The organism is Caenimonas terrae, assembly GCF_042655405.1.
Lineage (GTDB): Bacteria > Pseudomonadota > Gammaproteobacteria > Burkholderiales > Burkholderiaceae_C > Ramlibacter > Ramlibacter terrae_A.
Genome location: NZ_JBHSMF010000006.1, coordinates 836,139 through 891,365, shown reverse-complemented (window position 1 = coordinate 891,365; position 55,227 = coordinate 836,139). Strand labels below are relative to the sequence as shown.

The 55,227-nt window shown below is 70.9% G+C and carries 54 protein-coding genes (2 of these 54 running past the window's edge); 31 read left to right on the top strand and 23 right to left on the bottom strand.

The window, feature by feature from the left end; genetic code table 11:
* The 9 genes from ACFPOE_RS11110 to ACFPOE_RS11070 form a co-directional block, all read right to left on the bottom strand.
* Positions 1-7,755: the 5' portion of a type I polyketide synthase gene (locus ACFPOE_RS11110; RefSeq protein ID WP_376850147.1), read on the bottom strand. It extends 1,065 nt beyond the left edge of the window; 7,755 of the gene's 8,820 nt are visible here — the first part of the coding sequence; its start codon is at positions 7,753-7,755; its stop codon lies beyond the left edge, outside the window.
* A 2-nt stretch (positions 7,756-7,757) separates the two neighbouring features.
* Positions 7,758-8,444, bottom strand: a complete 687-nt coding sequence (locus ACFPOE_RS11105; RefSeq protein ID WP_376850146.1) for a hypothetical protein — start codon at positions 8,442-8,444, stop codon at positions 7,758-7,760.
* Between the two features lie 120 nt (positions 8,445-8,564).
* Positions 8,565-9,287, bottom strand: coding sequence for a polar amino acid ABC transporter permease (locus ACFPOE_RS11100; RefSeq protein ID WP_376850145.1), 723 nt, complete (start codon positions 9,285-9,287; stop codon positions 8,565-8,567).
* Complete coding sequence (locus tag ACFPOE_RS11095; protein ID WP_376850144.1) at positions 9,284-10,951, bottom strand: transporter substrate-binding domain-containing protein; 1,668 nt, start codon at positions 10,949-10,951, stop codon at positions 9,284-9,286. Before ACFPOE_RS11095 ends, ACFPOE_RS11100 begins: the two co-directional genes overlap by 4 nt.
* Position 10,952: 1 nt before the next feature.
* Positions 10,953-11,813: a methyltransferase domain-containing protein gene (locus ACFPOE_RS11090; protein WP_376850143.1), complete on the bottom strand. Its 861-nt coding sequence runs from the start codon at positions 11,811-11,813 to the stop codon at positions 10,953-10,955.
* The gene (locus ACFPOE_RS11085) at positions 11,814-12,707 is read right to left on the bottom strand and encodes a transporter substrate-binding domain-containing protein (protein ID WP_376850142.1); all 894 of its coding nucleotides are present in this window, start codon (positions 12,705-12,707) and stop codon (positions 11,814-11,816) included.
* Positions 12,704-14,797, bottom strand: a complete 2,094-nt coding sequence (locus ACFPOE_RS11080) for a SpoIIE family protein phosphatase (protein WP_376850141.1) — start codon at positions 14,795-14,797, stop codon at positions 12,704-12,706. The genes ACFPOE_RS11085 and ACFPOE_RS11080 overlap by 4 nt, the downstream gene beginning before the upstream one ends.
* 3 nt (positions 14,798-14,800) lie before the next feature.
* Positions 14,801-15,226 (bottom strand): ATP-binding protein, encoded by a 426-nt coding sequence (locus tag ACFPOE_RS11075; protein WP_376850140.1) that lies wholly within the window; start codon positions 15,224-15,226, stop codon positions 14,801-14,803.
* A gap of 128 nt (positions 15,227-15,354) precedes the next feature.
* Positions 15,355-15,693, bottom strand: a complete 339-nt coding sequence (locus ACFPOE_RS11070) for a hypothetical protein (RefSeq protein ID WP_376850139.1) — start codon at positions 15,691-15,693, stop codon at positions 15,355-15,357.
* A gap of 173 nt (positions 15,694-15,866) precedes the next feature.
* Here ACFPOE_RS11070 and ACFPOE_RS11065 point away from each other — a divergent pair, with 173 nt between their 5' ends.
* From ACFPOE_RS11065 to ACFPOE_RS11045, 5 genes are all read left to right on the top strand, one after another.
* Positions 15,867-16,172 (top strand): hypothetical protein, encoded by a 306-nt coding sequence (locus tag ACFPOE_RS11065; protein WP_376850138.1) that lies wholly within the window; start codon positions 15,867-15,869, stop codon positions 16,170-16,172.
* A gap of 92 nt (positions 16,173-16,264) precedes the next feature.
* Entirely contained in the window at positions 16,265-16,432 is a 168-nt protein-coding gene (locus ACFPOE_RS11060) for a hypothetical protein (RefSeq protein ID WP_376850137.1), read from the top strand.
* Positions 16,433-16,455: 23 nt separating this feature from the next.
* Positions 16,456-16,611, top strand: coding sequence for a stereocilin (locus ACFPOE_RS11055; protein ID WP_376850136.1), 156 nt, complete (start codon positions 16,456-16,458; stop codon positions 16,609-16,611).
* Positions 16,612-16,640: 29 nt separating this feature from the next.
* Positions 16,641-16,775 carry a hypothetical protein gene (locus ACFPOE_RS11050; RefSeq protein ID WP_376850135.1) on the top strand — a complete coding sequence of 45 codons (135 nt, stop codon included), beginning with the start codon at positions 16,641-16,643 and terminating at the stop codon, positions 16,773-16,775.
* On the top strand, positions 16,772-16,915 hold the full coding sequence (locus ACFPOE_RS11045) for a hypothetical protein (protein ID WP_376850134.1): 144 nt from the start codon (positions 16,772-16,774) through the stop codon (positions 16,913-16,915). The genes ACFPOE_RS11050 and ACFPOE_RS11045 overlap by 4 nt, the downstream gene beginning before the upstream one ends.
* A 7-nt stretch (positions 16,916-16,922) precedes the next feature.
* Here the strand turns inward: ACFPOE_RS11045 and ACFPOE_RS11040 are convergent, their stop codons facing one another.
* Positions 16,923-17,708: a hypothetical protein gene (locus ACFPOE_RS11040; protein ID WP_376850133.1), complete on the bottom strand. Its 786-nt coding sequence runs from the start codon at positions 17,706-17,708 to the stop codon at positions 16,923-16,925.
* 117 nt (positions 17,709-17,825) lie between these two features.
* Between ACFPOE_RS11040 and ACFPOE_RS11035 the strand changes: the two genes are divergently transcribed.
* Complete coding sequence (locus tag ACFPOE_RS11035; RefSeq protein WP_376850132.1) at positions 17,826-18,134, top strand: hypothetical protein; 309 nt, start codon at positions 17,826-17,828, stop codon at positions 18,132-18,134.
* Here ACFPOE_RS11035 and ACFPOE_RS11030 read toward each other — a convergent pair whose 3' ends face one another.
* Genes ACFPOE_RS11030 through ACFPOE_RS11020 form a run of 3 tightly spaced genes read right to left on the bottom strand, consistent with a single transcriptional unit; the run spans position 18,135 to position 21,060 of the window.
* The gene (locus tag ACFPOE_RS11030; protein WP_376850131.1) at positions 18,135-19,070 is read right to left on the bottom strand and encodes a DMT family transporter; all 936 of its coding nucleotides are present in this window, start codon (positions 19,068-19,070) and stop codon (positions 18,135-18,137) included. It abuts the gene before it with no gap.
* The gene (locus ACFPOE_RS11025) at positions 19,067-19,561 is read right to left on the bottom strand and encodes a methylated-DNA--[protein]-cysteine S-methyltransferase (RefSeq protein WP_376850130.1); all 495 of its coding nucleotides are present in this window, start codon (positions 19,559-19,561) and stop codon (positions 19,067-19,069) included. The genes ACFPOE_RS11030 and ACFPOE_RS11025 overlap by 4 nt, the downstream gene beginning before the upstream one ends.
* The gene (locus tag ACFPOE_RS11020) at positions 19,558-21,060 is read right to left on the bottom strand and encodes a DNA-3-methyladenine glycosylase 2 family protein (RefSeq protein WP_376850129.1); all 1,503 of its coding nucleotides are present in this window, start codon (positions 21,058-21,060) and stop codon (positions 19,558-19,560) included. Before ACFPOE_RS11020 ends, ACFPOE_RS11025 begins: the two co-directional genes overlap by 4 nt.
* A gap of 113 nt (positions 21,061-21,173) precedes the next feature.
* Here ACFPOE_RS11020 and ACFPOE_RS11015 point away from each other — a divergent pair, with 113 nt between their 5' ends.
* From ACFPOE_RS11015 to ACFPOE_RS11005, 3 genes are read left to right on the top strand one after another with little or no spacing between them, the layout of a single operon-like run.
* Positions 21,174-22,562 carry a phosphomannomutase/phosphoglucomutase gene (locus ACFPOE_RS11015; RefSeq protein ID WP_376850128.1) on the top strand — a complete coding sequence of 463 codons (1,389 nt, stop codon included), beginning with the start codon at positions 21,174-21,176 and terminating at the stop codon, positions 22,560-22,562.
* A 10-nt stretch (positions 22,563-22,572) separates the two neighbouring features.
* Positions 22,573-23,556, top strand: a complete 984-nt coding sequence (gene waaC / locus ACFPOE_RS11010) for a lipopolysaccharide heptosyltransferase I (protein WP_376850127.1) — start codon at positions 22,573-22,575, stop codon at positions 23,554-23,556.
* Positions 23,553-24,812: a 3-deoxy-D-manno-octulosonic acid transferase gene (locus tag ACFPOE_RS11005; protein WP_376850642.1), complete on the top strand. Its 1,260-nt coding sequence runs from the start codon at positions 23,553-23,555 to the stop codon at positions 24,810-24,812. The genes waaC and ACFPOE_RS11005 overlap by 4 nt, the downstream gene beginning before the upstream one ends.
* Here the strand turns inward: ACFPOE_RS11005 and ACFPOE_RS11000 are convergent.
* The 7 genes from ACFPOE_RS11000 to ACFPOE_RS10970 all read right to left on the bottom strand — a co-directional run bounded on the left by ACFPOE_RS11000 (position 24,809) and on the right by ACFPOE_RS10970 (position 33,215).
* Entirely contained in the window at positions 24,809-26,137 is a 1,329-nt protein-coding gene (locus ACFPOE_RS11000) for a TolC family outer membrane protein (RefSeq protein WP_376850126.1), read from the bottom strand. The genes ACFPOE_RS11005 and ACFPOE_RS11000 overlap by 4 nt on opposite strands.
* 43 nt (positions 26,138-26,180) lie before the next feature.
* Positions 26,181-26,516 carry a rhodanese-like domain-containing protein gene (locus tag ACFPOE_RS10995; protein ID WP_376850125.1) on the bottom strand — a complete coding sequence of 112 codons (336 nt, stop codon included), beginning with the start codon at positions 26,514-26,516 and terminating at the stop codon, positions 26,181-26,183.
* A 51-nt stretch (positions 26,517-26,567) separates the two neighbouring features.
* Positions 26,568-27,248, bottom strand: a complete 681-nt coding sequence (locus ACFPOE_RS10990; protein ID WP_376850641.1) for a protein-L-isoaspartate O-methyltransferase family protein — start codon at positions 27,246-27,248, stop codon at positions 26,568-26,570.
* Between the two features lie 21 nt (positions 27,249-27,269).
* The gene (locus tag ACFPOE_RS10985; RefSeq protein ID WP_376850124.1) at positions 27,270-30,515 is read right to left on the bottom strand and encodes an efflux RND transporter permease subunit; all 3,246 of its coding nucleotides are present in this window, start codon (positions 30,513-30,515) and stop codon (positions 27,270-27,272) included.
* A gap of 1 nt (position 30,516) precedes the next feature.
* The gene (locus tag ACFPOE_RS10980; protein WP_376850123.1) at positions 30,517-31,653 is read right to left on the bottom strand and encodes an efflux RND transporter periplasmic adaptor subunit; all 1,137 of its coding nucleotides are present in this window, start codon (positions 31,651-31,653) and stop codon (positions 30,517-30,519) included.
* Entirely contained in the window at positions 31,650-32,357 is a 708-nt protein-coding gene (locus ACFPOE_RS10975; RefSeq protein ID WP_376850122.1) for a TetR/AcrR family transcriptional regulator, read from the bottom strand. Before ACFPOE_RS10975 ends, ACFPOE_RS10980 begins: the two co-directional genes overlap by 4 nt.
* Positions 32,358-32,450: 93 nt before the next feature.
* On the bottom strand, positions 32,451-33,215 hold the full coding sequence (locus ACFPOE_RS10970; RefSeq protein WP_376850121.1) for a YdcF family protein: 765 nt from the start codon (positions 33,213-33,215) through the stop codon (positions 32,451-32,453).
* Positions 33,216-33,284: 69 nt separating this feature from the next.
* Here ACFPOE_RS10970 and ACFPOE_RS10965 point away from each other — a divergent pair, with 69 nt between their 5' ends.
* From ACFPOE_RS10965 to ACFPOE_RS10880, 18 genes are all read left to right on the top strand, one after another.
* Positions 33,285-34,073, top strand: coding sequence for a GntR family transcriptional regulator (locus ACFPOE_RS10965; RefSeq protein WP_376850120.1), 789 nt, complete (start codon positions 33,285-33,287; stop codon positions 34,071-34,073).
* 8 nt (positions 34,074-34,081) lie between these two features.
* Positions 34,082-35,284: an ABC transporter substrate-binding protein gene (locus ACFPOE_RS10960; protein ID WP_376850119.1), complete on the top strand. Its 1,203-nt coding sequence runs from the start codon at positions 34,082-34,084 to the stop codon at positions 35,282-35,284.
* A gap of 127 nt (positions 35,285-35,411) precedes the next feature.
* Positions 35,412-36,284: a branched-chain amino acid ABC transporter permease gene (locus tag ACFPOE_RS10955; protein ID WP_376850118.1), complete on the top strand. Its 873-nt coding sequence runs from the start codon at positions 35,412-35,414 to the stop codon at positions 36,282-36,284.
* Positions 36,281-37,246 carry a branched-chain amino acid ABC transporter permease gene (locus ACFPOE_RS10950; RefSeq protein ID WP_376850117.1) on the top strand — a complete coding sequence of 322 codons (966 nt, stop codon included), beginning with the start codon at positions 36,281-36,283 and terminating at the stop codon, positions 37,244-37,246. The genes ACFPOE_RS10955 and ACFPOE_RS10950 overlap by 4 nt, the downstream gene beginning before the upstream one ends.
* On the top strand, positions 37,239-37,994 hold the full coding sequence (locus tag ACFPOE_RS10945) for an ABC transporter ATP-binding protein (protein ID WP_376850116.1): 756 nt from the start codon (positions 37,239-37,241) through the stop codon (positions 37,992-37,994). Before ACFPOE_RS10950 ends, ACFPOE_RS10945 begins: the two co-directional genes overlap by 8 nt.
* Entirely contained in the window at positions 37,991-38,701 is a 711-nt protein-coding gene (locus ACFPOE_RS10940; RefSeq protein WP_376850115.1) for an ABC transporter ATP-binding protein, read from the top strand. Before ACFPOE_RS10945 ends, ACFPOE_RS10940 begins: the two co-directional genes overlap by 4 nt.
* 4 nt (positions 38,702-38,705) lie before the next feature.
* On the top strand, positions 38,706-39,659 hold the full coding sequence (locus ACFPOE_RS10935) for a tripartite tricarboxylate transporter substrate binding protein (RefSeq protein WP_376850114.1): 954 nt from the start codon (positions 38,706-38,708) through the stop codon (positions 39,657-39,659).
* Positions 39,660-39,745: 86 nt separating this feature from the next.
* Complete coding sequence (locus tag ACFPOE_RS10930; protein WP_376850640.1) at positions 39,746-41,017, top strand: 3-isopropylmalate dehydratase large subunit; 1,272 nt, start codon at positions 39,746-39,748, stop codon at positions 41,015-41,017.
* A complete protein-coding gene (locus ACFPOE_RS10925) occupies positions 41,014-42,378 on the top strand; it encodes an MmgE/PrpD family protein (protein ID WP_376850113.1) in 1,365 nt (454 codons plus the stop codon). The genes ACFPOE_RS10930 and ACFPOE_RS10925 overlap by 4 nt, the downstream gene beginning before the upstream one ends.
* Position 42,379: 1 nt before the next feature.
* Positions 42,380-43,393, top strand: a complete 1,014-nt coding sequence (locus ACFPOE_RS10920) for a Bug family tripartite tricarboxylate transporter substrate binding protein (protein WP_376850112.1) — start codon at positions 42,380-42,382, stop codon at positions 43,391-43,393.
* Positions 43,394-43,398: 5 nt separating this feature from the next.
* Complete coding sequence (locus ACFPOE_RS10915; protein WP_376850111.1) at positions 43,399-43,908, top strand: LeuD/DmdB family oxidoreductase small subunit; 510 nt, start codon at positions 43,399-43,401, stop codon at positions 43,906-43,908.
* Positions 43,905-45,377: a dihydroorotase gene (locus ACFPOE_RS10910; RefSeq protein WP_376850110.1), complete on the top strand. Its 1,473-nt coding sequence runs from the start codon at positions 43,905-43,907 to the stop codon at positions 45,375-45,377. The genes ACFPOE_RS10915 and ACFPOE_RS10910 overlap by 4 nt, the downstream gene beginning before the upstream one ends.
* 98 nt (positions 45,378-45,475) lie before the next feature.
* A complete protein-coding gene (locus tag ACFPOE_RS10905; RefSeq protein ID WP_376850109.1) occupies positions 45,476-46,825 on the top strand; it encodes an FAD-dependent oxidoreductase in 1,350 nt (449 codons plus the stop codon).
* The gene (locus tag ACFPOE_RS10900) at positions 46,822-47,682 is read left to right on the top strand and encodes an isocitrate lyase/PEP mutase family protein (protein WP_376850108.1); all 861 of its coding nucleotides are present in this window, start codon (positions 46,822-46,824) and stop codon (positions 47,680-47,682) included. The genes ACFPOE_RS10905 and ACFPOE_RS10900 overlap by 4 nt, the downstream gene beginning before the upstream one ends.
* Before the next feature lie 144 nt (positions 47,683-47,826).
* Positions 47,827-48,051, top strand: a complete 225-nt coding sequence (locus ACFPOE_RS10895; protein ID WP_376850107.1) for a GlsB/YeaQ/YmgE family stress response membrane protein — start codon at positions 47,827-47,829, stop codon at positions 48,049-48,051.
* A gap of 60 nt (positions 48,052-48,111) precedes the next feature.
* A complete protein-coding gene (gene msrA / locus ACFPOE_RS10890; RefSeq protein ID WP_376850106.1) occupies positions 48,112-48,651 on the top strand; it encodes a peptide-methionine (S)-S-oxide reductase MsrA in 540 nt (179 codons plus the stop codon).
* A gap of 14 nt (positions 48,652-48,665) precedes the next feature.
* Positions 48,666-48,878 (top strand): hypervirulence associated TUDOR domain-containing protein, encoded by a 213-nt coding sequence (locus ACFPOE_RS10885; RefSeq protein ID WP_376850105.1) that lies wholly within the window; start codon positions 48,666-48,668, stop codon positions 48,876-48,878.
* A gap of 3 nt (positions 48,879-48,881) precedes the next feature.
* On the top strand, positions 48,882-49,424 hold the full coding sequence (locus ACFPOE_RS10880; protein ID WP_376850104.1) for a DUF488 domain-containing protein: 543 nt from the start codon (positions 48,882-48,884) through the stop codon (positions 49,422-49,424).
* A 16-nt stretch (positions 49,425-49,440) separates the two neighbouring features.
* Here the strand turns inward: ACFPOE_RS10880 and ACFPOE_RS10875 are convergent, their stop codons facing one another.
* Positions 49,441-49,788, bottom strand: a complete 348-nt coding sequence (locus ACFPOE_RS10875) for a hydroxyisourate hydrolase (RefSeq protein ID WP_376850103.1) — start codon at positions 49,786-49,788, stop codon at positions 49,441-49,443.
* A 68-nt stretch (positions 49,789-49,856) separates the two neighbouring features.
* Complete coding sequence (gene pdxH / locus ACFPOE_RS10870; RefSeq protein WP_376850102.1) at positions 49,857-50,498, bottom strand: pyridoxamine 5'-phosphate oxidase; 642 nt, start codon at positions 50,496-50,498, stop codon at positions 49,857-49,859.
* A gap of 148 nt (positions 50,499-50,646) precedes the next feature.
* On the opposite strand from pdxH, the gene ACFPOE_RS10865 reads away from it, so the two are divergent.
* From ACFPOE_RS10865 to ACFPOE_RS10855, 3 genes are read left to right on the top strand one after another with little or no spacing between them, the layout of a single operon-like run.
* Positions 50,647-51,108, top strand: coding sequence for a (2Fe-2S)-binding protein (locus ACFPOE_RS10865; RefSeq protein WP_376850101.1), 462 nt, complete (start codon positions 50,647-50,649; stop codon positions 51,106-51,108).
* 10 nt (positions 51,109-51,118) lie between these two features.
* On the top strand, positions 51,119-53,260 hold the full coding sequence (locus ACFPOE_RS10860) for a xanthine dehydrogenase family protein molybdopterin-binding subunit (RefSeq protein ID WP_376850100.1): 2,142 nt from the start codon (positions 51,119-51,121) through the stop codon (positions 53,258-53,260).
* A complete protein-coding gene (locus ACFPOE_RS10855) occupies positions 53,257-53,808 on the top strand; it encodes a nucleotidyltransferase family protein (RefSeq protein ID WP_376850099.1) in 552 nt (183 codons plus the stop codon). Before ACFPOE_RS10860 ends, ACFPOE_RS10855 begins: the two co-directional genes overlap by 4 nt.
* 3 nt (positions 53,809-53,811) lie before the next feature.
* On the opposite strand, the gene ACFPOE_RS10850 is transcribed toward ACFPOE_RS10855, so the two are convergent.
* Positions 53,812-54,405, bottom strand: coding sequence for a gamma-glutamylcyclotransferase (locus ACFPOE_RS10850; RefSeq protein ID WP_376850098.1), 594 nt, complete (start codon positions 54,403-54,405; stop codon positions 53,812-53,814).
* A 303-nt stretch (positions 54,406-54,708) separates the two neighbouring features.
* Here ACFPOE_RS10850 and edd point away from each other — a divergent pair, with 303 nt between their 5' ends.
* Positions 54,709-55,227, top strand: partial view of a phosphogluconate dehydratase gene (gene edd / locus ACFPOE_RS10845; RefSeq protein ID WP_376850097.1) — the beginning only. Its footprint extends 1,350 nt past the window's final position; the window shows 519 of its 1,869 coding nt (coding positions 1-519); its start codon is at positions 54,709-54,711; the stop codon falls past the right edge of the window.

The window sequence follows — 55,227 nt, the reverse complement described above, 5'->3', positions numbered from 1 at the left end:
CGCCGGCGCCAGCGAGGCCTGCATCCGCGACAACGCCGCCGCACGGCCGGCGTCGGCCGGGATCGGCAGCACCCGCGGCGCCACCGGCGCGCCGAACCACGCAGCGGGCTGGCCGTCCTGCATGCCGAAGCGCAGGCGCAGGGCGTCGTGTTGCTGCACCAGTGCCAGCAGGGCCTGCGCGAGCAGCTCCGGCGTGACCCAGGGCGCGGGCTCGATACTGACCGACAGATTGAAATGCGCCGGCCACTCGCCCAGACGCGCATGCAGCCGCAACTGGCTGGGCAAGAGCGGGCAGGGGCCTTGCGCCGGCGCGATCTCGCCGCCGCCGGCGGGCCGGATGCGGGCGGCGAAGGCCTGCAGCGTCGGCGCGGCGTACAGGTCCGACGTTTTCGCGCGCCAGCCGGCCTGGTGCAGCTTCGCGATCAGCTGGATCGCCTGGATGGAATCGCCGCCTTGCTGGAAGAAGTCGCTTTGGGCTCCGATGTCGGCATGCCCGAGCAACTCGCGCCAGAGCCGCAGCAGCAGCGCCTGCTGCGCCGAGCCATCGGGCGCCGCGCCCGGCGGCGGCTCCTGCGCCGGCGCGGGCAAGGCCGCGACATCGAGCTTGCCATTGGCCGTCACCGGAAAGGCCGCCAGGACGACGACCGCGGCCGGCACCATGGGCTCGGGCAGTTCGTCGCGCAAGCGCCGCAGCAGCCCCTGCGTGTCGATCGCGCCATCCGCTGGAACGACATAAGCCACCAGCGCTGGCCGGCCGTTCCCGGTGGGGCGCTGCACGACGGCGGCCGTGCGGATGGCCGGCTCGCGCGTGATCGCCGCCACGATCTCGGCCGGCTCGATCCGGTGGCCGCGGATCTTGATCTGGTCGTCGCGCCGGCCCAGCAGTTCGATCGATCCGTCTTCGCGCAGCACGGCCAGATCGCCCGAGCGGTAAGCGCGCTCCGGGCCCTGCCCGAGATCGAGCATGGCGAAGGCTTCTTCACCTGCCGCATTTGTGCCCACATAGCCCGCGGCCAGGGACGGCCCGGCGATCGCCACCTCGCCGGCTTCGCCGATCGCGCAGGGCCGGCCTTGCGCATCGAGCAGTGCGATCCGTGCCGCGCCGATCGGCTGCTGGAACCGGACCGGGCCGGCGCCGCCATCCCATTCCCCCAGCAACACGCCGACGGTGGCCTCGGTCGGGCCGAAGTGGTTGAATACGCGGCATGCGTGCGCCGTGCGCGCCAGCGCCGCCAGCAGCGCCGGCCGCGCCGCTTCACCGCCCAGAACGAGGTGCGTACGCGGCAGCACGGCTGCCGGGTCGGCCGCCGCCAGCAATCCCTCCAGGTGCGAAGGCACGATCTTGAGCAGGTCCACGGGCGACCGGCGCATGGTGGCTGCGAAGGCCTCGGCATCCCGGGCCAGCGAGGCACCGGCAATGCACAGGCAGCCGCCGTGGAACAGCGCCGGCAGCACCGCCGTCAGGCCGAGGTCGGCGGCGAAGGTCGTGACCACGGCGTAGCGCAGGCCGCGCTGCAGGCCGAGCCCGGCGACGATGCCGTCCAGGTAATGGCGCACGGCGCGGTGCGGCACCGCCACCAGCTTGGGCGTGCCGGTGGAGCCGGAGGTGAACAGCAGGTAGGCGGTCGCGTCAGCGTCCGGTGCCGGGAAAGAGCGCTGCGCCGACGGCCCCGGCGCCGGCATCGCGGGAAGCGGCAGCACCGGCACCGTCGCCTCGGGCGGGGCCTGCCCGGCGAGCAGGCAGCAAGGCGCAGCCAATTCCAGCAGCAGCGCCAGCCGCGCGGGCGGCAACTGCGGATCGAGCGGAAGATAGGCGCGGCCGGCTTTCCAGCAGCCCAGCATCGCGGCCGGCATTGCTGCATTGCGGCCCAGCAGCAGGGCCACCGGACCGGCGCCGCGCGCGGCCGCGGTAACGGCCTCGGCGACGCGGTCCGACCACCGGTCCAACGCCTGCCGGTCCAGCACCGGCTGGCCATCGACTTCCACCGCGCCGGCGGCCGGTGCTTCCCACGCCGCCTCGGTGAAGCGTTGCAGCAGGTGCGGCCCCTGGTTCGCAGCCGCAGGCAGGAGCCAGCGCTGCCGCGCATCGCCGCGCTCGTCGAACGGCTGTTGCGGGTCGCCGCCGAACCGCCCGATCATCGCCACGAGCGCTGCGGCGAGCGCCTCCATGTCCGCGTGCGCGAACAAATCGCTGTCGTAGTCGATCTCGATCCGGGCGCCGTCCTGCCAGTCCAGCAGGTTGCAGCCGATCTCGAAGCGGGAGTGCACCAGCGGCAGCGCCCGCGGCGCGAGCCGCACGCCGGCCAGTGGCGGCAGCACGGGCACGCGGTCCACGTTGAAGCTGACGTTGACCAGCGGCGGGCGCGCCGGATCGCGCGCGATGCCGAGATCCGCGATGGTGCGCGCCATCGGATAGGCGGCGTGCTCCATCGCATCGAGGAAACGCTGCCGCACCTGCTGCATTACCTCGCCGGTGCTGGCCAGGGCCGGCAGGTCCAGGCGCACCGGCAGCAGGTGCGCGCAGTAGCCGACCGCGCGCTCGAATGCCGGATCGCGGCCGGCGAACGGGACGCCCAGCACCATGTCGGCCGGCGCGCCGCAACGGCGCAGCGTGGCCGCGAAGGCGGCCAGCAGGGCCATGCTGGAAGACAGGCCGCGGGCAGCGGCGGCCTGCTCCAGCCGGCGCAGCGGCGCGGGCGGCAGCTCCGCCGCTACCCGCGCCCCGGCGAAGCGGCGCAGCGGCGGCCGCATCCGCGCGAAGGGCAGTTCGATGCCCGCCGGCGCCCCGGCCAGCGTGCGCTGCCAGAAGGCACGGTGTGCTTCGTCCTGTGGCGCGCTGCCGGCACGCGCCATCCGCTCGGCGAGCACGCGGTAGGCCGGCGCGGCGGCCAGCGTTTCGCCGCCATACAGCGCTGCCAGTTCCTCCAGCAGCACCTGCAGCGACTGGCCGTCTACCAGCGCGTGGTGCGCTGCCACCAGCAGCACATGGCGATCGGGCGTGCGTTCGACCAGCGTCGCGCGCAGTGCCGGTGGCGCGTCCAGGCCGATCGGCTGCGCCAGCTCCGCCGCCAGCAATGCGTCTAGCAATGCGTCGGGCGTGTCCCCATCCCCGGCGCGCTGCCGGTGCAGCGTGAACGCCGCCTGTGCGGCAATGCGCTGCACGCCGGCCTCCAGGTCGATGGCGGCGCGCAGCGCATCGTGGCGTTGCACCAGCGCCTCGAAGGCTCGCTGCAGTCGCCCGGGCTCCACGGCGCCCTCCAGGTCGATCGCGACGGCGATGGTGTACGCGGCCGACCCTTCCCGCGACAGCGCCGCCAGCGTCGCGAGCTGCCGTTGCGCCAGCGACAGCGGCAGCTCGACCGGCGGCGCGGGCACGGCGCGCGCGGTCGCTGCCGCCGCGGCGAGGAAGCCGCCCGCGCGCAGCGCGGCCACGCTGTCGGCCACCCGCTCCACGATCCTGGCCACGTCGTCCTCCGTGTGCGCGGTCGACAGGAACAGGTTGCGCCCCTCCCATACATACAGGCCCCGATGCAGCAGGTGATAGAAGAAAGGATCGAGGTTGTCGTGGAAGACGAAGCGGAACAGCGAGCCGAAGCGGCTGGTGCGGATCGGCGCGCCGGCGTCCTCGAACACGCGATCGAGCCGTTGCGCCATCCGTGCCGTGCGCCCGTTGAGCGCGTCGTACGCTGGGGCGCCGTTGCGGCGGATCTCATGGAGCACGGCCCGCGCCGACGCCATCGCCAGCGGATGCTTGTTGAAGGTGCCGGCGAAGAAGGTGGTCTGCGCCGCCGGGAACGACCCGTCGCCGTACTGCCAGAGGCCGCCGTCGATGCCGGCCAGCAGCTCGCGCCGGCCGGCCACCACGCCGATCGGCAGCCCGCCGCCGACCACCTTGCCATAAGTGACCAGATCGGCGTGCACGCCGAAGTGCGCCTGGGCGCCGCCGGCCCCGATGCGGAAACCCGTCAGTACCTCGTCGAACACCAGCACCGTGCCGGCGGCCCGCGTCAGCGCGCGCAGGGCATGCAGGAAGGCGGCCGGCTGCAGGGCGGGATTGCGGCTTTGCACCGGCTCCACCAGCACCGCGGCGAATTCACTCATGCGCGGGCGCAATTGCTCCAGCGACTCGGCGCTGCCGTACTCGAACAGCGCCAGCTCGGCCACCATGCCCGGCGCGATGCCGGCCACGCGCGGCGACACGGTCCACGGATCGCCCTGGGTCTCGCCCAGCACGCCGTCGAAGTGGCCGTGGTAGCTGCCGCGGAACACGGCGACGCGATGGCGGCCGGTGGCGGTGCGCGCCAGCCGCAGCGCCGTCATCACGGCCTCGGTGCCGCTGTTGCAGAACGCGACCCGCTCCACGCCGGTCAGTTCGCAGATCAGTTCCGCCACCTCGCCGGCGGCGTCGGATTGCGGGCCGATGCGGATGCCGCGCGCCAGGCTTTGCGCCATCGCCTCGCGCAGGAACGGCGGCTCGTGGCCGAACAGCTGCACGCCGAAGCCCATGGAGATGTCGATGTACTCGTTGCCGTCGACGTCCCACACGCGGGAGCCGGCGCCGCGCTGGCCGACGATCGGATAGAGCATCTCCTTGATCGAGAAGCGGAACCCGGCCGAGCCGCGGCTGTCGGCCAGGACCGGGCGGAAACGCTGGGCATAGGCGCGCGAACTCGTCGTGCGTTTCGTGTAGTCGGCGGCGAGCTGCGCAAGGTGCGCGCGCTGCGTGTCGTTCAGGCCGGCGGGCGCCGGCACTGGCGCGGCTGGCCGCGGTGGCGTGACCGCGACGGCGGGCGCGGCCGCTGCCGGCGTGGCAGCCTGCGCTGCTGGCACGGCCTGCGCGCGCATCAGCCACGCGCACACCGCATCGATCGTCGACAGCTCCTCGAAGAACGAGCGCACCGCGATCCGCACGCCGAACTGCGCTTCGATCCGGCCCACGGCCTGGATCAGGATCAGCGAATCGGCGCCCAGCTCCAGGAACGGCGCGGCCGTGTCCACCCGCTCCGGCGCGACCGACAACAGCCGGGCGACGATGGCGACGACGCGCTGCCGCACCGATGCCGCATCGGGCGCCGCCGGTTGCTCCAGTGCGGACACCGGCGCGGGAGCTGCGCTGCCCGCCGCGCCCGCCGGTTGGCCGTCGCCGAACGCCCGCGCGCCGACATGCAGCGGATAACGGTCTTTCGCGAACGGGTAACGCGGCAGGCTGTCGCCGGCGGCCGCCGCGAGGCGGGAGCTTCCCCATCCGATGCGGGCGCCGGCGGCGTGCAGCCCCCCGAGCGTGCGAAGCAGGGCGATGCCGTCCCCGGACCCGGCCTCCAGCGCGGTGGCTGTCCGGAACTTTGCAGCGCCGCCCTGCGCGAGGGCGCTCAACACCGGCAGCGCGCCCAGTTCCAGCGCGGTGTCGACGCCCAGCCCTTCCAGCGCACGCAGGCCCTCGCCGAAGCGCACCGGCGCGCGCGTGTGCCGCACCCAGTACGCCGCGTCATAGACATGGCCGGCCGGCAGCAGCCCGCCGCTCAGGTTGGACACCACGGGAACGCGCAGCGGTTGCCAGCGGACCCGGGCGGCGAGTTCGCGGAATTCTTCGAGCATCGGATCGAGCAAGGCCGAATGGAATGCCGTCGCCACCCGCAGCGGGCGCACGCGCAGGCCCGCCGCTTCCAGGGCAGTGCAGGCTTGCTGCAGCGCCTGCCGGTCGCCGGAGATCGTCACCGCCTGCGGGCCGTTGACGGCGGCGATCGACAGCCGTTCGCCGAGGTAGGGCAGCACCTCCTGCTCGCCGGCAAGCACGGCAGCCATCGCGCCGTCGCCGCCCACGCCTTCCATCAGCCGTCCCCGTGCCGCGACCAGCCGCAGGGCATCGGCATAGCCCACGCCGCCCGCGATCACTGCCGCCGTGTATTCGCCCAGGCTGTGGCCGGCCAGCGCCGCCGGCTGCACCCCGTGAGCCGCCAGCGCCCGCGCCAGTCCGACGCCGGTCGCCAGCAGCGCCGGCTGGGTGATGCTGGTGCGGTCAATGTCGGCCGAGCTGTCGCGCAGTATCGCGCCGAGGGACCAGCCGAGCGCTTCGTCGGCTTCGGCGATGGCGGCGCGGAACGGTTCGTTCGCCGCCAGCAACTCGCGCGCCATGCCCGGACGCTGCGCCCCCTGGCCCGGACACAGCAGCGCGATCTTCGGCGCACGCCGGCCCGCGATGGCCGCCACGGCGTCGGCATGGCTGCCGCCGGCAGCGAACGCGGCCAGCTTGTCGCGGCCCTCGGCCGTGCTGCGGGCGACCACCGCCAGCCGGTGCCGCAGGTGCGCACGGCCGGTCTGTGAAAGTGCTGCGAGCGCATGCCAGCGCGCAGCGCCGGGTTCCTGCAATGCGGCGGAACACGCGCCAGCCATTTCCCTGAGTGCGCTGTCGGTCGCGGCGGACAGCAAGAGCACGTCCGGCCTGTCGCTTGGCGGCACCTCTGCCGCGATGGCGGCAGGCGCCTGCTCCACGACGACGTGGGCGTTGGCGCCGCCGAAGCCGAACGAGCTCACGGCGCCGAGCCGCGGGCCCGGTCCATCGGGCCACGCCGTCGCGGTGGCCGCCACCGCCAGGCCGAGTCCCTCGAAATCGATGTGCGGATTGCCTTGCGTGTAGTGCAGGCTGGGCGCGATCCGGCCATGGCGCACGCACAGCACGAGCTTGATCAGCCCGGCGACGCCGGCGGCCGCTTCCAGGTGGCCGATGTTGGTCTTGACCGAGCCGATCAGCAGCGGCGCCGTGCGGCCAGGCTGCTGGCCGATGGCGTGGCCCAGCGCCCGCGCCTCCGTCGGGTCGCCCAGCAAGGTGCCGGTGCCGTGCGCTTCCACGTACCCGATCGCGCCCGGCGCCGCGTCCGCATCGGCCAGGGCCGCGCGGATCAGGGCTTCCTGCGACAGGCCGTTGGGTGCGGTGATGCCGTTGGACAGGCCGTCGTGGTTGGTGGCCGAGCCCCTGATCAACGCGTGGATGCGGTCGCCGTCGGCCAGCGCATCGGCCAGCCGCTTGAGCACCACCAGGCCGCAGCCTTCGCCGCGGCCGTAGCCGTCGGCCGCAGCGTCGAAGGACTTGCAGCGGCCGTCCGGCGCCAGCATGCCGGCGCGCCCGAGCGCCACCACATTGACCGGGCTGAGCATCAGGCCCACCCCGCCGGCCAGGGCGACGGTGCAATCGCCGGCCTGCAGGCTGCGGCAGGCCTGGTGCACCGCCACCAGCGAAGCCGAACAGGCGGTGTCGATCGCCATGCTGGGCCCGTGCGCGCCCAGCACGTGAGAAATGCGGTTGGCGATCACCGCGTTCGACAGGCCGATGCCCAGGTGCGGCTCCAGCGTTTCCGGACCGGCGAAGGCGCCGGCGTATTCGCCGTTGGTGGCGCCGACGAACACGCCCAGCGCCGCGCCGCGCAGGCTGTCCGGCGCGATGGCCGCGTCTTCCAGCGCCCACCAGGCCACCTGCAGCGCCAGCCGCTGGCGCGGGTCCAGCGCTGCCGCCTCGCGCGGCGAGATGCCGAAGAAGCCGGCATCGAAGCAGTCCGCGTCGTCGATGAAGCCGGCGAAGCGCGCGGCCGACGGCGGCAGCAGCGACGCGTCCCAGCGCTCCCTGGGCACCGGTGCCACCGCGCAGGCACCCTGCAGCAGCCGCGACCAGAATGCGCCGGCGCCGACCGCGCCCGGAAACGCGCAGCCGATGCCGACCACGGCGACGGGACCGCTGCGTGCTTGGGGTGGCGGCCGGTCCATGCTCAGTCCAGGTGGCCGATGTAGCGCAGGATCGACACCTCGATGTCGACCAGCGAATCGTGGATGCGCTCGATCACCTTGCGGCCTTCCTCCTGGCCGTAGTGCTCGACGACGCGGCGCTCCAGCGTCGCGATCTCGCCGAGCTCGGCGATCGTCCCGCCCATCGTGAAGGCATGCAGGCGGATCGGCCCGGCGAAGGTGGCGTAGCAGAACATCTGCGAGCCGGTGGTGGCGGCGCCGAGCTGCTGCACGCTCTCCAGCAGCTGGCCCATCCGGCTGGGCCGGGCCTTGAGCGTCAGGTAATACAGGTAGGGCGGCGGCTGCTTGCGCTCAGTGGGCTCCACCTTGTCGTTCACCCGGTTCAGAACGAAGGTCTCCATGTGCAGCACGCACTCCTGGAACTTCTCCAGCAGCACGGCGCCCTCGGCGCCGTACACGTCCTGCAGCACCAGGTCCAGCGACGGCATGCTGTCCATGTCCGCCAGGTCCGGCATGGGCATCATGATGTAGACGTAGTTCTCCGGGCCGGCCACCGTGGCGTAGGCCATCCAGCGCATCCGCCGCGAATGCTGCTGGTAGGCGAACGCCACCTTGCTGGCCAGCTGCTTGAACAGCAAATAGCGTTCGCGCCGGATGGACAGGCGGACGAAGAGGCAATACGGCGTCGGGAAGAGCCATTGGGCAATCATTTTTCCTGCTGCTCGCTGCGTGATTTGCACCGCCCCTGGCGGCAAGCCATGGACTTCTTGTACGACTGCTGCAGGCTCTGACTCCGCCTTTGCTGACCTTCTCTCCTCAACTTTGAGGGCTCAGCCCTCCGTCACCGGCCAGCGCTCCCCTGCGCCCCGGCCCGCCACCGCGCCATCGCCTTCACCCTCGCCCTCGCCGCGGGGCGGCGCCAGCCGGCGGGCCAGCGTCGCCGAAATCCTTTTCATCAACAGCGTCAGCGGCCAGCAGAAGGCGAAGAAGAACAGGCACGCATACAGGTAGATCGGCAGCATCAGCTGGGTGTTGCCGGTCGCGTTGATGACGGTATTGCAGCGGCTCACCAGCTCGCTCACGCCGATGATGGATGCGGTGCTGGACGCCATGACGATGATCAACGCATAGCTGGTCCAGCTCGGAACGAACAGGAAAGCCGCCCTGTGGTTGCCATTTTTCCACTCCTGCAGAGCCACTGCAAGGTTGTCGCTGGTGAACCCCACCACCGCAACGGCCAGGGCCAGCGCGGCCTTGAGCCAGACCGGAAAAGTCACCACCTGCGTGGTGAACGGCACCAGCAGTTCCACCGGGAACATGAAGGCCAGGTAGAACTGGAACACGATGGTCGGGATGCTGCGGGAGAGTTCGGTCGCCACCAGGGCGGCGCGCACCCGGCGCGGATGCTGCGACACCCGCAGCAGGGCCAGCACCCAGCCGGCCGCCGTCCCCACCAGCATGGCGACCAGGGAAATCAGGATGTTCAGCCCGAACCCGCCCAGCAGGTAGGGCGTCCAGGCCAGCAGGTGGTTCAGGGTGTCGGCCAGGCTCATGGCTCGACTCTTGCCAGGACGGCCCGCTCCAGCCGGTGCAGCAGCCGGACGACGGCGAACACGATCAGCAGGAAGGTCAGGAGCAGCGCGTTCATCATCACGCCGACGTTGCCGCGGTCGCTGATGATGGCGGTGGTGGCCGACAGCAGCTCGGGCACCGCCACCGCCGACGCCATCATGGTGGCCTTGGCGACGTTCACCAGCGCTGCCGTCACCGCCGCGCTGGCCAGCCGGGCGACCCGGCGCACGCTGGAAAAGCGCAGCCGGAACGCCGGCTCCTCGTGGCGCACGGCGGACGCGGCGTCCAGCAGCGCCGTCATCACGCCGGCGCCGGTGTATGCGCTCAGGCACCACACCACCACCGCCATCGACGGCAGCGAGATGCGGTAGTGCGCGGCCAGCATCGAGCCGATGCCGAACAGGATCAGGTACATGACCAGCAGCGGCGGCGTCATCCGGCCCAGCACCGCGGCCAGCCGCGCCAGCCGGCTGACCGCGCGGTAGCGCGACTCCGCCAGCACCGCGCCGGTCAGGCCCAGCGCCAGGCTGCCGGCGATGCACAGGACGGTGAGCAGCAGGGTGGTCGCCAGCCCGAGCAGGAACTGCAGCCGGTCGAACGGGTCGTAGATCAGGGACAGGTTCAGCCCGGTGGTCTCGTTCAGCCACAGGCCCAGCTGGGTGAAGCCGCTGGTGTCGGTGGACGTGAGGAACACCTTGTTGCGGCATTCCGCCCGCCAGCCGCCGTCGGCGCCGCGCCGGCAATAAGGAGTGCCATCCGCCTCCCTGCGGGTCCACAACGCGTGGGTCTCGGCCAGGAATTTCGACGGCGCGATGTTCCAGGCCTTCTCGCGCGCGATCAGCAGGCCGCTGCGGTGCCAGTCCGCCACCGTGTCGCCCAGGAAGCGCTCGAACTCGCTGCCGCGCTCCTTGTCGGCGATGGCCAGCGCCCAGGGCGTTTCCAGGGTGGGCGGCAGCGGAGCGCGGTAGCCCTGCCACTCCGGCTGCGCGAGGTCGTTCATCAGCGCCGTGTTGTCATACAGGTAGCCGATGCAGCGGCCGTCCTTCACCGCCAGCTTGGCGTCCCTCGCGTTGTTGTAGATTGCCAGCTCGAACAGGTAGCGCTGCTGCAGCGTGCGGTTGAAGTACGAGCCCTGGGTGGCGCACACCTTCTGCGCGCGCGTGTCGTTCCACGTCCTGAAGGAGCTGTGCGGCGGCATGAACAGGGTCACGCCCGAGGCGTAGTAGTCGGGCTCGATCATGGTGACGATCTGCCGGCGCTCGGCCGTGTCGCCCAGCGTCGCCAGCACCACGTCGATCGCGCCTTCCTGGAGCTTTTGCAGCCGGTTGCTGCCGGTGACGGCAACCCTGGTCAGCCTGACGCCCAGCCGCGTGGCCAGGTCCTGCGCCAGGTCGTGCTCGAAGCCCTCGGGCTGGCCGGCCGCATTCAGCATGCCGAAGGGTGGATAGTCGGTCTTGACGCCGACGATCAGGCTGCCGCGCTGGCGGATCAGCCTGAGGCGCTCGCTGGGCGCGGGCTGCCAGGGCTGGGCCGCCGGTGCGTGCGCCGCCGGGCCGGTGGCATGCGCCGCCAGCGCGGGCGCCAGCACTGCAAGGGCCAGCGCGCCGGCCCGCAGGCGCCGGAGAAGGGTCGCGGGCGCTTGCATGTCAGGCCGGCTGGGCGACGGCGCGGATGCCGTAGCCCAGCGCCGCGGGCAGCAGCGGCAGCAGCGCCGCGTCGAGCTGTCCGAGCAGGGCCGACTGGGTCACCACCCACTCGGGAAGAATGCTCTCGGGCGAGGCCTCGCGCAGCACGAAGCCGGCTTCCGCCAGGTCGGCGTGCAGGCTGGCGACCGAATACAGGTGGTAGAAGAACCGGTGCGGCGCGTGCGCGACGGTGCGCGTGAAGAATACGTTGCCCGGCTCCTTCTGCGTGCCGGTGGCGCGGCCGCGCGCGCGGGCCGCCTGCGCGCGCAGCAGTTCCAGCGGCCGGCGCCGGAACACGCTGGGAACGGTGAGGATCAGCTGGCCGCCCGGGCGGATCAGGCGCCGCATCTGGCGCAGCGCCGCGATGCGAGCGTCGCGGTCGCCGACGTGGCTGAGGACGCCGAACAGCAGCAGGATCATGTCGTAGCCGCCGGTGCCCTCCAGGATCGCGGACTCGCCGCAATAGAGCGTGGCCCGGGCCGCCTGCGGCGTGTCCTTCAGGAAGGACGCGAACTGCGCGATCGCGGCATGCGAGATGTCGTAGCCGGTGAGGTGGGCCGCGCCCAGCTGCAGCAGCGGCAGCCCGTAGCGGCCGTCGCCGCAGCCGTAGTCGAGCACCCGTCCGGCGTTGCCGGCGCCGCGGTCCAGCAGGAAGCGCAGCGTCGCCCGGTTCGGCCGCGGATAGCGCTTGCGGTAGTCGTGCGACGCGAAGTAGTGGTCGTACAGCGTGGCCATCTCGGCGGCGATGCCGCCGTCCGGCGCCGCCGGGGCTTGGGCTTCGGGCCCGGGAACGGACAGGCTTTCATCGGTCGGAGGTCGCATCTAGAGGCACTCCGGCGGCGTGCGGGGCGTCGCCTGGTCGCCGCAGAACCAAGCGGAGCCCTCCTTGCGGTTCCACACGCTGTTCATGTCGGCCAGGAATTTCGTCTGCGGGATGTGCCAGGCCTGTTCCAGCTGGCGCAGCTTGCCGCTGCGGTGCCAGGAGGCCACCAGCCGGGACACCCGCTGTTCCAGCTCGCCGCCGCGCTCGGCCGGGGCCAGCGCGATTGCCCAGGGCGCCGAGAAGATGGTCTTGAGCGGCATCGCGAAATCGGTGGCCCACCGCGGGTCCTGCAGCATGGCGGCAATGGCCGTGTCGTCGTAGAGCAGGGCGGCGCAGCGGCCTTCGCGCAGTGCCGCGTTGGCCCATTCGTTGGAGTACAGCGGCACGATGTCCGCGCCGTAGGTGACGGTGACGGGCCGGTTGTAGAAGGCGCCGCGCCGGCCGCAGATGCGGCGGTTGCGCAGGTCGGCCCAGTCGCGGAAGTTCTCGCTCTTGCGGGCCAGCAGGTTCACCCCCGAGCTGTAGTAGTGCGGCAGCACCAGGTCCATCTGCTTGCGCCGTTCGGGCGTGTCCGACAGGGTGGCGATCAGCATGTCGACCCGCCCGCTGGTCACGGCATCGACTCGCTCGGCGGTCAGCACACCCACCAGTTCCAGCGCGACACCGAGATCGGCCGCGACGAGTTGCGCGAGATCGGGTTCCAGGCCGACGATTCGGCCACTGGCGGGGTCGAGCTGGCCCCACAGCGGAACGTCCTTCTTGACGCCGACGACCAGCTTGCCGCGCCGGATGATGTCCGCCAGCGACGTCGCCTGCGCGGGCGGCAGCGCACACCCCAGGGCCGCGGCAAGCGCCAGGGTGCAGGGCAACAGGCGACGCAGCGACGCACTCATGCCTGCTCCGCGGTCTCGGCGGCGCGGTGGGCCGGCGCCGGCGCCGGCGCTCCGACCCGGCGGATCAGCGCCACGCAGGTGATGTCGTCCGACTGCGGCGCGCCGTTGGCGTGCGCGTCGACGGCGGCGACCACGGTACGCACGGCGGCGTGCACATCCTTGATGCCGCCCGCGGCGAACAGCGGCAGCAGCCGGGCCGGCGTGAACTCCTCAGCCTGCGGGCTGAAAGCCTCGGTCACGCCGTCGGAATACATCAGCAGGCAGTCGCCGGGCTGCAGCGTCACCACCCGCTGCGCGAACGGGATGCCGTCCATGATGCCCAGCGCCGTGCCGCCGGTCATGGGCAGGAATTCGCTGCTGCCGTCGGCGTGCACCAGCAGCGGCGCCGGGTGGCCGGCGTTGACGTAGGTGAGCTGGCCGCTCTCCGGTTCGTACACGCCGTAGAAGGTGGTCACGAAGATGCAGGTGTCGTTGTCCTCGCACAGGATGTCGTTGACCGAGGCGATGGCCTCGCCGGGTCCGCCCTTGAACCGGGTGGCGGTGGCGCGCACCAGGGTCTTGGACACCATGCCGAACAGCGCGGCCGGCACGCCCTTGCCGCTCACGTCGGCCACCACGATGCCGATCTGCCCGCCCTCGAGCGGGAAGTGGTCGTAGAAATCGCCGCCCACTTCCTTGGCCGAGCGCATCAGTCCCCACAGCGAGAATTCCTCGCGGTCGGGCCAGTGGCGCGGCAGGATCGCCAGCTGCATCTTGGCGGCGATGTCCAGTTCCTGGCGGATCCCCACCAGCTGCAGGCTCTCGCGGAAGGCCTGCGAAATGGTCTCGAACCAGGGCCTCCAGGTGCCGGGCACGGGCGGGATCGGGGCCGGCTTGAACTGGCTCTCGGCCGCGATGTGCGAGACCAGCTTGGAGGCTGGCGCGATGAATTCGCGCGTCGTCACCAGGTAGGTCACCACCATCAGCAGGGTCAGGCCCAGCACCACCATCAGCATCAAGGGGCCGCGCTCCCACAGCAGGGCGCTCCAGATCTCGCGGGTGGGGACGACGTACACCAGCTGCCAGGGGGCCGAGACGAAGGCATGGCGCACCACCAGGTGGCCGGCGATCTCCGTGGGCGTATCGGCGGGGATGGCGGCCAGCCCGCGCTGCCGATCCAGGATGCCGGCCGGCATCACCTGCGCCACCGGCCTGGTCGACTGCACCCGCAGGGCGTCGGCGAACAGCCCGGGATGGGCCAGCACCTCGCCGTAGGCGTCCACCAGGAACACCGTGCCAGGCTTGTAGCCGAAGTCCGAGTTGATCCGGTTCAGGTAGTCCAGGCTGGTCTCGATCGAGACCACGCCGCGGAATTCGTCGCGGTTGTAGATCGGCGCCGCGGTCGGCACCAGCAGGCCGTTTTCCGGGCCGGCGTAATAGACCGGCGGCCAGTATTTTTCGCGGTTGCGGTTCTGCTGCGGCGTGCCCATGGTCCAGGTCGGGCTGGAATAGACGCTGTCGCTGAACGGCCGCTTGCGGTGTTCGACCCAGGGATAGACATCGGAAAAGTGCTCGCGCGAAATGAACCCGGCCGATGCCGCATTGGGCAGGTGCAGCGCGATCGCCTGGAACACCGGGCCCAGGCCCAGCGCCATCCTCAGGTCGGAGTAGAAGGCCGGCGAGCGCCCCGCCAGCGCGCCGGTGCCGGTGACGTTGCCGGTCGCGTCGCGCTCGGGCGCCGCGTCCAGGTTGAAGCCATCGGCGGCTTCCTGCAGCAGCGGGAACAGCGGCGATTGCGCGCCCGCGCCCGGCCCCGGGCCCGCCAGCCGGAACGACTCGGAGGCGGCGATGCGCATCGACTCCAGCGAGTCCAGCGACGAGCGCAGGATGAACTCGATGAACTGGCCGTGGCGGGCCACGTGGCCGCCGATGGTCTGCACTTCCTCGCGCTGCTTCTGCACGATCTGGTACAGGAACAGGGCGACGGTGAGCAGCAGGATCGCCAGGTAGGTCGCGCCGACCAGCCGGTTGTAATTGCGGAAGAACTGCGTGCTTTCCTGCTTGCGCGCCGGCTGCTGCTGGCTCATGGCGATGGTGTCCTGTCGGTTCACGGTTCAGGACAGGCGCTTGCGCAAGCTCACTTCGTTGATGTCGCCGTCGCGCCGGTAGCCGTACCCGTCGGACATCTTGCGCACGAAGTGCACGCCGAGGCCGCCGATGCCGCGGTCCTCGGCGTCCAGCGAGGTATCCGCCTCCGGGATGGAAAAGGGATCGAAGGCCGGCGCCGAGTCCCGCACCGTGGCGGCGACGCAGCCGTCCTCGATCGCCAGCGTGACCTCGATGCTGCCCTCGCCCGAGTCGCGAAAGCCGTGCATCACGACGTTGGTGATCAGTTCATCGAGCATCAGGATCACGCTGTTGATCACCCGGGGCGGCACGGCCTGGACGCTCGCCCACTCGGAGATCGCGTCGGCGAGCGGGTGGATCTCGCTGAACGAGCCGGCAATCCGGCGCGAAAAAACGGCTGCTGGCTCTGGCATGGCGCCTCCGTCGGGGGCGGCGCAGCGGCCGCCGGCGCGCCCGCGCGGCTCAGCCTGTCGACCCCCGGCGTGAATATGACACAGATGGCGGCAATGTTGCGGATCCCGGCGCCCGGCCAGGGAGGCGCTCACTTGCCCAGCGGGCTGGGGCGGGTGGACATGCCGCGGGGCAGCAGGCCGCCGAACTGTTCCGAGATGTCCTGGACCATGTCACGGGCCTGGCCCTCGCCATGGAGGGCGGAGAGCGCCGCCATCAGGTCGCCGCGCAGGTACCACAGCGCCTGCAGGTCGGGGGCGTACTGGATCCTGCGCGACACCGCCGGGAACCGCTTCATGCCGGTCTCGCCCAGCGCTTCCAGCATCGCATCCTGGATCTCGCCGATGGCGTCGTCCAGCTCGCGCGTCGCACGCTGCGCGCCACCGAGCAGGCCGAACAGGCTTTGGATCGTTGGTTTCCAGGTGCGCATGGGATCTTGGTGTGGACGACGCAAGCATGGCACTTTCGATGGCTGCCGTCCGTGATGGAATCTTGCTAATGGGGACATTCAACTCGGCCGTGGGAGCCTCTTGCCAGGCGCGACCCGGCCATTGTCTGCATCGTCCTACAGCGAGCCGGGAAGCGGCTGCCTAGGATGCGTGCATGATCTCAAGAGCCCAGTCCCGCCAGCCCTCCGCGCGCCACGGCCGAAAGGTCCATGAGGGCGATTCCGAGGCCCGCCGCGAACTCGCGCGCGCCGAGGGCGATTACCAGCGCTTGCGCCTGGCCTACCTGGCGCTGGCCCAGGGCGAGCCCAACGAAGTGGCGATGGCGATGGTGGGCGCCGACATGGAGCGCGCCAATGCCCTGGTGCAGGGCCTGCGCCGGATCGGGCAGTGGTCGCCGGCTCCTGCCAGCGGCCGGCCGGCCCGGCGGGAGGCCCGCCGCCTCGCCGAAGAAAGCGCCTGAGCGCTGTGGGCATCCACCGACAGGCGATCGGCCTGCGCACCGAGGCTGCCGGCGCCGGTGGCGGGCCAGCATCGATGCAAAGGAGCCGCACCATGATTCCCTACGACATCGATCCCAGCCTGCATGCCGCCGAGCCCGAGCAACGCCTGCTCGACGACGGCTTCTCGCCCCCGCGCGACCACGGCGAAAGTCCCGAACTGCAGGCCGCCGACAGTGCGGCCAGCCTGGAAGACGCGCTGGCGGCCAAGAGCGATTTCTGATCCAGCCACTCCCTCCCACTCCTATGCCCATCCATCCTGTCGAGCCCGATCCGGTCCTGCCGCCCGAAGACGAATCGGCGGCACCCAATCCGACCCACCTGCCGGTGGAGCCCGAGTTCGGCCCGATGCTGCCGCCCGCGGAGCCGGAGGACCCCGGCGCCAAGCCGCCCCATATCTGAGTTCTGAAACCATCCAGGGAGATCCATCCATGAACGCCATTCCCAACAGCGTGATCCCGCCGCGCAACGGGCTCGACAAGGAAGAGCCCGAACTTGCATACGAGGACGACATTCCGTCCGATGACGAGTCGCCGGCGCAGGACGGCGACATCGAACGCGAATGAACGGGCCCGCCGGGCCGGCACCGTCGCCGCCGCCGCCGGACCCCGCCAACCCCGAGCCGGTGACCAGGACGCCGGACGATCCCGAGAAGGGCGAATCGCCGGAGCCGCCACCGGGCCGCTCCGAACACCCGAAGCAGTAGCGGGCCTTCAGGCGCCCGACTGCTGCCCGTCCACGTCCCCGCAATCGGCCAGCAGCGGCTGTGCGCCCTCGTCCAGCCCCGCCACCGGCGTCGCCTTGGCCAGCGCCATCCAGATGCCGAAAGGCAGCGCCCGGCGGGGCGGCTTGGGCGCCGGGCGCGCCACCTGCAACCGGGCGCCTTCCAGCACCAGCACGCCGCACTCCGGGGGCACTTCCTCCGGCGCCGCGATGCAGCGGCCCCGCGCATCGGCGCCCAGCACGTACCAGCATTCACCGAGGTCCCGGTAGGAGGCGCGCTTGGCTTCCAGTTTCAGGTCCGACAGCAGGTCGGCGCGCCGCACCTTGACTTCGTGCACCAGCGGCTCGGCGTATTCCTCCACCGAGGTGTTGCGGATCGAGAAGACGTCGGGCCGGGCCATGCACCAGCGCAGGGGCTTGCCGGCCTCGTCGCACGGAACCTGCGCCCGCAGGCTCAGGCCGCGCCAGGCGATGCGGCCGGCCCGGCCCATTTCCAGCGCCACCCGTTCCACCAGGGCCTCGTGCGCCGACATGGCCGCCCGGTTGCGCGCCAATGTCTGCGCCAACATGTGCACGCCCGCCTCGGTGACGCGCAGCGATTCGTGGCCGCCGGCGGTCCGGATCCGGTCCAGCATGCCGGCGGCGAGCAGTTCGATCTCCAGCGGGTCCTGGCAGGGCCAGCCGGCCGAGCGGTAGATCTCGCGCAGCCGGCGCGCGTGCGCCTTGCCCAGCGCGGGCGGCGCATCGGCGGTGCAGGGCTGGGCGGCGGCGTTCATGCGACTGGCAGTTTATCCGCGGGTCGACGCGGCCTGGGCCGACCGTAGGCAGGCTCCGACGTCCGATGGGGCTGTTGGCTGAGGGACTGCGCCGGCGGCGGCGCGAACAATCCGGCCATGGTTGAAAAAGCACTCTACGGGATCACGGCTGTTCGCTATTCGGGCTCGCAGGTGGTCGGCGCCATGATGGGCCTGATCGACAGCGCCCACGAGCGCTGGGACCTGCGGCCGTCACCGGCCCGGGTGGTGGAGGTGATCGACCGCATGGTGGAGGGCGACCGCGTGGTCTCGATGTTCCCCGACGACGAGGGGCGGCTGGCCCCGGGCCCGGAGATCAAGGTCGACCTGCTGCCCGAAGGCACCGAGACGCTCACGCTCGACGACGACGCGCCCGGCCGCAGCCTGGGCGACCTGCCGCGCTTCTGATCAGCCGCGCCGCTTGAATCGCGGCAGCGCCAGCAGCCCGGTGGCCAGCGCGGTGCCGGCCACGATCACGGCGGCGCAGAACACCATCCAGCCGTTGACCGTTTCGCCCAGGAACAGCAGCCCGTACAGCACGGCAAACACCGGGATCAGGAAGGTGACGGCCAACGCACGCGGCGGGCCGGCGTTCTCGATCAGCCTGAAATACAGCACGTAGGCAATCCCGGTGCAGACCACGCCTAGGACCAGCACCGCCAGCCAGGCATGCAGGCTGGGCATCTGCGCCGGCCACAGCCACAGCGCCGGCAGCACCAGGCCCAGGCTGGCGCCCATCTGGCTGCCGGTGGCGGTGACCAGCGCCGGCAGCCCGCTCAGATAGCGCTTGGCCGCGCTGGCCGCAATTCCGTAGCAGACACAGGCGCCCAGGCAGGCCAGCATCGCCCAGCCCGGCGAGTGGCCACCCGCGTCCGGCTTGAAGCTGGCCTTGTCCCAGACCAGCAGCGCCACGCCGCAAAAGCCGATCACCAGGCCCAGGATGCGCGAGGCCGTCGGCCGGTCCCGCAGCCAGGCCCAGGCGATCAGCGCGCCGAACATCGGCGCCGTCGCATTGAGCACGGCCGACAGCCCGGTGGTGATCGACAGCAGCGCGAACGAGAACAGCACGAACGGAAGGCCGGAGTTGAGCAGCCCGATCACGAACACCGGCTTCCAGTGGCGGCGCAGCTGCGGGCCGAGCCCGCGCAGCAGCAGCAGCGGCCACAGCAATGCGGTGGCGATGACAACCCGCGCGGCCGCCGTCGGCACCGCGCCGAATTCCACGGCGCCCATGCGCATGAACAGGAACGACGCGCCCCAGATCGCGGCCAGCAGCACGAAATCGGGCAGCCAGCCGCGCAGGGCGCCGCTGCTGACGGCGGCGGGTCGGGCGACGGCGGTCAAATCGCGCCCTCCAGCGCCAGCAGCGCGCTCTTGCGCTCCAGGCCCCCGGCGTAGCCGGTCAGCGATCCGTCGCGGCCCAGCACCCGGTGGCACGGCACCACGATGCTCAGCGGGTTGCGGCCGACGGCGGCGCCGACGGCGCGCACCGCCGCCGGCCGGCCGACCCGCCGGCTGATGTCGCCGTAGCTTGTCGTCCCTCCGGCCGGGATGGCCAGCAGCGCCTGCCACACCGACTGCTGGAAGGCGGTGCCGCCCTGCAGGTCCAGCGGCAGCTCGAATTGCGTGCGGCGGCCGGCGAAGTAATCGCCCAGCTGCGCCACCGCTTCGCGCAGCAGCGGATGGTCTGGCGCATGCGGCCATGCAGTCGTGTCCGGCAGGTGGCGCTGGCCCTCGAACCAGATGCCGGCCAGGCCCCGGTCGGTGGCCGCGACGATCATCGGACCGAGCGGGCCGGCATACCGCGTCTGCACGGTGGAAGGATGGAATTTCATGGATGGACTCCTGGGACAGGGATGGGCGCGCTCCAGGCGCGGATCACGGCGTAGCTGCGCCATGGGGTCCACGCCAGGGAAGCAGCCTCTGCTTCGCGCGCCGGATTCTTCGCCGACATGACGTCCAGCGCCTTGTGCAGCGCGACGTCGCCGGCCGGAAAGGCGTCGGGCCAGCGCAGCGCCCGCATCGCGATGTACTGCGCCGTCCACTCGCCGATGCCGGGGAGCGCCTTGAGCGCAGCGATGGTGGACTGCACGTCGGCGCCGGCATGCAGCTCCAGCCGCTTGTCGGCCACCGCCTGCGAGAGCGCGACGATCGCGGCCTGGCGCTGCTTGACGATGCCCAGCTGGCCGAGTTCGTCGCCGCTGGCGGCGGCCAGCGCCGCCGGCGTCGGGAACAGCCGCGTGATCGCGGGCCACGGCGTGGCGACCGGCTCGCCGAAGCGGTCGACCAGCCGCTGCGCCAGCGTCCGGGCCGCTGCCACCGTGATCTGCTGGCCGAGCACCGCCCGCACCGCCAGCTCGTGGCCGCTCACCGAGCCGGGCACCCGCAGGCCGTCGCCCTCCGGAAAGCGCTCGTGCAGCACGGCGTTGATGCTGCCCGGGTCGGCATCCAGGTCCAGCCAGGCCCGCACCCGGCGGATCACCAGCGGCAATGCGTCGCGCAGCGAGTCGCTCAGCCGCAGCAGCAGCTGGTGCTGGTCCGGCAGGAACTCCACCGCCAGCCAGCCGCTGAGATGGCGGCCCGCCGCCTCGAGCCCGAAACTGCGGGCCATGCGTTGCTGCTCGGGCTGGACGAGTTCCACGCCGCCGATCTGGCGCTTGCGAAAGAACCCCAGCATCGCCTGCACGTCATACGGCGGGCGGTAGCCGAGCTTGACGGCGATGCCGTCGCCCTCGCGCTGCGGGCCGCGGCGCCGCAGTTCGGTCGGGTTCAGGCCGTAGTGGCCGGCGAACGCGGCGTTGAAGCGCCGGACGCTGCCGTAGCCGCTGATCAGCGCCACCTGCGTGACGGGCAGGTCGGTGTCGGCCAGCAGCTGCTTGGCCGTCAGCAGCCGCCGGGTCTGCAGGTATTGAACCGGCGAGACGCCGAACTCCGCTTCGAAGATGCGCCGCACATGGCGGTCGCTGACGCCCAGGCGCGCCGCCAGCTGTTCCAGCACCGGAACGCCCTCGCGCCACGCGTCCGGCTCGTCCAGCAGGCGCACCGCCTGCCGGGCCAGCATGGCCGAGGCGTCCTGGATCGACCAGCGCATCGCGTTGGGCGCCAGCTCGGGCCGGCAGCGCAGGCACGGCCGAAAGCCGGCCTGCTCGGCCTGCGCCGCGTGGTCGAAGAAGCGGCAGTTCTCGCGCCGTGGCGCCCGCACCTTGCAGACCGGGCGGCAATAGATGCCGGTCGAGGTGACGCCGGTGAAGAAGCAGCCGTCGAAGCGCGCGTCCCGGGCTTTCAGGGCCAGGTAGCAGGAGTCGGGCTGGAGCGTGATGCTGTCGCGGTTCATGGCCTCGATGATACGCAGCGGCCGGGTTGCGACTGGCCGTTTTCGGACATGTGCCCCAACGGGCCCGGAGCCTACAATTCCAGCTTCACCGGCAGCAGTCCAAGAACCCCACCATGCAAGTGTCTCCTTCCATCTTCAAGGCCTACGACGTGCGGGGCGTCGTCCCCGCCACCCTGGATGAACAGGTGGCCTTCGGGCTCGGCCGCGCCTTCGGCCTGATGGCCCGCAACGAGGGCGAAAAGGCGGTCGCCGTCGGCCGCGACGGCCGCCTGAGCGGCCCTTTGCTCAGCGCCGCCCTCGTCCGCGGCCTCGCCGCCGCCGGCGTCGACGTGATCGACATCGGCATGGCGACGACGCCGATGCTGTACTTCGCCGCCAGCACCCTGTGCAGCAGCGGCATCCAGGTCACGGGCAGCCACAACCCCAAGGACTACAACGGCTTCAAGATGGTGCTGGCCGGCCGCGCCATCTACGGCGACGAGATCCAGGCCTTGCGCAAGCTGGTGGAGACCGACCAGGGCCAGGCGGGCGACGGCAAGGCCGGCAGCATCCGCAACGTCAACCTGGCGGCGCCGTACCGCGACCGCATCGTCGGCGACGTCAAGCTGGCCCGCAAGATGAAGATCGTCGTCGACTGCGGCAACGGCGTCGCCGGCGCCTCGGCCCCGGCGATCTTCCGGGCGCTCGGCTGCGAAGTGATCGAGCTGTTCAGCGAGGTGGACGGCAATTTCCCGAACCACCATCCCGACCCGAGCAAGCCGGAAAACCTCAAGGACCTGATGGCGGCCCTGAAGACCAGCGGCGCCGAGCTGGGCCTGGCCTTCGACGGCGACGGCGACCGGCTGGGCATCGTCACGCCCGGCGGCAACAACATCTACCCGGACCGCCAGATGATGCTGTTCGCCCGCGACGTGCTCAAGCGCGTGCCCGGCGGCACCATCATCTTCGACGTCAAGTGCACCCAGCGGCTGGCGCCCGCGATCCGCGAGGCCGGCGGCGTGCCGCTGATGTACAAGACCGGCCACTCGCTGATCAAGGCCAAGATGAAGGAAGTGGATTCGCCGCTGGGCGGCGAGATGAGCGGCCACATCTTCTTCAAGGAGCGCTGGTTCGGCTTCGACGACGGCACCTATGCCGGCGCCCGGCTGCTGGAACTGCTGTCGCGGCACGACGATCCGGCCGCCGTCCTCGACGCCCTGCCCACCAGCTTCTCGACGCCGGAGCTGAACGTGAAATGCGCCGAAGGCGAGCCGCACAAGCTGGTCGAGCAACTGATCGCGAAGGCGAAATTCCCGGCGCCGGCCGAAGTCACCACGATCGACGGCGTGCGGGTGGACTGGCCGGACGGCTTCGGCCTGGTCCGCGCCTCCAACACCACGCCGGTGCTGGTGCTGCGCTTCGAGGGCCACACCCAGGCCGCGCTCGAGCGGATCGAGAAGACCATGCTGGAGCTGCTGCGCAGCGTCAAGCCCGACGCTGTGATCGCCGAGGCGGCGCATTGAGCCTGTCGCTGTGAAGATCCTCCTCGTCAAGCTGTCCTCGCTTGGCGACGTGGTCCATGCCATGCCGGCGCTGCAGGACATCCGGCTGGCATTGCCCCAGGCGCAGATCGACTGGGCGGTGGAGCGCGCCTTCGCGCCGCTGGTCGAGCGCGTCGACGGCGTCGGCCGCGTGGTCGGCTGCGAGCTGCGGCGCTGGCGCAAGGCGCCGCTGTCGGCGCAGACCCGCACCGAATGGCGGGCCTTCCGGCGCGAGCTGCGCAGCGAACAGTACGACGCCGTGATCGACCTGCAGGGGCTGACCAAGTCGGCGCTGGTGGCGCGGGCCGCGCGGCTGGCCCCGGGCGGCAAGCGCCACGCGATGGCCAACCAGACCGAGGGCGCCGGCTACGAGGCGCCGACCCGCTGGGTGGCCGACGCCGTCCACTGGATGACGCCGCGCATCCACGCCGTGGCGCGCTCGCGCGCGCTGTGCGCGCAGGCGCTCGGCTACGCGGTGCCGGCATCCACCCGCTACGGGCTGCGGGCCGCCGGCGGCGCGCGGGCGGCGTCCAGCGACACCGTGGTGCTGGTGCATGGCAGCTCGCGCGCCGACAAGGAATGGCCCGAGGACCACTGGCTGGCGCTGGGCGCCCGCCTGATCGCGCAGGGCCATTCGATCGGCCTGCCGCAGGGCAGCGATCCCGAGCGCGAACGCAGCATCCGGCTGGCCCGGGCCCTGGGTCCGCAGGCCGAGGCCTGGCCGCGGATGGACCTGGGCGCGCTGGCCGACCGCTTCGCCGCCAGCGCCGGTGTGATCGGCGTGGACAGCGGCCTGAGCCACATCGCCGTCGCCCTGGACCGGCCGCACGTGCAGATCTACAACTTCGACACCGCATGGCGCACCGGCCCGGTCGTGGAGGACGGCGAGCACCAGCGCCAGCTGAGCGTGTTCGCCGCGCCGGCGCCGTCGGTGGAGCAGGTGTGGTCGGCCTGGCAGCGGGCCGGCGCGCGATGATCCGCCCCTTCTATTCGCTGGTGATGAGCGGCGCGCAGCCGCTGCTGCGCCACAAGCTGCGCCGGCGCGGCGTGGCCGAACCGGGCTACCTGCAGCACGTGGACGAACGCTTCGGCCTCTATGCCGGCCGCAGCGAGCCGGGGCGGATCTGGATCCATGCGGTGTCGCTGGGCGAGACCCGCGCCGCCGCCATCCTGCTGGACGAGCTGCGCGCACAGGAGCCGGACGCGCACGTGCTGCTGACCCACGGCACGGCCACCGGCCGCGCCGAGGGCGAGCGCCTGCTGCGCCCGGGCGACCTGCAGGCCTGGCTGCCGTGGGACACGCCGCAGGCGGTGCGCCGCTTCCTGGCGCATTTCCGCCCCCGCATCGGCGTGCTGATGGAAACCGAGGTCTGGCCCAACCTGGCGGCCGGCTGTCTGCATGAGGGCGTGCCGCTCGTGCTGGCCAATGCGCGCCTGTCGGAGAAATCGATGCGGCAGGCGCTGCGGCTGGCCCGGCTGTCGCGGCCGGCCTACGGCGCGCTGGCCGCGGCCTGGGCCCAGACCGAGGCCGATGCGAGGCGGCTGGTGCGCGTCGGCGCCCGGGTCGGCGGCGTGTTCGGCAACCTCAAGTTCGACGCCAGCCCCGACCCGCGGCAACTGGCCCGGGGCCGGGCCTGGCGGGCCGCATCCGGCCGGCCGGTCGTGATGTTCGCCAGTTCGCGCGAGGGCGAGGAACAGGCCCTGTTCGCTGCGCTGGCGGCCGACAAGGCGCTGGCGGCTGGCGTCCAGTGGCTGGTGGTGCCGCGCCATCCGCAGCGCTTCGACGAGGTGGCTGCACTGGCGCAGCGCCACGGCCTGTCCGTGTCGCGCCGCAGCGGCTGGACCGGCGCACCGCAGCCAGCCGATGTGTGGCTGGGCGATTCGCTCGGCGAGATGGCGCTGTATTACGCGATGGCGGACGCCGCGCTGCTGGGTGGCAGCTTCGAGCCGCTGGGCGGCCAGAACCTGATCGAGGCCGCCGCCAGCGGGTGCCCGGTGGTGATGGGGCCGCACACCTTCAATTTCGCCGACGCCGCGCAGCTGGCCGAGGATGCCGGCGCGGCGCTGCGGGTGGCGACGATCGGGGAAGCGGTGCGCAGTGCGGTGGCGCTGGCCGTCGATGCCACCCGGCAGGCCGCCGTGGCGGCTGCGGGACTGGCCTTTGCCAGCGCCCACCGCGGCGCGGCGCGCAGGACGGCGGGCGCGCTGCTGGCGCTGGCCGGCAGGCGCTAGCCGCGGCCGGCCAGCAGCTCGTTGAGCCGCGCCAGGTCGTCCGGCGTCAGCGTGCCGTTGGCCTGCCGCAGCTTCAGGTGGCCGACCAGCACGTTGTAGCGGGCCTGGGCCAGGTCGCGCTTGGTCTGGAACAGCTGGCTCTGCGAGTTGAGCACGTCGATGTTGATGCGCACGCCCACCTGGTAGCCCAGGCGGTTGGCTTCCAGCGCGCTCTGGCTGGAGGCTTCGGCCGCTTCCAGCGCCTTCACCTGGCCGGCGCCGGAGACCACGCCGAAATATGCGGTGCGGGTGGCCTGGGCCACGTTGCGGCGGGTCGCCTCCAGGTCGGCCTGCGCCTTTTCCTCCAGCGCCAGCGTTTCGCGGATCCGGTTCTGGATGGCGAAGCCGGCGAACAGCGGCAGGTTGAACGACAGGGCCACCGAGCCGGCCTTGCTGCGCGAGCTCACGGCCGACGTGGAGCTGCCGTCCTGGTTGCGGGTGATGTTGTAGCTGGCCGTCAGGTCCAGCGTCGGCTTGTGGCCGGCCTTGGCCTTCTCGGTTTCCAGCTGGGCGATCTCGACGTTGGTGCGGGCCTGCTGGATCGCCGGGCTGAACTCCTCGCCCTGCTGCACCCAGGCGTTGACGTCGGCAGGCTGCGGCGGCGGCAGCGTCGCGGGAATGGGCAGCGGGTCGGGCTGGGCGTCGGTCCTGCCCACCAGGGTGTCCAGCGTCAGCCGCTTGATCCGCAGGTCGTTGTCGGCGGCGATCTCCTGCGCGATCACCAGGTCGTAGCGGGCCTGCGCCTCGCGGGTGTCGGTGATGGTGGAGGTGCCGACCTCGAAATTGCGCTTGGCCGAGGCCAGCTGCTCCGCCACCGCTTCCTTCTGCGCCCGCACGAAGGCCAGCGTGTCCTGCGCGGCCAGCACGTCGAAGTAGGCCTGGCTGACCCGCACGATCAGGTCCTGGCTGGCGGCCAGCAGCTGCGCCTGCGCCAGCTCGACCTGGCGCTTGCCCTGTTCGTAGGTGGCGAAGTTGGCCGGCCGGTACAGCGGCTGCGCGGCGCTGAGGGTCGCGCTCTGGGTTCCGAACGCCCGGTTCAGCTCGGGGTTGTTGAGGACGAAGGCCGACCGGCTGTCGCCCGCCGCCAGGTTGGCGCTGGGCAGGATGCCGGCCTTGGCCTGTTCGGCATGGAACAGGTTGGCGTCGTACTGGGCCTTGGCGGACTGCCAGGTTGCGTCGTACGCCCGGGCCGACTCGTAGAGTTCGAGCAGGCCCGTGGCGTGGGCCGGCACGGCCAGTGCCGCGGCCAGTGCCGCCGTCAGGGGGAGAAGCCGCAATCCGTTCATGTCCGTCCTCAGGTGCGTTTGTTGTCGTTGTCTGCCGCGCCCGTCAGTATCGGGGAACCGAGGGGTCGCGCTCCAGCGACCAGGCGTCGATGCCGCCCGCAACGTTGGCAACCGTCTCGAAACCGTTGCTGGCGAGGTACATCGCGACCCGCTGGCTGCGGCCGCCGTGGTGGCACAGCACGGCCACCGGCCGCGCCGGGTCCAGGTCGGCCAGCCGCGCCGGCACGTCGTTCATCGGGATGGCCAGCAGCTCGAAGCCGTCGGCGCGGACGCTGGCCATCTGCAGTTCATGCGGCTCGCGCACGTCCAGCAGCAGGCCGGGCTGCGGCTGCGACTGCAGCCAGGCGGGAAGGCCGGAAGGGCGGATCTGGTCGATCATGGGGCACCTAGTCAGTTGAGGCCGGAGCCGGCGCGCCGGCCCGCAAGGGATTCAGAAGCGGAACCGCGACGGTTCCGGGAAATGGACCAGCCGCGGCGCCACCGTGTCCCAGGGCTGGGCGGTGGCGTAGCTGCTGTCGCCGGTGCGGGTGATGAAGGTGGCACGCATCATCGGCTCGGCGCCGGTGACGGCGCCGAGCCGGCCGCCCACCTTGAGCTGCTCCAGCAGCCGGTGCGGCACCTCCGCCACCGAGCCGCTGAGCAGGATGACGTCGAACGGCCCCTCGGCCGGAATGGCGGTGGCGCCGTCGGCTTCGCGCACTTCGACGTTGGCGACGCCGGCCCGCTGCAGGTTCTCGCGGGCCATCCGGGCCAGCTGCGGCTCGATCTCCAGCGTGATCACCCGGGCCGCCCGGTGCGCCAGCAGCGCCGCCATGTAGCCGGAGCCGGCGCCGATCTCCAGCACCCGGTCGGTCGGGCCGACCTTCAGGTCCTGCAGCATGCGCGCCTCCACCCGCGGCGCCAGCATGCAGTGGCCCTTGCGCATGGCTTCGTCCTCGCTGCCCAGCAGCGGGATCTCCATGTCGACGAAGGCCAGCGCCTTGTGCGCCAGCGGCACGAACTGCTCGCGCTTGACCACGGCCAGCAGGTCCAGCACCAGCGGGTCGAGCACGTCCCAGGGGCGGATCTGCTGCTCGATCATGTTGAAGCGGGCTTGTTCGAGGGGGGACATCATTGAAACTCCGTGCATCGTTCAGGGCAAACGATCGATTTTAGAGGCCGGCAGCGGCTGCCCCGTCGCGGCCCCGCCGCCACCCCCGCTGCGGCGCGCCGGCCCCAGCTTGCGCCGCAGCCAGCCGCCCAGGTCGTCGAGGTAGCAATAGACCACCGGCACCACCACCAGCGTCAGCAGCGAGGAAGTGATCACGCCGCCGATCACGGCCTGGCCCATGGGGGCGCGCTGCTCGGAGCCCTCGGTCAGCGCAAAGGCCAGCGGCACCATGCCGAAGATCATGGCCAGCGTCGTCATCAGGATCGGCCGCAGCCGCACCCGCGCCGCGTGCAGCAGCGCCTCGGTGCGGTCCATCCCCGCGATGCGGCGGCCGTCGGCGTCGATCCGGTCTTCGCGCATGCGGATCGCGAAGTCCACCAGCAGGATCGCGTTCTTGGTCACCAGCCCCATCAGCATCACGATGCCGATCACCGAGAACATCGACAGCGTGGAGCGGAACAGCATCAGCGCCAGCACCACGCCGATCAGCGTCAGCGGCAGCGAGGTCATCAACGCCAGCGGCTGCAGGAAGCTCTTGAACTGGCTGGCCAGGATCATGTAGATGAAGATCACCGCCAGCGCCAGCGCCGACACCGCGTAGCCGAAGGACTCCGCCATGTTCTTGGTCGAGCCGCTGAACTGGTAGCGGTACCCCGGCGGGAAGGCGACGCCGTCCAGCGCGGCCCGGATGTCGTTGGACACCTCGCCGGCCGAGCGGTCGGCCACGTTGGCGTTGATCGCCACCTCGCGCGCCAGGTCGCGCCGGTTGATCTGGTTGGAGCCGGTCGATTCGCGCACCGAGGCCAGCTGGTTCAGCCGCACGATCCGGGTGCTGCCGTCGGCATTGCTGCCCATCGCGAACGGCAGCCGCTCCAGGTCCTGCGGCGAATTGCGCGCCGCCGGGGCCAGCCGCACGTTGACGTCGTAGGTCTGGTCGTCGGGCGCGCGCCAGGTGCCCACGGTCTCGCCGGCCACCAGCGTGCGCAGTGCGGCGCCGACCTGCGCCAGCGACAGCCCCAGGTCCGAGGCGGCGTCGCGCCGCAGGTCCAGCTCGATCACCGGCTTGTCCGGCTTGACGCTGGAGTCGAGGTCCACCAGGCCCGGGATGGTGCGGATGCGGTCGCTGACCAGCCGGGCCAGCCGCTCCAGCTCCTTGAGGTCCGGCCCCTGCAGCGAGAACTCCACCTGCTTGTTGCCGCCGACGGCATCGAGCAGGCCGACGTGGGTGACGGTGATGCCGGGCACCTGCTGCAGCCGGCTGCGCAGCACGCCGGAGAGCTGGTCGACGCTGCGGCTGCGGTCCTTGCGGTCCACCAGCCGCACATAGATCGATGCGTAGATCTTGCCGGCCGCGTTGCCGCTGTTGATGGTGGCCAGCGTGTAGCGCACCTCCGGGAACTCGCGCAGGATGGTCTCGACCTGGCGCGCCTTGGCCTCGGTCGCTTCCAGCGAGGAGCCGACCGGCGTGTAGAAGTTGACCGAGGTCTCGGAGAAGTCGGCCTTGGGCACGAATTCCGTGCCCAGCAGCGGCACCATGAAGACGCTGGCCACGAAGATCGCGAACGCCACGCCCACGGTCGCCAGCTTGTGGCCCAGCGACCAGCGCAGGATGCCCTGGTAGCCCTCGGCCAGCGATTCGGTCGCGCGGTCGAACCAGCCGGTCACGCGGCCGATGGTCTTGTCGTACCAGTTTTTCGGTTCGTCCTGAGCCTGTCGAAGGGCGATCGCCGGGTCGTGCCAGATCGACGACAGCATCGGGTCCAGCGTGAAGCTGACGAACATCGAGATCAGCACCGCCGCGACGATGGTGACGCCGAACTCGTGGAAGAACTTGCCGATGATGCCGCCCATGAAGCCGATCGGCAGGAACACCGCCACGATCGAGAAGCTGGTCGCCAGCACCGCCAGCCCGATCTCCTGGGTGCCGTCCAGCGCCGCCTGGTACGGCGCCTTGCCCATCTGCACGTGGCGCACGATGTTCTCGCGCACCACGATGGCGTCGTCGATCAGCAGGCCCACGCACAGCGACAGCGCCATCAGCGTCACCATGTTGATGGTGAAGCCGAACATGTTCATGAACAGGAAGGTGCCGATCAGCGCGATCGGCAGCGTCAGCCCGGTGATGACGGTGGAGCGCCAGGAGTTCAGGAACAGGAACACGATCAGCACCGTCAGCAGCGCGCCCTCGATCAGCGTGCGGCGCACGTTGTTCACCGCCACCCGGATCGGCCGCGAGCCGTCGGTGACCGGCTCCAGCCGCACGCCCGGCGGCAGCTGCGCCGCCATGTCGTCGATCGTCTTCTTCAGCCCGTCGATCACCTCGATGGTGTTCTCGTCCTGCGACTTCTGCACCGTCAGCAGCAGCGTGCGCTCGCCGTTGTACAGGGCCAGGCTGTCGATCTCCTGCGCGCCGTCGCTCACCCGCGCCACCTGCTCGACCCGCACCGGCGCACCGCCGCTGCCGGTCCCGCGGCGGGCGACGATGATCCGGCCGAAGTCCTCCGGGCGCTGCATCCGCGCATCGATCTGCACCGTACGGTCCTGCGCCTGCGAGCGGATCGCGCCGACCGGCACGTCCTGGTTCTCGGTGCGCACGGCGTTGGCCACCTGGTCGGCCGTGACGCCCTGCGCCTCCATCGCCGCCGGGTCCAGGTACAGGTTGATCTCGCGCCGGGTGCCGCCCACCAGCGTCACCGAGCCGACGCCGCGCACGTTCTCCAGCCGCTTCTTGAGCACCTGGTCGGACCAGTTGGTCAGCTCCACCGCGGTCATCGGCTTGCCCTTGGACGCATCCGGCAGCACCGCCAGCGACCAGATGGCGCGGCTGGACGGGTCGAAGCGCAGCACCCGCGGCTCCTTCACCTCGGTGCGGAACGACGGCCGGATCGACGCCACCTTCTCGCGCACGTCCTCGGCCGCCTTGCGGCCGTCCACCTGCAGCTGGAACTCGATGATCACCACCGACATGCTTTCCATGCTGCGCGAGGTCAGGGCGTTGATGCCGGCGATCGAGTTGACGCCTTCCTCCAGCTTGCGCGTCACCTCGCTCTCGACGATCTCGGGCGAGGCGCCCGGGTATTCGGCGGTGATCACCACCACCGGAAAGTCGATGTTGGGGAACTGGTCGACCTGCAGCCGCTGGTAGGAAAACAGGCCGAGCACGACGAGCGCCAGCATCACCATGGTGGCGAACACCGGGTTGTTCAGGCTGACGCGGGTGAACCACATGTCAGGGACTGCTGGTGCGCGCGAATTTCACCGGCGTGCCTTCGCGCAGCGGGCCGGCGCTGCCGCGGATGACGAGCGCACCGGGCGCCAGTCCCTGCACCCCGACCATCACCTCGTTGTCGCCCTGGCCGCGGATGCCGGTCTGCACCGCCTTGTGGGCCACCCGCTTGTCCTCGACCACCTGCACGTACGGCTGCGGCTTGTCGGTGCGCACGGCGGACAGCGGCACGGCCAGCGCCGTCGCCGTGCCGGTGCCCAGCGTGCCCTGCGCGAACATGCCCTGGCGCAGGCCCTGGCTGTCCTCGATGGCCAGGTACACCAGCACGCTGCGGCTGCCGGCCTGGGCGCTGGGGTTGATGCGGGCCACCCGGGCCCGCACCGGCCGGGCGCTGCCCTCCACCTGCAGCACGGCCTGCTGGCCGACCGCGACCTGGATCGAATCGCCGGCGCTGACCGCCGCTTCCAGTTCCAGCCGGCTCAGGTCGACGATCTCCACCACCTTGGCGTCGATGCCCACCCGCTCGCCCGGCTGGGCCAGCCGCTGCGACACCACGCCGGCGATCGGCGCGCGCAGCTGCGTGTCCTCCAGGCCCTTGCGGGCCAGGTCCACGTTGGCGGCCGCCGCCTTGTAGTTGGCCTGGGCCGCCTGCAGGTTGTTCATCGAGGTGTCCAGCGCGGTCCTGGAGATGAAGCCCTGGTCGACCAGCGCCTTGTTGTTGTCGTACTGGCGCTGCGCGATGTCGATCTGGCTGCGCGCCGAGTCGGCCTGCTGCTGCGCCTGCCGCACGCGGGCCTGGTATTCGGTGGCGTCGACCCGTGCGATCAGCTGGCCGGCTTTCACGGTGTCGCCTTCGCGCACCGTCAGTCCCTGCAGCTCGCCGGCGGCGCGGGCCTTGACCACCGCCGAATTCACCGCCCGCAGCGAGCCGGACACCGGCAGGCCCTGCGCCAGTTCGCGCAGCTGCGCCTTCACCACGTCGGTGGGAGCCAGTTCCACTGCCGCCTGCACCTTGTTCTGCGCCGCCGCGGCCACCGCTTCCTGCTGGGCCTTCCGGGCCGACAGTGCCCGCCACAGGCCGGCCGCCAGCAGCAGCACCACCAGCGCGGCCACCAGCCAGGTGATCCGGCGGCGCGTCATGCCGGCGCTCCCACTGCGCGGTCGTCGCCCGGTCGCTTGCAGAAGCCGTGCAGCAGGGTCTCGATCTGGGCGGCGATGTAGCGCTCCGGCTCCAGCTGGAAGCCCTGCGGCGCGCAGGCGCCCAGCGAGTGCTTCATCATGATCAGGAAGATCATCGGCGCGATCAGGCTGTAGATGGCGTAGTCGAGGTCGGCCACGTGGAACTCGCCGCGGTCGATGCCGCGCTGCAGCATCCGCCGGATCAGGTCCTTGCCGGGCCCGATCACTTCCTGCTGGTAGAAGGCCGCGATGTCGGGGAAGTTGCGCGCCTCGCTGATCACCAGCTTGGTGATGCCGGAGGCCTTGCCGGCGCCCAGCCGGTCCCACCACACCTTCAGGCAGTAGCGCAGCATCTCGGCGCTGTCGCCCTCGAAGGACTCGAACTCGTCGTTCCATTCCTGGAAACGGCCGGAGATGTTCTCGCGCACCACCGCCTTGAACAGTTCTTCCTTGCTCGGGAAATACAGGAACAGCGTGCCCTTGGAGACGCCGGCGCGGGCGGCCACTTCCTCGGAGCGGGTGGCGGCAAAGCCTTTCTCGACGAACAGGTCGAGCGCGGCGGCCAGCAGTTCGCCCGGGCGCGCTTCCTTGCGCCGCTCGCGCTTGGCGTGCGAGTCGTCGCTGCGGGCGGAGAGGAACTTGGTGAGGGCGGCTGGAGGCGGCATGGGGGAGGGCGGAGGCTTACTGACTGACTGGTTAGTAATGTAACCAGCGGCCCCCCACCCGTCAATCCACCCGTCCATCCTCCGCTGCGGCCCTCAGTAGGCGCCGACCATGCGTCCCAGCCATTCGCGCAGCACCGAGCGCGAGAGATCGAGGCCGTGGGCTGACGGCAGCCATTCGAGCAGCTCGCGCTCGCGCGGAAAGGCGAACCCGGTCGGCGCCGGCGTGACCTGGAAGCCCGCCTTCTCGTAGGCGGCGCGGGCCCGCGGCATGTGCCAGGCCTGGGTGACGAGCGCGATGCGCTGGATCCTGTCGCCGCGCATCGCTTCGGCCATGCGCGTGGCGTTCTGCGCCGTGTCGCGCGAGCGGTCGTCCGACCAGCGCAGCTCCAGGCCGTAATCGTCGTGGAGCACGGCACGGGCCACCTCGGCCTCGGGCGCCATGTCGCTGCCGGCGGCCCAGCCGACGCCGCCGGCGAAGGCCAGCGGCTTCTTGGTCTGGCGCGCCAGCCAGGCGCCGTAACGGACCCGCTCCAGCGTCGCCGCGCTGGGCTGCGCCCGGCCGTACTCCGGCGCCTGGCCGTTGACGCCGCCGCCCAGGATGACGATCGCCTGCACGTTGGCCATCTGCGCGCTGCGCACGTTCAGCGGTTCCACCTGCGGCAGCAGCGTGCGGGCCAGGCCCACGCCAACCGCATTGCAGCTGAGGAACCAGAGCAGGCCGATGCCCAGCAGGCTGACGATGGCGCCGCCCAGCCAGCGCCGCCCCATCAGCAGCAGGCCGGCCAGCGCCAGCAGCAGCGGGCCGGCGGGCGGCAGCACCAGCGCGGTGAGAATGGGCTTGAGTTCGCCTGGCGACATGGCGCCGATCGTATGCGAGTCGAGCTTTGTCCTATTGACAGAACATTCGGGCGCTCCTTACGATGGCCCATGTCGTCGACCCTGCCGCTGCCCAAGTACCACCGGATCTACCTGGTGCTGCGCGAGCAGCTCGCCGACGGCTGCTTCAGCGCCGGCCTGCCCGGCGAGCTGGCGCTGATGGACCAGTTCGGCGTGGCCAGGGTGACGGTCCGGCGTGCCCTCGAACAGCTGGCCGGCGAGGGCCTGATCACCCGCCAGCCCGGGCGCGGCACCCATCCGGTGGACGGTGGCGCGCGGGCCGCGCTGCCGGCGGCCGCGACGGACACCGGCCTGACCGGGCTGCTGGAAAACATCGTCAGCATGAGCCTGCACACCAGCGTCCGGGTGCTGGCGCTGGACACCGTGCCGGCCTCGCCGGCGGTGGCGGCGGCGCTCGGTGTCGCGCCCGGCCACCGGGTGCAGAAGGCGGTGCGGATGCGCAGCACGCGCGAGGGGCCGCTGTCCCACATCACCACCTACGTGCCGACCGACGTCGCCCGGCCGTTCCGCCGGCGCGAGCTCAGTGGCAAGCCGATCCTGCTGCTGCTGGAAGAAGCCGGCGTGAAGGTCGGGCGGGCGGAACAGACCATCTCGGCGCGGCTGGCCGACGCCGAGGTGGCGCAGCGGCTGCAGGTGGCGGTCGGATCCGCCCTGCTGGCGGTGCGGCGCGTGGTCTTCGACGACCACGAGCGGCCGGTGCAATGGCTGCACGGCCTGTACCGCCCCGACCGCTACGAATACCAGATGCAGTTGTCGCGCGTTGGCGCCATCGACGCCAAGGTGTGGGTCCGCAAGGACATGTCCGCCAGTTTTCACTAGGAGAGCCCATGACGACCCGTCGCCACTTCGTATCCCGGACCGCAGCCGCCGCCTCGGCGCTGGCCTTCCCGCTCATCGCCGGCGCCCAGCCGAAAACCGTGAAGATCGGGGTGCTGCATCCCGTCACCGGCGCGCTGGCCTATTCCGGCCAGCAATGCCGCGAGGGCGCGCTGATGGCGATCGAGGACATCAACAAGCGCGGCGGCATCAAGTCGATGGGCGGCGCCAGGATCGAGGCGCTGCTGGGCGACGCGCAATCGACGCCGCAGGCCGGCACCGCCGAAGTGGAGAAGATGAACGAGGCCGGCGTCAGCGCCATCCTCGGGGCCTATGCGTCCGCCATCTGCCTGGCCACCACCCAGGCCGCGGCCAAGTACAACCTGCCGCACGTGGTGGACGTGGGCGTGGCCGACCAGATCGTCGAGCGCGGGCTGAAGAACACCTTCCGCTTCGGCCCCGGCTACAAGAAGTGCGCCGAGATCGCGGTGGCCAACCTGCACGTGCTCAACACCGCCGCCGGCAAGCCGGCCAAGACCGTGATGATCATCCACGAGGAATCGCTGTTCGGCACCGGCACGGCGCAGCTGCTGGCGCGCGAGTTGCCCGGCTATGGCTACGAGGTCAAGGAAGTGGTCAAGCACGCCAACCCGACCCGCGACTTCAACAACATCGTGCTGCGGATGAAGGCGATCAACCCGGACATCGTGATCCCGGCCAACTACTACAACGAATACGCGCTGCTGGTGCGCACCATGCAGCAGCAGAAGGTGACGCCCAAGGCGATCTATTCGGTGCTGGGCGGCGCGGCCTCCAGCTACAAGTTCGTCAAGGAATTTCCGGAGGCGGCCAACGGCATCATCGACTGCAACCACTGGTTCAATCCCAAGGACAAGCGCTCGCACGAGCTGCGCAAGCGGGTGGAGGCCAAGAACCTGTTCTTCACCTACGAGATCTTCAACACCTACACCGCGATGATGCTGCTGGCCGACGCGCTGGAGCGCGCGAAGAGCGGCGACCGCGCGGCCATCACCAACGCGCTGGAGACCAGCACCTTCTCGGACCACTTCATGCCGTACGGCCCGACCAAGTTCGTCAACGGCCAGAACACCGGCGCCCAGCCGCTGATGACGCAGGTGCTCAAGAACGACATCAAGGTGATCGTGCCGCGCAAGTACCGCGAGATCGACCCGGTGTTCCCGCTGCGGGCATAACACCTCCGTTCGCGCTGAGCCCGTCGAAGCGCCCGCGAGGACTTCGACCCTTCGACAGGCTCAGGACAGGCCAAGCTCAGTCCGAACGGATGAATGCGGCACCGTCCGGGCGAATCAATAACTCCTCATGCTCGAATTCGGCATCTTGTTCCCGGCCGTGCTCAACGGCCTGACCACCGGCGCGGTGTACGCGCTGGTGGCCCTCGGCCTGACGCTGATCTACGGCGTGCTGCACATCATCAACTTCGCCCATGGCGCCGCGCTGATGGTGGCGCTGTACGCGGTCTACCTGCTCAAGGAGCGGCTGGGCATCGATCCCTACCTGGCGCTGGTGGCGGTCGTGCCCGGCATGTTCGCCTTCGGCTACGCGCTGCAGCGGCTGGTGATCGCCCGCGCCAGCCACGGCAAGGACGAGAACATCCTGCTGGTCACGCTGGGCATCTCGATCGTGCTGGAGAACCTGGCGCTGCTGTTCTTCAAGAGCGACACCCGCACCGTCGACACCTCCTACACGCTGGCGACGGTGGCGATCGGCCCGGCGACCATCGCGCTGCCCAAGCTGATCGCCTTCGCCGGCGCGCTGGCGGTGTCCGCGCTGATGCTGCTGCTGATGCAGCGCACCGACCTGGGCCGCGCGATCCGCGCCGTGGCCAGGGAGAAGCAGGGCGCGCGCCTGATGGGAATCGACGTCGAGCACGTCTACGCCATGAGTTTCGGCATCGGCCTGGCCTGCCTGGGCGCGGCCGCGTGCTTCCTGCTGCCCGCCTACTACGTCAACCCGCAGGTCGGCAGCGGCTTCGTGCTGGTGGCCTTCACCATCGTCGTGCTGGGCGGCATGGGCAGCTTCGCCGGCGCGCTGGTCGGCGGCCTGCTGGTGGGCGTGGTGGAGTCGGTCGGCGGCCTGTACTTCGGCGAGTCGCTGGGCCAGGTCGGCATCTTCGCGATCTTCATCGCCGTGCTGCTGCTGCGGCCGCAGGGCCTGTTCGGGGCCAGGGCATGAGGGACCTGGCAGCGATCGCGGTGTTCGCCGCCCTGGTGGCGTGCGTGCCGCTGCTGACCGCCAGCGGCGTGGTCCTGAACTTCACCATGATGGCGCTCTATGCATGCCTGCTGGCCCAGGCCTGGAACATCCTGGGCGGCTTCGGCGGCCAGTTCTCGTTCGGCCACGCCCTGTTCTTCGGCACCGGCGCCTACGTGCAGGCGATCGCGCAGCTGCAGGGGCTCAACCCCTGGCTGGCGCTGCCGCTGGCCCTGGCCGCCAGTGGCGCCGTCGGCGTGCTGGTGGGCGCGCTGTCGTTCCGCTACGGCCTGAAGGGCTCCTACTTCGCGCTGGTGACGCTGGCCTTCGCCGAGGTGTTCCGCATCGTCGCGCTGTCGGTGCCGTTCACCGGCGCCGGCGTCGGCCTGATGGTGCCGCTGCGGGCCTCGGCGGCCAACATGCAGTTCGCCTCGCGGGCCGGCTACCTCTGGCTGGTGCTGGCGATGGTGGTCGTCGCGCTGCTGGCGACGGCGTGGCTGCGCCATTCGCGCTTCGGCGCCTACCTGCAGGCGGTGCGCGACAACGAGGACGCGGCCCGCGCCGTCGGCGTCGACCCGTTCCGCGTCAAGCTGGCGGCGATCGCGCTGTCGGCCGCGCTGATGGGGGCAGGCGGCGCCTTCTACGTGCAGGTGTTCCAGTACATCGACCCGGGCATCGCCTACGGTCCCGGCACCTCGGTGGAGGCGCTGGTCGCGGCCATCGTCGGCGGCATGGGCACGCTGTGGGGGCCGGTGCTGGGCGCGCTGGCCCTGCACCTGCTGGGCGACTTCACCCGCAACCTGTTCGGCCAGCTGCCCGGCATCAACATGGTGATCTACGGCGCGGTGCTGGTGCTGATCATGATGTTCATGCCGCGCGGCGTCGCCGGCTTCGCCATTCCGGCCCGCTGGCGCCGCCGCTGGCCCGGAGGCCGCCGTGGCTGAGCCGATGCTGGCGCTGAGCGGCGTGTCGCGCTCCTTCGGCGGCCTGATGGCGGTGAGCGACGTCAGCCTGGAGCTGCCGCAATACGGCCTGAGCGCGCTGATCGGGCCCAACGGCGCCGGCAAGACCACGCTGTTCGCACTCATGTCCGGCTTCATCCGGCCGGACAGCGGCCAGGTGCTGTTCCGCGGCGAGGACATCACCGGCCGGGCGCCGCACCGCAACGCATTGCGCGGCATGGCGCGCACCTTCCAGATCGTGCAGCCGTTCGCCCAGCAGACGGTGCGCGAGAACATCGCGGTCGGCGCCCACATGCGGCTGGCCGGCCGGCGCGAGGCGCTGGAGCGCGCCGAGATCGTGGCGCAGCAGGTCGGGCTGGCGCCGCAACTGGACAAGCCGGCGGCCGACCTGACGGTGGGCGGGCGCAAGCGGCTGGAGCTGGCCCGTGCGCTGGCCACCCAGCCGCGGCTGCTGCTGCTGGACGAGGTGCTGGCGGGCCTGAACCCGGCCGAGATCGCCGACATGATCCCGGTGGTGCGCAGCATCGCGGCCAGCGGCGTGACGGTGCTGATGATCGAGCACGTGATGCAGGCGGTGATGAACCTGGCGCAGCACGTGTGGGTGCTGGCGCAGGGCCGGCTGATCGCGCAGGGAACGCCGGCGCAGGTCACCCGCGACGACAAGGTGATCGAGGCCTACCTGGGCCACGGCACGGCGGCGCGGTTGCGGGCGGCGGAGGTGGCGCGGTGAAGGCGTTGCTGGAGATCAAGGGCCTGCAGGCCGGCTACGGCGCGGTCGAAGTGCTGCGCGGCGTCGACCTGGTGGTGGGCGAGGGCGAGGCGGTCGCGCTGCTGGGAAGCAACGGCGCCGGCAAGAGCACGCTGAACAACGTGATGTGCGGCATCTTCCGGCCCTGGTCGGGCCGGGTCCGTTTCGGCGGCGCCGACCTGACCGGCGCGCATTACCGCGAGGTCGTGAAGGCCGGCCTGATCCAGGTGCCCGAAGGCCGGCGCATCTTCCCGGACCTCAGCGTGCTGGAGAACCTGGAGCTGGGCGCCTTCACCCGCGGGCGGGCGCGCAGAAGCGCCAACCTGGAGCGCGCCTTCGAATTGTTCCCGCGCCTGCGCGAGCGCTCGCGCCAGCTGGCCGGCACGCTGTCCGGCGGCGAGCAGCAGATGCTGGCGATCGGCCGCGGCCTGATGGCCGAGCCGCGGCTGCTGATCCTGGACGAGCCGTCGCTGGGCCTGTCGCCGCTGCTGGTGGAAGAATTGTTCGCGCTGATCCGCTCGCTGCGTGACGGCGGCCTGGCGGTGCTGCTGGTGGAGCAGAACGTGGCCCAGTCGCTGGACGTGGTGGACCGCGCGTATGTGATGGAAAACGGCGCGATCCGCTTTTCGGGGCTGCCGTCGGAACTGCTTGGCAGCGACGAACTGCGCCGCGCCTACCTTGGAGTCTGAACCGATGAAACGACGTTTCCTTCTGCTCGCATCGACCGGCCTGCTGGCGGCCGCTGCGTCCCTGCACGCGCAGACCGCTCCGATCCGGATCCTGGTCGGCGCGCCGGCCGGCGGCACCACTGACACCATGGCGCGCGTGCTCGCGGTCGAACTGGGCAAGGTCCTGGGCCGCACCGTGCTGGTGGAGGACAAGCCGGGTGCCGGCGGCAACATCGCCGCCGACGCGGTGGCCAAGTCGCCGCCGGACGGCAACACGCTGCTCATGAGCTTCACCAGCCATGCGATCAACGCGACGCTCTATCCCAGCCTGCCGTTCGACCCGGAGAAGGACTTCACGCCGCTGACCATGGTCTCGACCTCGCCGGCGATCCTGGTGGCCAATCCCTCGCTGCCGGCCAACAACATCCGGGAGCTGATCGCGCTGGCCAAGGCCCGGCCCGGCAAGCTCAATTTCGCGATCGGCTCGCTCGGCTCGTCGGTGCACCTGGCGGGCGAGGCCTTCAAGATGATGTCGGGCAGCTACATTGTCAACATCCCGTACCGCGGCACGGCGCCGGCGATCCAGGACGTGCTGGCCGGGCAGGTGGAGATGATGTTCGCCAACGTCGGCAACGCCCAGGCCTACATCAAGGCGGGCCGGCTCAAGGCGCTGGGCGTGACCAGCCCGAAGCGGCTGGCGGCCTTTCCCGACGTGCCGGCGATCGCCGAGGTGCTGCCCGGGTACGAATCGAATGCGTGGTTCGGCCTGTTCGCGCCCGGCCACATGAATCCGGCATTGGCCAAGCGGATCAGCGATGCCGCCCGCCAGGCGATCGCCTCGCCCGAGGTGCAGCGCCGCATCGCCGCCGAGGGCGCGACGCCGGTGGGCAATTCGCCCGAGGAGTTCGCCCGCTTCGTCCACGCCGAGATCCAGCGCTGGGGCAAGGTGGTGAAGTACTCGGGAGCCAGGCCGGAATGAATCCGAGCGCCGCACGGCCGCCCGAAGGCGCGAGCGCACCCTTGGGGGGCAGCGACCCGCACGCGGTGGGGGAGCGTGGGGGCCGCATCCCGCAGACTCTCGCGCAAAAGCTGATCGCGCGGGCGAGCGGTCGCAGCGCGGTCGCGCCGGGCGAGATCGTCACCTGCCGGGTGGACCTGGCGATGTTCCACGATTCGTCGGGGCCGCGGCGCCTCAAGCCGATGCTGGAAGCGCTGGGCGCGCAGGTCTGGGACAAGTCCAAAGTGGTGCTGGTGATGGACCACTACGTGCCGGAGCAGGACGACGAATCGCGCCGCATCGTGCGCATCGCCCGCGACTGGGCGCGCGACCAGCAGCTGCCGCACGTCTACGACAGCCAGGGCATCTGCCACGTGGTGGTGCCGCAGCACGGCCACATCCGGCCCGGCATGTTCTGCGTCGGCGGCGACTCGCACTCGCCCACCGGCGGCGCCTTCGGCGCCTACATGTTCGGCATCGGCAGTACCGAGATGCTGGGCGTGGTGGTCACCGGCGAGATCTGGCTGCGGGTGCCCCGCACCATCCGCATGCAGTGGGACGGCAAGCTCGGGCCCGGCGTGGTGGCCAAGGACATGATGCTGCACATGATCGGCAGCTTCGGCATGAACGGCGGCCAGTACCAGGCGCTGGAGTTCTGCGGCGAGGCGGTGCGCGCGCTCGGCATGGCCGAACGCATGACGCTGTCGAACATGAGCGCCGAACTGGGCGCGCAGGCCGGCCTGGTGGCGCCGGACCAGGTGACGCAGGACTGGCTGGCCGCGACCGGCGCGCCGGCGGTGGACATCGCGGGCCTGTGCACCGACGATGCCGCGGTCGACGGTCCCGGCTGCGAGACCCATCGCTTCGACGCCGCGGCGCTGGAACCGTTCGTGGCGGCGCCGCACAGCCCGGCGAATGCGCAGGGCGTCTCGCATTGCGCCGGCACCGCCGTGCAGGTGGCGTACATCGGCGCCTGCACCGGCGCCAAGCTCGAGGACCTGCGGGCCGCCGCGCAGGTGCTGCGCGGGCGCAAGGTGGCGGCCGGCGTGCGGCTGATGGTCGCTCCGGCCAGCCTGAAGGACCAGGAGGCGGCGCGCGCCGAGGGCGTGCTGCAGGTGCTGCTGGATGCCGGCGCCGAACTGTTCGCCACCGCCTGCGGCGCCTGCGCCGGCTACGGCGGCACCATGCCCGACGACAGCACGGTGATCTCCAGCACCGCGCGCAACTTCCGCGGCCGGATGGGCGCGCCCTCCGTCAGCGTCTACCTGGCCTCGCCGTACACGGTGGCGGCGTCGGCGCTGCGCGGCGTCATCACCGACCCGCGCGAGGTGCTGCAGTGAGCCGGCAGGCGCCGCCGCCGGTTGCATGGCACCGATGGGCCGGGCATGTGGACGCGCTGCGCAGCGCCGTCGCCGCGCGGCACAACAAGCATGCGTCGGCCAGGGTGTCCCAGCACGCGCGGCTGGTCCTGATGGATTCGATCGGCTGCCTGCTGGCCGGCCGGCGCGCGCCCGAAGTCGCCGCGCTGGAGGCGCAGCTCGGCGCGCTGGAGCCGGGCGACTTCCCGATGCCGGGCGGCCGGTCGCTGGGCCTGCGCGCGGCCTGCCAGCTGCTGGCGATCGCGCCGACCTGGTACGAGGCGTGCGAGGGCCATGCCTACGCCCACGGCCGCCCCGGCATTGCGGCGATCGCGGCGCTGCTGCCGCTGGCGCTGCAGCGTGACGCACGGGTCGGCGACTTCGTCGATGCGCTGGTGACCGGCTACGAAACCGGGGCGCGCGCCGGCGGCTGGCTGCGCGTCGCGCCCGGCCTGCACGTGGACGGCAACTGGCCGGCCCTGGGCGCCGCCGCCGGCGTGGCGCGGCTGCTCGGGTTATCGGTGGAGGGCACGATGCAGGCGCTGGCCATCGCCGCCTGCCAGCTGCCCTCCAGCCTGTACCTGCCGATCCGCACCGGGCGCACCGTGCGCAACCTGTACCTGGCCCACAGCGCGACGCTCGGCCTGGACTCGGCGCTGGCGGCGCAGGCCGGAATCGACGCTCCGCCCGACGCGCTGGCCTGGTACGCCGAGCACCTGTGCCGCGCCGCCACCCAGCCGCCGCCGGCGCCGACGGCGGACCTGGTGCTGGACGCCTACCTCAAGCCCTTCGCCGCGGTGCGCCACGTGCATTACGGTGCCGTCGCCGCGCAGCGCATCCGCGAGCAGCTGCAGGGCCAGACCGAAGGCATCCACCGCATCGTGCTGACGATCTACGAGGAAGCGACCGTCTATTGCAGCAATCCGCAGCCGGCCACGCTGCTGGCGGCGCAGTTCAGCCTGAGCTTCGGCGTGGCCGCGATGCTGCGCTTCGGCGCGCTCGATCCGGCCAGCTACGAGGCCCCGCGCTTCATGGACGCCGAACTGCGCCGGCTGGAAGCGCTGGTGCAGGTGGAGATCGACCCCGCGCTGACCCGCGCCAACAAGCGCGGCGCCCGCCTGACCGTGGTGTCGCGGCGCGGGCATTGCGAAGAACTGGTGGCGGCAGACGATCCCGGCCTGCTGCTGGACGCCGCCGCCGCCATCGTCAAATTCACCGACGCCGCGGCGCCGACCGCGGCCGCGCCCGACGCGCAGGCCTTCTGCGCCGCCTTGCTGCAGGCCCGCGCCGACGTGCCGATGCGCCGGCTGTGGCAGCTGCTGTGCAAGCAACAAGGAGATTGAGATGCCGAGCGACCTGAACGCCCCCGCCTTCGCGCCGCGCCGCCGCGCGCTGCTGCACTGGATGTCCGCCGCCGCGCTGCCGGCGCTAGGCGCGGGTGCGCTCGCGCAGGATCCTTCGCGCCCAATCCGGCTGGTGGTGCCGTTCCCGGCCGGCGGCCCGACCGACGCGCTGGCGCGGCTGGCGGCCGACGGCCTGGCGGCGCAACTGAAGCAGCCGGTGCTGGTCGACAACAAGGCCGGCGCGGCGGGCGGCATCGCAGCCGACTACGTCGGCCGCGCCCCGGCCGACGGCCTCACGCTGCTGGTCGCCGGCCAGGGCCTGATGTTCATCAACAAGCCGCTGGCGCGCGGCCGCAAGCTGGGCTACGACCCGGACGCCGACTTCGCCTATGCCGGCATGCTGGGCAGCTTCCCCAACGTGCTGGTCGCCAATCCCGAAGCGGTGCCGGCGCAGTCGCTGCAGGAGCTGCTGGCGCAGGCGCGCGCCAACCCGGGCCGGATCTCCTACGGCTCCAACGGCGTCGGTTCGCTGACCCACCTCAGCATCGAGTTGCTGGCCTCGGCCGCCGACGTGAAATTCCTGCACGTGCCCTACCAGGGCGCGGCGCCGCAGATGGCGGACCTGATGGCCGGCCGGATCGGCTTCACCCTCAACGGCGTGCAGTCGGTGCTGCAGCAGATCCGGGCGGGCAAGCTGCGGGCCCTGGCCGTCACCACGGCAACCCGCTATCCCGAGCTGCCCAACGTGCCCACGCTGGTGGAATCGGGCTTTCCGGCGCTGGACCTGCCGGTCTGGTTCGCGGTCTACGCGCCGGCCGCCACGCCGGCGCCGGCGCTGGCCCGGCTGCGGGAGGCGCTGTCCACGCTGACGACGAGCCCGGCCTACCGCGCCGAACTGGGCAAGCGCGGCGCGATCGCGATGCCGCTGCCGCCCGCGGCCAGCGAGGCGCTGTTCGCGCGCGAACGCGCGCTCTGGGCCGAGGCCGTGCGCAGCACCGGCGCCAGCGCGGACTGACGGCGATGGGCAGCAGTTCCTCCTCCGGGGCGCGGGTCTGGCGGCTCGGCGCCGACGTGGACACCGACGTGCTGGCGCCGGGCCACGCCATGAAGCACGGCATCGACGTCATCGCCAGGCACTGCCTGGAATCGGTGCGGCCGGAATTCGCGGCCAGCGTGCAAGCAGGCGACGTGATCGCCGCCGGCCCCAACTTCGGCATCGGCTCGTCGCGCGAGCAGGCCGCGGCGGTGCTGGTGCAGCTGGGCATCGCTGCCGTGATCGCGCCTTCCTACAGCGGCCTGTATTTCCGCAATGCATTCAACGTCGGCCTGCTGCTGCTCACCTGCGCGCAGGCCGAACAGATCACCGAGGGCGAACGCATCGCCTTCGACGCCCGCGCCGGGCGCATCGTGCGCGCCGGCGGCCAGGCGCTGGCGACCGAACCGATTCCCGACTTCCTGCTGGACATGGTCGAGGCCGGCGGCCTGCTGGCCCAGCTGCAACAACGCTTCCAACCGAGGACACCTTCATGAGCACCAGACCCTACGACCTCCTGATCAAGAACGTGCGCGTGGTGCGGCCCAACGGCAACACCGTGCACGAGGGCGACATCGCGATCGCCGGCGGCAAGTTCGCCAAGGTCGCGCCGGGCATCGACGTCACGCTGGCGAAAACCGTGCACGACGGCCAGGGCCGGCTGGCCTTTCCCGGCGTGGTGGACGCCCACATGCACAGCGGCATCTATTCGCCGCTGGACGAGGACGCGGTCAGCGAGAGCAAGGCCGCGGCCATGGGCGGCGTCACCTCCAGCCTGAACTACTTCCGCACCGGCCAGTACTACCTGAACAAGGGCGGGCCGTACAAGAAGTTCTATCCCGAGGTGCTCAAGACCTCAAAGGGCCGCTTCCATGTCGACTACGGCTTCCACCTGGCGCCGATGGACAGCGTGCACAACGGCGAGATCGAGATGCTGATCGAGAAGTTCGGCGTCGCCAGCTTCAAGATCTTCATGTTCTACGGCTCGCACGGCCTGCACGGCGCCAGCGACAGCCAGCGCGATTTCCTGATGATCGGCAAGGACGAGCGCTACGATTACGCCCACTTCGAGTTCGTGATGCGCGCGATCCAGGCGGCGCGCGAGAAGATGCCCGAGCGCGCTTCCCAGATCTCGCTGTCGCTGCACTGCGAGACCGCCGAGATCATGACGGCGTACACCAAGATCGTGCAGAAGGACAAGTCGATGAAGGGCCTGGCCGCCTACAGCGCGTCGCGGCCCCAGCATTCGGAGGGCCTGGCGGTGTTCATCGCCAGCTACCTGGCCAACGAGACGGCGCTGCCCAACATCAACCTGCTGCACCTGTCGTCGCGCAAGGCGGTGCAGGCGGCGATCATGATGTCGGAGATCTTTCCGCACATCGACTTCAAGCGCGAGGTCACCATCGGCCACCTGATGCTGGACATCACCAGCAAGGCGGCGGAACTGGCCAAGGTCAATCCGCCGATCCGCCCGCGCGAGGACGTCGAATTCCTGTGGGACGCGCTGCTGGCCGGCGAACTGGACTGGGTGGTGAGCGACCACGCCTGCTGCCGCCACGAGATGAAGATCCCCAAGCGCTACTTCGGCAACATCTGGATGGCCAAGAGCGGCTTTGGCGGCACCGAGTACCTGCTGCCGGCGCTGGTCAGCGAAGGCACGCGCCGCGGCATGGGCTACAACCACATGGCCAAAGTGACCAGCTGGAACCCGGCCCAGCGCTATGGCCTGAACAGCAAGGGCGACATCGCGGAGGGCTTCGACGCCGACCTGGCGCTGGTCGACCCGGCCAAAACCTGGACCATCTCGGCCAAGGGCTCGCCATCGACCCAGGGCTACACGCCCTTCGAGGGGATGGAGCTGTCGGCGCGGGTGGAGGAAACCTTCCTGCGCGGCCAGCTGATCTACCAGGACGGCAACGTGATCGGCAAGCCGCGCGGCGAATACCTGTTCCGGCCGACGGCGTGAATTAGAAACCCGTTCGCACTGAGCTAAGCCTGTCCTGAGCCTGTCCTGAGCCTGTCCTGAGCCTGTCCTGAGCCTGTCGAAGGATCGAAGTGCCGCCCATGAATCCGGTCATCTGCGCCGGCACTCCGCCTGCCGACGCTCCCCACATCCCGGTGGCCGTCGTCGGCGCCGGCGCCTGCGGCCTGACGGCGGCGCTGCTGCTGGCCGACGCCGGCATCGAGTGCGTGCTGCTGGAGCGCGACGCGTCGCCGTCCGGCTCCACCGCGTTGTCGTCCGGCTTCATTCCGGCGCCCGGCACCCGCGTGCAGGCGGCGCGCGGCATCGAGGATTCGGCGCAGCAGTTCGCGCGCGACATCCAGGCCAAGGCGCACGGCACGGCGGCGCCGCATCTGGTCGATGCATACGCCGCGGCGATCGGGCCGGCGCTCGACGCGCTGGCGCAGCGCCATGGCCTGGTGTTCGAGTTGCTGGAAGGCTTCCTGTATCCCGGGCACAGCGCCTTGCGGATGCATGCGGTGCCGGAAAAGACCGGCGCGGCGCTGATGGACCGGCTGCTGCGCGCCGCCGCCGATGCCGGCCTCACCATCCTGGGCGACGCGCTGGTGCGCGAGCTGTGGGTCGACGCCGGCCGCGCGACGGGCGTGGGCTACCAGCGCCCCGACGGCAGCATCGAGCGGCTGCGCTGCGACGCCGTGCTGCTGGCGTGCAACGGCTTCGGCGGCAACCCGGCGCTGGTGCGCGAGCTGTTGCCCGAGATGCAGGACGCCACCTTTGCCGGCCACGGCGGCAACGACGGCAGCGCGATCGCCTGGGGCCGCGCGCTCGCCGCCCGGCTGGCCGACCTGGGCGGCTACCAGGGCCACGGTTCCTGGGCGGTGCCGCACGGCGTGCTGGTGTCGTGGGCCCTGATGATGGAAGGCGCGGTCCAGGTCAATGTGCGCGGCGAGCGCTTCCACGACGAGAAGCAGGGCTATTCGGAAGCGGCGGTGGACGTGCTGGCGCAGCCGGGCGGCATCGCCTGGAACGTGTTCGACACCGCGCTGCTCGAATTTGCGCGCGGCTTTCCGGACTTCGTCGCCGCCGAGGCTGCCGGCGCCGTGCGCCACGCGGCGGACGTTGCGGCGCTGGCCGCGCTGATCGGCTGCGAGGCGCCGGTGCTGGCCCACACGCTGGCCGGCACGCGGCTGGCGGCGCCGTATTGCGCCGTGAAGGTGACCGGCGCTCTGTTCCACACCCAGGGCGGCCTGGACATCGACGCGCAGTGCCGCGTGCTGCGGCAGGACGGCACGCCCTGGCCCAACCTGCTGGCGGCCGGCGGCGCGGCCCGCGGCGTCTCCGGCAATGCCGTCTGGGGCTACCTGTCCGGCAACGGCCTGCTCAGCGCCATCGCCGGCGGCGCCATCGCCGCCGCCACGCTCGCCACCCAACTGGCCAAGGAAACGTCATGACCCTGAAACAACGACTCACGCAACCCGGCGCGCTGCTGGCGCCCGGCATCTACGACGCGCTCAGCGCGCTGGTGGCGGAACAGGCCGGCTTCGAGGCGCTGTACCTCTCGGGCGCCTCGATCGCGTACACGCGGCTGGGTCGCTCCGACATCGGCCTGACCACCGCCACCGAGGTGGCGCAGACGCTGTCACTGGTCACCGAGCGCGTGCGGGTGCCGGTGATCGTGGACGCCGACACCGGCTTCGGCAATGCGCTCAACACGCAGCGGACGGTGCGCGAGTTCGAGCGCGCCGGCGCCGCCATGATCCAGCTGGAGGACCAGACCTTTCCCAAGCGCTGCGGTCACCTGGACGGCAAGGGCGTGGTGCCGGTGGCCGAGATGCAGGGCAAGCTGCGCGCCGCGCTGGATGCGCGCCGTTCGGCGGACACGCTGATCCTGGCGCGCACCGACGCCGTGGCGGTGGAGGGCCTGGACGCGGCGCTGGAGCGCGCCGAGTGCTACCTCGAGTGCGGGGTGGACGCCCTGTTCATCGAGGCGCTGCGCACGCCGCAGCAGATGGACGCTGCATGCACCCGCTTCGGCCAGCGGGTGCCGCTGCTGGCCAACATGGTGGAAGGCGGCAAGACGCCGGTGCAGGATGCCGGCGAGCTGGGGCGGCGCGGCTTTCGCATCGTCATCTTCCCCGGTGGCACCGCTCGCGCCGTGGCCCACACGCTGCAGGGGTATTACGCCAGCCTGCGCCAGCACGGCACCACCGCGCCCTGGCAGGCGCGGATGCTCGATTTCGACGGCCTCAACGGCCTGATCGGCACCCCCGAACTGCTTGCCGCCGGTCGCCAATACGAAGGGCATTGACCCGGCCGCGGCCGGCGCCGGCGATTGGGCGCATGATGGTCCGGTCTCAAGGAGCAAGGTATCAATCCATTCATCTGGTGCGCGGTCGGCGCACTGATCGGCGCCGCCGCTTCGTTCATGGTGGCGGCCCAGGGGCGCATCGTCATGATCGAGAACGTCCTGGTCGGCATGTTCGGTGCCTTCATCGGCGGCGACTTCGTGGCCGCGATGATCAGCGCCAAGGGGGTCGTGAACGACAAGGATTTCCGCCTGAGTTCGCTGGGCATGGCGATCGCCGGAGCGGTCGTGATGCTGGTCTTGCTGCGCATCATGCGACGCGCCGTGGGCCCGATGCGCGGCTCCAAGAGCAAGGCCGGCCGCCGCAACTGAAGTGCGGACGGAGCGCGCGATCGCGGCGTAACATGGCGATCCTTTCGATGGAGATTTCCCATGAGCGCAAGCGAAACCATCGTGCTGGGCGGCGGCTGCTTCTGGTGCACCGAGGCGGTGTACGTGAAGGTGCGCGGCATCACCGATGTGGAGTCCGGCTACAGCAACGGCCACACGCAGCGGCCCAGCTACGAGCAGGTCTGCACCGGCACCACCGGCCACAACGAGGTGGTCAAGCTCAGCTACGACCCGCAGCAGATCAGCACCAGGCAGATCCTTGAGATCTTCTTCGTGGTCCATGACCCGACCACGCTGAACCGCCAGGGCAACGACAGCGGCACCCAGTACCGCAGCGGCATCTACTACACGACGCCGGAGCAGCAGCAGGTCGCGCAGGACCTGATCGCCGAAATGGCCAGGGACAACCTGTTGGGCAAGCCGATCGTCACCGAGGTGCTGCCGCTGGCCAACTACTCGCCGGCCGAGGAGTACCACCAGGACTTCTTCGAGAAGAACCCCTACCAGGGTTACTGCGTTGCGGTCGCGGCGCCCAAGGTGGCGAAGTTCCGCAAGACCTTCGCCGATCTGGTGAAGAGCTAGCGGCGCAGGCCATCGTGGCGCATGAATTCAAGGTCGGCGACCATGTCCGCTGGAATTCGGAGGCGGGGCACGTGACGGGCCGGATCGTGAAGGTTCACACCAGCGACACCGACTACAAGGGCCACATCCATCGCTGCACCCCGGCCGATCCCCAGTACGAAATCCGCAGCGACAAGAGCGATCACGTGGCCCTGCACAAGGGCGCTGCACTGCACCGGATCGGATGAGCCATGGCAGATGACACCGGCGGCGTGGCCACGGTCTGGACCATCGGCCATTCCACGCGTGCGCTGGAGGAATTGCTGGGCCTGCTCGATCACTACCGGATCGAGGGCGTGGCCGACGTGCGGCGCTTTCCCGGTTCGCGGCGCCATCCGCAGTTCGCGCGCGACGCGCTGGAGCAGAGCCTGCCCGCGCATGGCATCGCCTACCAGTGGCTGCCCCGGCTCGGCGGCCGGCGCCGGGTGCAGCCCGATTCCCCGAACACGGGCTGGCGCAGCGCCTCGTTCCGCGGCTACGCCGACTACCTGGCCAGCAGCGAGTTCGCCGAAGGCCTGGCCGAACTGCTGGCGTTCGCGGCGCACCGGCGCGTCGCGCTGATGTGCGCCGAGGTGCTCTGGTGGCGCTGCCATCGCTCGCTGATCGCCGACGTGCTGCTCGCGCGCGGCATCGAGGTGGTCCACATCCTGGACGCCACCCACAGCACGGTGCATCCGTTCACCTCGCCGGCGCGCATCGTCGACGGGCAGCTGAGCTACGCGGCGGACGCCTGAGCCCGCCCGGCCGTCGCTAGGCGCCGCGGAACAGGCTCATGCCCCAGGGCGAGAGCTTGACCGGCAGGTGGTAGTGCTGGCGGCCGTCGAACATGCCGAAGCGGAACACCTGCACGTCCATGAAGGGCAGCTCGGGAAGCACGGTGCCGCGGTCGCGGTAATACTGCGCGACGTGCAGCCGCAGCTCGTACTGGCCGGGCGGAATGCGGTCGGGCCGGTCCAGGTCTTCCACCAGCCCGTTGTTGCCCACCGTGCCTTCCAGCACGGTCTCGCCCCCGGCATCGAGGCTGACCACCTGCACGCGCATGCCGCGGGCGACGACGCCGTTGGCGATGTCGACGACGTGGACTGAGATCGGTTTCATTGCATTCCCTGGAACATGGACGGCCGATTTTGCCCCTTGCCCGGCGGCAGCGTGTGTGTTGGATTGCGTCAGGGCGCCAGCCGCTCGCGCAGCCACTGGCCATCGCGCTGGCTGTAGCGCAGGCGGTCGTGCAGCCGGCTCTTGCGTCCCTGCCAGAACTGCCATTCGTCCGGCACCAGCCGGTAGCCGCCCCAGTGCGGCGGCCGCGGCGGGTTGAGCATGAACTGGGCGCCGTACTTCGCCGCGTTGGCCACCAGGGTGGCCCGGCCCGGGATCACCTGGCTCTGCGGGCTGGCCCAGGCGCCGATGCGCGAATCCAGCGGCCGGCTGGCGTAGTAGGCGTCGCTCTCGGCGGCCGAGGTCTTTTCCACGACGCCCTCGATGCGCACCACCCGCTCCAGTTCGACCCAGTGGAACTGCAGCGCGGCATATGGGTTGCCGGCCAGCTCCAGGCCCTTGCGGCTCTCGTAGTTGGTGAAGAAGACGATGCCGGCGGCGTCGTAGCCCTTGACCAGCACGATCCGGGTGCTGGGGCGCAGGTCGCTGCCGACGGTGGCCAGCGTCATCGCGTTGGGTTCGGGCACCTGCGCCTGGATCGCTTCCTGCAGCCACTGGCCGAACTGGTCGAGCGGGTCCGCGCGCGACGCCTCCTCGCTCAGTTCGGCGCGTTCGTAGCTTTTGCGCAGCTGGGAGATGTCCGTCGTCGTCATTGGCCCAGTATATGGAAGGCCGTACTTCCGGTTTCCGCGTCTCAAATTGCGATTGGCTCATCAGTCAAGGGTTTACCCGATCAACATTTCCCGGCAACCGCCTAGCCTCGGCTGTCGAAACCAACCGCGCCCAACAAAGGAGAGCAAGATGAGCGTGAACTTCAACCTGAATGGAAAGAGCGTGTCCGCCGAGGCGGAGCCGGACACCCCCCTGCTGTGGGTGGTCCGCGACGAGCTGGGGCTGACCGGCACCAAGTTCGGCTGCGGCATGGCCTTGTGCGGCGCCTGCACCGTGCACCTCAACGGCGCGCCGGTGCGCTCCTGCCAGACCCCGCTGTCGGCGGTGCAGGGCCAGAAGGTCAACACCATCGAAAGCCTGCCGCGCGACAACTCGCATCCGCTGCAGGTCGCCTGGATCAAGCACGACGTGCCGCAGTGCGGCTACTGCCAGTCGGGCCAGCTGATGAGTGCGACGGCGCTGCTGGCGAAGAACAAGAATCCGAGCGATGCCGATATCGACGCTGCCATGAGCGGCAACATCTGCCGCTGCGGAACCTATCCGCGCATCCGCGCCGCCATCAAAGACGCCGCCGCCGCAATGCGTGCATAAGGAGCACATCATGAACACCATCGCACAAAGCTCCAGGCGCGATTTCATCAAGACCGCCGCCGTCGTCTCCGGCGGATTGCTGGTCGGCTTCTCGGTGCCGGCGATCAAGGATGCCGCCGCCGCCGGCACGCTCTACACGCCCAATGCCTGGGTCCACATCGGCGACGACAACACCATCACGCTGATCTCGGCCCGCTCCGAGATGGGGCAAGGGGTCTACACCTCGATGCCGATGCTGATCGCCGAGGAACTGAACGTGGACATCCGCCGCATCAAGGTGGCGATGGCGCCGCCCGACAAGGCGCTGTACGGCAACGCGCTGTTGGGCGGGCCGCAGCTGACCGGCGGCTCGACCTCGGTGCGCGACGGCTGGGAGAAGCTGCGCACCGCCGGGGCCCAGGTCCGGGAAATGCTGATCAGCGCCGCTGCGACCAAATGGAACGTGGACCGCAGCCAGCTGCGCGCCGACAACGGCATGGTGCTGGGGCCGAACGGCCGCCAGGCCACCTATGGCGAACTGGCGCAGGCGGCGTCGAAGCTGCCGGTGCCGGAGAAGGTCGCGCTCAAGGACCCGTCGCAGTTCCGCATCGTCGGCAAGCGCACCCCCCGGCTCGACACCCCCGCGAAGACCAACGGCACCGCCGAATACGGCATCGACGTCAAGCTGCCGGGGATGGTCTACGCGGCGCTCGAGCAGTGCCCGGTGATCGGCGGCACGGTCAGGAGCTTCGACGCGGAGAAGGCCAGGCGGATGCCCGGCGTGGTCGCGGTGGTGCAGATCCCGGACGGCATCGCGGTCGTCGCCGACAGCTGGTGGCGCGCCAACCAGGCGCGCAAGCAGCTGGCCATCGTCTGGGACGAAGGCGCCGGTGCCGCGTTGAACAACAAGAGCATGCTGGAAGGCATCCGCGCGGCCTCCGTGTCGGGCACGCCCCTGCCGATCAAGAAGGTCGGCGACGCGCAGGCGGTGATCGCCGCTTCGCCGCGGGTGGTCCGGCGCGAGTACGTGAGCCAGCTGCTGTCGCACTCGCCGCTGGAGCCGATGAATTTCACGGCCTCCTACGCCGGCGGCAAGATGCTGCTGATCGGCCCGACACAATGGCAGGACGGCGCGCAGGGCGCGGTCGCGGCCGCGGTCGGCATGCAGCCCCAGGACGTGGCGGTGCAGACCACCTTCCTGGGCGGCGGTTTCGGCCGCCGCATCGACCTGGACTTCATCGTGCAGGCGGCGCAGATCTCCAAGGCGATCAACCGGCCGGTCAAGCTGGTGTGGTCGCGCGAGGACGACATGACGCACGACTTCTACCGGCCGCAGGCGCTGCACAAGATGGCCGCCGCGCTGGGCGCCGACGGCAAGCCCACGGCGATGACCTTCCGCATGACCTCGCAATCGGTCACCGGCCGGGTGTTCGGGCTGCCGCCGCAGATGAACGATCCGCTGATGACGGAGGCGGCGCTGGCGCCGTATGCCATCCCGGCGCTGCAGCACGACTACGTCAAGCACGATTCCGGCCTGCGAGTCGGTTACTGGCGCTCGGTCAGCCACCTGCTCAACGCGTTTGCCAACGAGAGCTTCGTCGACGAACTGGCCAAGGAGGCGGGCCAGGACCCGTACGCCTACCGGATGTCGATGCTGGGCTCGCAGCCGCGCTTCGCCAACGTGCTCAAGCTGGCGGCCGACAAGGCCGGCTGGGGCACGCCGCTGCCGGCGGGCCGCGCCCGCGGCATTGCACTGATGGAAGGCTATGACACCTACATGGCGCAGGTGGCCGAGGTCAGCCTGGTGGACGGCGCGGTGAAGGTGCATCGCGTCACCGTCGCCGCCGACGTCGGCCGCATGGTCAACCCGGACACGGTGGAAGCGCAGATCCAGTCCAGTGTCGCGTTCGGGATGGGCGCCGCGCTGATGCAGGAGATCACGCTGGACAAGGGCCGGGTGCAGCAGACCAACTTCCACCAATTCCCGGTGGTGCGGATGAACGAAGCGCCGGCCATCGACATCATCCTGGTCGACAGCAGCGAGAAGCCGGGCGGCATCGGCGAACCGGCGACGGCGGTGGTCGTGCCGGCAATCGCCAACGCGGTCGCGACGCTCACCGGCAAGCGGGTGCGCCAGCTGCCGATGACGGCCGAGGCGATCCGCGCGGCGTGAGCGCCGACGCCGGGCCGGCGGTGATCGTGCTGGCCTCGGGCCGGGGCGAGCGCTTCGTCGCCTCCGGCGGGCGCGGCTCCAAGCTGCAGGCGCTGCTGGCCGGCAAGCCGGTGCTGCAGCACACGCTGGAAGCGGTGCGCGACAGCGGGCTGCGCTGGCATGTGGAGGACGCCGGGCACGAGGGCATGGGCGATTCGATCGCCGCCGGCGTGCGCGCCACCCGCGACGCCGGCGGCTGGCTGGTGCTGCCGGGCGACCTGCCGCTGGTGCGCGCCGAGAGCCTGCGCAGCGTGGCGGCCGCGCTGGCTTCCCACGGCGTCGTGCTGCCCATGTACCAGGGCATGCAGGGGCATCCGGTCGGCTTCGCCGCGCACTGCCTGCAGGACCTGCTGCTGCTGAGCGGCGCGCAGGGCGCGGCGCTGGTGGTGCGGGCGCAGCGGATGGCGGACCGCGCGCTGGAGCTGGAGCTGCAGGACCCGGGCATCGTCGCCGACATCGACACGCTGCCGGACCTGGCGCGGGCCGAACGGTTGCTGGCCGGCCGCTGAGGTTCAGCCCTTGTGGCGCGCAGCGTGCAGCAGCCGTTCGAGCTGGCGGTCGCGGATGTTGTGGCGCCGCAGTTCGTCCAGCGTCGCCTGCACGTAGTCCAGGGTGGTGCCGTAGATGCCGGTGGCGGTCGCGAAGATGCGCCGGTACTCGTCCTCGCTCAGCATCCCGGTGTGGCTGGGGCTCTTGCGCGACAGCGTGAAGGCCAGCGCCCGCACCGGCCCGTGGGTGGTGTGGCAGGCCAGGAACTTGGGGTCGTAGACGGCGGTGACCATCTCGCGTTGCCACAGCCGGCCCAGCGTGTCGCGGCCCTGGCTCTTCGGGATGCGGAACACCATGCCCTGGCAGCTGCCGCCCGACAGCATGCCGAACACCAGGCCCGGGCACTCCGGCGTGCCGCGGTTGATGCGGCTCCACATCTTGAGCGCCCGGTGCCAGCCGTGCACGCGGGCCGGGCGCCGCTCGGCGTAGTCGAACTCCGGCCGCCAGATCAGCGATGCATAGCCGAAGATCCACAGGTCGCTGTGGCCGCCCCAGTCGCGCAGGGCTTTCTCCAGCAGGGGCTGCGGGTCGCGCAGCGGCTTCACGCTCTCGCTCATGCCTCGACTTTACCCACGTCTTGAATGCCGGGACAGGAAGCGGGGACAGGAAGCCGGGGACAGGGAGCGGGGGCAAGGACGCAGAAGGCGCAGAAGCAACGCAGAAGACGCAGAAGGGGGAGACAAGAAATGTGGATGAGCAGGGGCGCTCGTCTTCCTCCTTACTCTGTCTTTTTTGCGATTTCTGCGTTGCTTCTGCGTCTTCTGCGTCCGGATGTCCGCCTTCAAATCGCGGTAACCGCCTTGTAACCGCGCCCCCGATGCGCGGGGTAGGATCGGAATCCGACTCTGGAGACCATCCGCATGCAACTCCATCCCGCGCTGGCGGCCGTCACCGACCGCATCCGCAAGCGCAGCGAACCGGCCCGCCGCGCCTACCTCGCCCTGGTCGACCGGATGGCGGCGCGCGACCGCGGCGCCGACCGGCTCGGCTGCGCCAACGTCGCCCATGCCTTCGCCGGCCTGCCGGCCAACGACAAGTTCAGGGTGGTGGCCGAGCGCGCGCCCAACATCGCGATCGTCAACGCCTACAACGACATGCTGTCGGCGCACACGCCGCTGGGCGCCTATCCCGCCCTCATCAAGGACGAGGCGCGCCGCCATGGCGCCACCGCGCAGGTGGCCGGCGGCGTGCCGGCGATGTGCGACGGCGTGACGCAGGGCACGCCGGCGATGGAGCTGAGCCTGTTCAGCCGCGACGTCATCGCGATGGCCACCGCCGTGTCGCTGAGCCACGACGTGTTCGACGCCGCGCTGATGCTGGGCGTGTGCGACAAGATCGTGCCGGGCCTGCTGATCGGCGCGCTGCACTTCGGCCACCTG

Coding starts and splice junctions, on each gene's coding strand:
- ACFPOE_RS10860 (WP_376850100.1), top strand. CDS start 51,119: ATGAACACCATCGCACAAAGCTCCAGGCGCGATTTCATCAAGACCGCC.
- ACFPOE_RS10935 (WP_376850114.1), top strand. CDS start 38,706: ATGAAACGACGTTTCCTTCTGCTCGCATCGACCGGCCTGCTGGCGGCC.
- ACFPOE_RS10850 (WP_376850098.1), bottom strand. CDS start 54,405: ATGAGCGAGAGCGTGAAGCCGCTGCGCGACCCGCAGCCCCTGCTGGAG.
- ACFPOE_RS10965 (WP_376850120.1), top strand. CDS start 33,285: ATGTCGTCGACCCTGCCGCTGCCCAAGTACCACCGGATCTACCTGGTG.
- ACFPOE_RS11000 (WP_376850126.1), bottom strand. CDS start 26,137: ATGAACGGATTGCGGCTTCTCCCCCTGACGGCGGCACTGGCCGCGGCA.
- ACFPOE_RS10990 (WP_376850641.1), bottom strand. CDS start 27,248: ATGTCCCCCCTCGAACAAGCCCGCTTCAACATGATCGAGCAGCAGATC.
- ACFPOE_RS11075 (WP_376850140.1), bottom strand. CDS start 15,226: ATGCCAGAGCCAGCAGCCGTTTTTTCGCGCCGGATTGCCGGCTCGTTC.
- ACFPOE_RS10995 (WP_376850125.1), bottom strand. CDS start 26,516: ATGATCGACCAGATCCGCCCTTCCGGCCTTCCCGCCTGGCTGCAGTCG.
- ACFPOE_RS10865 (WP_376850101.1), top strand. CDS start 50,647: ATGAGCGTGAACTTCAACCTGAATGGAAAGAGCGTGTCCGCCGAGGCG.
- ACFPOE_RS11100 (WP_376850145.1), bottom strand. CDS start 9,287: ATGAGCCTGGCCGACACCCTGAACCACCTGCTGGCCTGGACGCCCTAC.
- msrA (WP_376850106.1), top strand. CDS start 48,112: ATGAGCGCAAGCGAAACCATCGTGCTGGGCGGCGGCTGCTTCTGGTGC.
- ACFPOE_RS11090 (WP_376850143.1), bottom strand. CDS start 11,813: ATGCGACCTCCGACCGATGAAAGCCTGTCCGTTCCCGGGCCCGAAGCC.
- ACFPOE_RS10880 (WP_376850104.1), top strand. CDS start 48,882: ATGGCAGATGACACCGGCGGCGTGGCCACGGTCTGGACCATCGGCCAT.
- ACFPOE_RS10920 (WP_376850112.1), top strand. CDS start 42,380: ATGCCGAGCGACCTGAACGCCCCCGCCTTCGCGCCGCGCCGCCGCGCG.
- ACFPOE_RS10895 (WP_376850107.1), top strand. CDS start 47,827: ATGATCGAGAACGTCCTGGTCGGCATGTTCGGTGCCTTCATCGGCGGC.
- ACFPOE_RS11020 (WP_376850129.1), bottom strand. CDS start 21,060: ATGAACCGCGACAGCATCACGCTCCAGCCCGACTCCTGCTACCTGGCC.
- ACFPOE_RS11035 (WP_376850132.1), top strand. CDS start 17,826: ATGGTTGAAAAAGCACTCTACGGGATCACGGCTGTTCGCTATTCGGGC.
- ACFPOE_RS10910 (WP_376850110.1), top strand. CDS start 43,905: ATGAGCACCAGACCCTACGACCTCCTGATCAAGAACGTGCGCGTGGTG.
- ACFPOE_RS11105 (WP_376850146.1), bottom strand. CDS start 8,444: ATGATTGCCCAATGGCTCTTCCCGACGCCGTATTGCCTCTTCGTCCGC.
- ACFPOE_RS11085 (WP_376850142.1), bottom strand. CDS start 12,707: ATGAGTGCGTCGCTGCGTCGCCTGTTGCCCTGCACCCTGGCGCTTGCC.
- ACFPOE_RS11015 (WP_376850128.1), top strand. CDS start 21,174: ATGCAAGTGTCTCCTTCCATCTTCAAGGCCTACGACGTGCGGGGCGTC.
- ACFPOE_RS11060 (WP_376850137.1), top strand. CDS start 16,265: ATGATTCCCTACGACATCGATCCCAGCCTGCATGCCGCCGAGCCCGAG.
- ACFPOE_RS11005 (WP_376850642.1), top strand. CDS start 23,553: ATGATCCGCCCCTTCTATTCGCTGGTGATGAGCGGCGCGCAGCCGCTG.
- ACFPOE_RS11040 (WP_376850133.1), bottom strand. CDS start 17,708: ATGAACGCCGCCGCCCAGCCCTGCACCGCCGATGCGCCGCCCGCGCTG.
- ACFPOE_RS10875 (WP_376850103.1), bottom strand. CDS start 49,788: ATGAAACCGATCTCAGTCCACGTCGTCGACATCGCCAACGGCGTCGTC.
- ACFPOE_RS10960 (WP_376850119.1), top strand. CDS start 34,082: ATGACGACCCGTCGCCACTTCGTATCCCGGACCGCAGCCGCCGCCTCG.
- ACFPOE_RS10975 (WP_376850122.1), bottom strand. CDS start 32,357: ATGCCGCCTCCAGCCGCCCTCACCAAGTTCCTCTCCGCCCGCAGCGAC.
- ACFPOE_RS11050 (WP_376850135.1), top strand. CDS start 16,641: ATGAACGCCATTCCCAACAGCGTGATCCCGCCGCGCAACGGGCTCGAC.
- ACFPOE_RS11055 (WP_376850136.1), top strand. CDS start 16,456: ATGCCCATCCATCCTGTCGAGCCCGATCCGGTCCTGCCGCCCGAAGAC.
- pdxH (WP_376850102.1), bottom strand. CDS start 50,498: ATGACGACGACGGACATCTCCCAGCTGCGCAAAAGCTACGAACGCGCC.
- ACFPOE_RS10955 (WP_376850118.1), top strand. CDS start 35,412: ATGCTCGAATTCGGCATCTTGTTCCCGGCCGTGCTCAACGGCCTGACC.
- ACFPOE_RS10980 (WP_376850123.1), bottom strand. CDS start 31,653: ATGACGCGCCGCCGGATCACCTGGCTGGTGGCCGCGCTGGTGGTGCTG.
- ACFPOE_RS10985 (WP_376850124.1), bottom strand. CDS start 30,515: ATGTGGTTCACCCGCGTCAGCCTGAACAACCCGGTGTTCGCCACCATG.
- ACFPOE_RS10970 (WP_376850121.1), bottom strand. CDS start 33,215: ATGTCGCCAGGCGAACTCAAGCCCATTCTCACCGCGCTGGTGCTGCCG.
- ACFPOE_RS11065 (WP_376850138.1), top strand. CDS start 15,867: ATGATCTCAAGAGCCCAGTCCCGCCAGCCCTCCGCGCGCCACGGCCGA.
- ACFPOE_RS11095 (WP_376850144.1), bottom strand. CDS start 10,951: ATGCAAGCGCCCGCGACCCTTCTCCGGCGCCTGCGGGCCGGCGCGCTG.
- ACFPOE_RS10905 (WP_376850109.1), top strand. CDS start 45,476: ATGAATCCGGTCATCTGCGCCGGCACTCCGCCTGCCGACGCTCCCCAC.
- ACFPOE_RS11025 (WP_376850130.1), bottom strand. CDS start 19,561: ATGAAATTCCATCCTTCCACCGTGCAGACGCGGTATGCCGGCCCGCTC.
- ACFPOE_RS11045 (WP_376850134.1), top strand. CDS start 16,772: ATGAACGGGCCCGCCGGGCCGGCACCGTCGCCGCCGCCGCCGGACCCC.
- ACFPOE_RS10950 (WP_376850117.1), top strand. CDS start 36,281: ATGAGGGACCTGGCAGCGATCGCGGTGTTCGCCGCCCTGGTGGCGTGC.
- ACFPOE_RS10915 (WP_376850111.1), top strand. CDS start 43,399: ATGGGCAGCAGTTCCTCCTCCGGGGCGCGGGTCTGGCGGCTCGGCGCC.
- ACFPOE_RS10900 (WP_376850108.1), top strand. CDS start 46,822: ATGACCCTGAAACAACGACTCACGCAACCCGGCGCGCTGCTGGCGCCC.
- ACFPOE_RS11070 (WP_376850139.1), bottom strand. CDS start 15,693: ATGCGCACCTGGAAACCAACGATCCAAAGCCTGTTCGGCCTGCTCGGT.